The organism is Prosthecobacter sp. (assembly GCF_014879935.1).
Classification (GTDB): Bacteria; Verrucomicrobiota; Verrucomicrobiia; order Verrucomicrobiales; family Verrucomicrobiaceae; genus Prosthecobacter.
The window spans coordinates 1-45,847 of the sequence record NZ_JACSRD010000278.1; the positions used below are offsets into that span (position 1 = coordinate 1).

Consider the following 45,847-nt stretch of genomic DNA (forward strand, 5'->3'; position numbering starts at 1 on the left):
CTGCTCGCTTTCGCCGCTGTCATCGATTGGATGCAGCCGCTCAAGAGGTTTTAAAACACTGCCTAGGCCAAGGCGCACGCTTTGGCGATAGCCACGAGCCTTTCACGCTATTCCCCGATGTGTATGAGGCGCTCGATCCCGGCGAATGCGTCACCGCCCGCAGGGACAGCGGCGAGATCGTCGGCGTGTGCTTCTCGCATGAGCGTGAAACGCATGTCTCTGTTGGCATCGTCGCCACCTCGCCGGATGCAGGCGGACGCGGCATCGCGAAGAAGATGATGTCGCTCGTGCTGGAGAAGGCGAAACGCCTCGGCAAGCCTGCGCGGCTCGTTTCGAGCCTGCTGAATCTCGACTCGTTCTCGCTCTACACGCGGCTCGGATTCGTCCCAGGAGCCATTTTTCAAGATCTGCTCATCACCGTGCCAGACACCGGCCTGACCGCCGCCGCGCCTGCGGGCATCGAACGCGTTCGCGCAGCCGTTTTGGCCGATGCAGCGCGAATCGCCGATTTCGAGCATTCGCAGCAAGGCATCCGCCGCGAGAAGGACTTTGCGTTTTTCATGCGCAACGAGGTTGGTGCATGGCGTCTGCTCGTCTCCGAGGGGGCAGACGGCTCCGTGAACGGTTTCCTTGGCATGAGCATGCACCCGTCGTGCACGATGATCGGCCCAGGCGCCGCTGCGTCTGAAGAGACGGCGATCGCCTTGCTTTGGAAAGCGCTCGATGGCCTTCGCGGCAAGACGCTCGTCTTCCTCGCTCCATGCGCCGCCTCCACGCTCGTGCGCACCGCCTACGCGTGGGGCGCACGCAACGTAGAGCTCCACGTAGCGCAATCCACCGCCCCAGTCGCTGACGCGAAAGGCATTGTGTTTCCGACCTTCATGCCGGAGACGGCGTGAGCTATTGCCAAAAGGCATTCATTCAGGTGTATTCGGACGATGAATCTGCCCGCACGTCTTCTCCTCCATTTAGGTTTCCTCGCACTCTCTACTCATGCCGCCGTCGTGCGCGTTGCGATCACGGATCGTTCGGATTCCGGCAACACAGGCTATGAACAGCTCAGCGGCAAGCTGCACTTCGAGATCGATCCGAAGCAGCCGCAGAACGCCTTCATCGCGGATGTGGATCTAGCGCCGATGAATGCAGCGGGCAAAGTGAGTTTTGTGGCTGATTTGAGACTGTGGAAACCGAAAGACGACTCGCGGAGCAATGGTGCAGCGTGGGTGGAGATTCCGAATCGCGGTGGGAAGGCGAGCTTGAGCGAGTGGGTGATGAAAGCAGGCTTCACGCTCGTGAATGTCGGCTGGGAGTTCGATGTGGCCGCGGATAAAATGCGTCTGGAAGTGCCACGGGCACAAAACAAGGATGGCAGCCCGATTCGCGGTGTGGTGAGCGCTGTCTTCACGCCGGACAAAAGACTCGATGAGCAACCGATCACCGATTTGACCGATTATCCGCCCGTGGACATCACGGGAGCTGAAAGCCGTCTCATCGTGCGGAATCGCGCCGCCTACCCGGAAGGCCAGGAAGTGCCGCGAACGCAGTGGAGCCTCGAAAACGGCCGTCTTCGACTCAAGGGAGGTTTTGAACCCGGAAAGACCTACGAGGTGTTTTATCTCGCCGAAGCGCCGCCCATCGCCGGACTCGGCTATGCGGCCATTCGCGATGCGGTGGCGTGGTTGAAGCACGATCCGGCCTCGCTCGCGAAGGTGAAGCACGCCTACGCCTTCGGAGCGTCGCAGTGTGGCCGCTTCTTGCGTGACTTTGTCTATCTCGGCTTCAACACGGATGAACAAGACCGCACCGCACTCGACGGCATCATGTCGCACGTCGCGGGCGCGGGTCGCCTCGTGCTGAATCAGCGCTGGTCCACACCGCGAGCCATTTCCGGTTACTACACGGCCTCGTATCCCTTTGCCGACACGGCTCAGAAAGACCCAGTCAGCGGTCAAAGCGAAGGCATCCTCGCCAATTCCCGCGTGAGACATGCGCCGAAGATTTTCTACACGAACATGGCCGCCGAATACTGGGGCGCGGGCCGTGTCGGTGCGCTCATACACACCACGCCGGATGGCAAACAAGACATCGCGCTGCCGGAGAATGTGCGCTCGTATTTTTTCGCCAGCACCTCGCATGGACCCGCGTCCTTCCCGCCGACCTCGCAGGTGAAAGGCTCGCCCTTGGCGAACCCGGTGAATGCCAATCCCGCCATCCTCGCACTGCGTTTGGCGATGCATCGCTGGGTCAGCGAAGGCCTCGCACCGCCGCCGAGTGTGCATCCCAAGCTCAGTGACGGCACGCTTGTGCCGATCAACGACGTGCGATGGCCCCCAGTGCCCGGCATGGCCGCACCGAATGCCATTAAAGCCGGAGGCCGCGTGCGCAATCCGCAACTCCTCGGCGGTGCAGGCGAAGGCACCGAGCTGCCGCTGCTCGTGCCGCAATGCGATGCCGATGGCAATGACCTCGGTGGCATTCGCGTGCCGGATGTCGCCGCGCCGCTCGGCACCGGCACAGGTTGGGTGTTTCGTCCGTCGGAGTTCGGCTCGATACACGAGTTTTACCTCCTGCGCGGAGCCTGGGTGCCCTTTGCGAAGACCAAAGCCGAACGCGAAGCCACGAATGATCCGCGTTTGTCACTCGAAGAACGCTACGGCAGCAAAGCCGCCTACCTCGACCAAGTGAAAGCCGCCGTGCAAAAGCTCATCGAGCAACGTTTTCTCACCGACGCCGACCTCGAACTTCAGCTCAATCAAGCCAGCGAGCGCTGGGACTGGGTCATGCGCTAAACAACTCTCATGAATCGCCTCCTCATTCTCATCATCGCCTGCCTTGTCAGCCAGACTTTCGCGCAGACACCTTTCAAAAAGGTGCTCTTCCTGGGCAACAGCATCACCAAACACGGCCCGAAGGCGGACATCGACTGGAGCGGCAACTGGGGTATGGCAGCGAGCTCGGAGGCAAAGGACTATGTGCATGTCTTCACGGCCTCGCTCACGCAGAAGCAGGGCACCGCACCGGAGATCCTCGTCAAAAACATCGCCGACTTCGAGCGGGCCCATCAGGGCTATGACTTCGCCGCGAAGCTCAAGGAGGCCATCGACTTCCAGGCGGACCTCATCGTGCTCGCCATCGGCGAGAACGTGCTCGCTTTGAAAACGGCGGAAGAAAAGACGAAGCTCCAAGCCGATGTGACCGCGTTGTTGAAGTCGCTGCAAGGCACCCGCAAGCCCACGATCCTCGTGCGCAGTTGCTTCTGGGCGAATGCGGCCAAGGACGAGGCGCTGCGTAGTGCTTGTGATGCGGTGAGCGGGATCTTCTGCAACATCAGTTCCTTGAGCGCCGACAAAAGCCTCTACGGTCGAGCCGAGCGCGAGTTCAAACACGCAGGCGTCGCCAATCATCCGGGTGATAAAGGCATGGCAGCCATCGCTGAGGCGCTGATGATGGCGCTAGCAAAGTAGCCATCTTGCTCCGCAAGATGAGCTGGATGCTACCGCTGACACGAAAAGCCTTTAAAACTCCAAGCCGCTGGTGATTGCCACACGCTGAGTTCCTCTCGCGGAGCGAGAGGACGACTTTGCTTCGCCGAAGTGGACCTGCCAGATGCCTTAGAGGGTGAATCTGCGTTTGCTCAGGCGTGAGCGTGCTTTTAGCGTTGAGCACGCATGAGCCAAAATTCCCCATCCGACCGACTTGAGACTTCGTTTGCCCCGTTTCGTGACAAAATGCAGGCGGAAGGCCTGAGTGAATCGGCCATCCGGGCGTTTCGCGGGAGTTACGCGGCCTTGCTGGCGGGCGAGACGGGCATGATCCCGGAGGACACGATCCAAGCGGCGCAGGATTTGCCGAAGGCGGATGCGCTGACGGCTCCGGAGGCCAAGCGGGCATCGGAACTGCTGAAGCAAACGGTGCTCATCAAGCTCAACGGCGGCCTCGGCACGGGCATGGGGTTGGAAAAGGCGAAATCGCTGCTGCCGGTGCGTGGCGAGGATACCTTCCTTGATTTGATTGCCCGGCAGATCCTGCGGCTGCGGGCGCAGACGGGTGGCGAGGTGCCGGTTTTCATGCTGATGAACAGCTTCAGCACGTCGGCGGATACCGCCGAGCATCTGGAGGCTCGTTTTCCGAAACTTGGAGGTCGCGAGGTGTGGGAGCTGATGCAGAATAAGGTGCCCAAAGTGCTCGCGAGCACGCTGGAGCCTGCGCCTTGGCCCGCGAATCCCGAGCAAGAGTGGTGCCCGCCGGGCCATGGCGATATCTACGCCTGCCTTGCTGGTTCAGGATGGTTGGAGCGATTGCTCGCCAGCGGCGTGCGCTATGCCTTTGTGTCGAATTCCGACAACCTCGGCGCCACGCTCGATCCGGCGATCCTCGCGTGGTTCGCCGACAGCGGCATGCCTTTCGCCATGGAGGTCACGCGGCGCACCGAGTCGGATAAAAAGGGTGGCCATCTCGCGGTGCGGCTGCGTGATGGGCGCTTCCTGCTGCGTGAATCGGCGCAGTGCCCGAAGGACGATGAGAAGCACTTCCAGGACATCGAGCGCCATCGCTACTTCAACACGAACAACCTCTGGATCGACCTCCAGGCACTAAAAGCCGCGCTTGCTGCTAATGACGGCCTCATCCCGCTGCCGCCGATCATGAACAAGAAGACGGTCGATCCTCGCGATGCGAGCTCGCCCGCGGTCATCCAGCTCGAAACGGCCATGGGCGCTGCCATCGAGTGCTTCGCCGGTGCGGGGGCCATCGAGGTGTCCCGCGTGCGCTTTGCCCCGGTGAAAACGACCAGCGACCTGCTCGCCGTGCGTTCCGATGCCTACGAGCTCACGGAGGACTTCTGCCTGCGTCTCCACCCCAGTCGCGAAGGCCAGCCGCCGCATCTGCATCTCGATCAAAAGCTCTGCAAACTCGTGGACGGCCTGGAGAATAACTTCCCCCACACCCCCAGCCTCCTCCACTGCCGCAGCCTCCTCGTCCACGGCCCCGTGGAATGTGGTGAAGGTGTTGTGTTCAAAGGTGATGCGGTCATTCACAATCACACGTCATCGCCCGTGAAGCTCAAAACCGGCACGCATGAGGGAACGCTGAGCGTGGGCGGGTGAGTTGCGCCTCACCAGATCAACGGGACGCCGTAGGCGGCGAAGTGGGAATCGCAGCTCGCCAGTGTCATATTCTCAGTCATGGCTTGAGCGATGAGCAGGCGATCAAAAGGATCGCGGTGATGATGCGGGAGTAGGCAAATGCCGGCAATGTGAGCCGGGCGGATCGGCAGCAGGTGCAGTCCGCTGTCCGTCACGGCGTGAGGAAAAAGCTCTTCGTAAGGCCTTGGCAGGTTGAGCTTGTTGAGGCTGGCCTTGATGGCGATCTCCCACAGGCTGGCGATGCTCACATAAGCCTCGTTTTGCTCGGAGGTGAGTGCTTCCAAAAGCCGGGGTGGCAGCAAATGCGGTTCACGCAGGAACCAAAGCAAGGTGTGCGTGTCCAGAAGCAGCCTCATTCCATGTATTCTTTGAAGTCTTCCAGCGGCTCATCGAAATCAGGAGACATCCAGAAGGTGCCTTGAAGGTTCTTCCAGAGTCCAGGCTTCGCGGTGCGTTTGGCTTGAGGTGCCGCAGGTTCCATTTCGGCTTTGATGCGTATAGGAAGACGACGCCAGGCCTCGGGCAAAGGAAGATGGAGCGTGCCATCAGCGGATGGCTCCAATATGGCGGTGAAAACACTCATATGGCGATTTTAGGCGCCCCAGCCAAAAAGCCAAGCCTCAATCCCGGCTACGAAAACCCAATTTTCGCGTCCAAAACCAGCCCAGTGGCTCCTTATATAGGGTGAAATGAACCGGCTCCGACTTTTTCCCTCTCTTGTTCTTCTTTCTGGCTTCGTGGCGCTGCCTGCGTGGGCGGCGGATGATGAGGCGCAGCGGGCGGCGATGACGTTTTTTGAGAAGGAGGTGCGGCCGATCCTGGTGAACCGCTGCTATGAGTGCCACAGCAACACGAAGCAGAAGGGCGGGCTGAGGGTGGATCACATTGGTTACCTGAAAACGGGCGGTGATACCGGACCCGCCGTGGTGCCGGGGGAGCCGTCGAAGTCGCCGCTGATGGAGGCGGTTCGGTGGACGAATGAGGACTTCCAGATGCCGCCGAAGAACAATGGCGGGAAGATCCCGGACGCGGAGATCGCGATCCTGGAGAAGTGGATCCAAATCGGTGCGCCGTGGCCGGAGGATGGCTCGAAGAAGGTCGTGGTGACGGAGGGCGGCTTCACGGAGGAGCAGCGGAATTACTGGTTCTTCCAGCCGGTGAAAAAGGTGTCGCCACCGGATGCGGGCGGCAAGTGGGTGCGCAATGACATCGACCGCTTCATCGCGGCGAAGCAGGCGGAGATGAAGCTGAAGCCCGCGCCGGATGCGGACCGGCATGAACTGGTGCGCCGCGTGTATTTTGACCTCCACGGCCTGCCGCCGACGAAGGAGCAGATCGACGCGTTTGTGCAAAACAAGGACCCGAAGGCCTATGAGAAGCTCGTCGATGAACTGCTGGCCTCGCCACGCTATGGCGAGCGCTGGGCGCAGCACTGGCTCGACCTCGTGCGGTATGCGGAGAGCGATGGTTACAACGCGGACGAGTATCGCCCAAGCGTGTGGCCGTATCGCGACTACGTGATCAAGTCGCTCAACGACGACAAGCCCTACAACCAGTTCGTCAAAGAACAGCTCGCGGGCGATGAGATCGCGCCGGATGATCCGAACGTGCTCATTGCCACGGCCTTCCTGCGGCATCCGGTGTATGAATGGAACCAGCGTGATGCCCGCGGCCAGTGGGACATCATTCTCACCGACATGACGGACACCACGGGCGAGCTTTTCCTCGGCCTGAGCATGGGCTGTGCCCACTGCCACAATCACAAGTTCGATCCCATCCTGCAAAAGGACTACTACCGCCTGCGGGCCTTCCTGGCACCGGTGCAATGGCGTGATGACATGACGCTGGCGACGACGGCGGAAAAGAAGGCCTTCAACGAGCAGCAGGCGAAGTGGGAGGCCGCCACGGCAGAGATTCGCGCAAAAATGGACGCGCTGACGAAGCCGTTGCTCGAACCGAAGGTCGAGCGGGCGCTCACGCGCTTCACGGATGATTTGCAGGTGATGACGCGGAAGCCGGTGGAGAAGCGTGATGCGCTGGAAAGGCAGCTCGCAGGTCTCGTCGAGCGTCAGATGACGGTGGAGCGCAAGCGCTTTGACCCGATGAAGAGCCTGAAGACCGACGAGCAGAAGGCGGAATACAAGGCGCTGGAGGACGAGCTCAAAAAGTTCGACCACTTGAAGCCGAAGCCGCTGATGGAGGCCTTTGTGGCGACGGATGCGAGCCCGGTGGCACCGGCTGTGGCGATCAAGACACGCAAAGGCGAGCAGCAGATCGAGCCGGGCTTCCTTTCGATCATCGACACCAGCCTGCCGAAGATCAAAGCCACGAAGACCTCCACGGGTCGCCGCACGGCGTTGGCGGAGTGGATCACTCGGCCTGACAACCAGCTCTCCACCCGCGTGATCGTGAACCGCGTGTGGCAGTATCACTTCGGTCGTGGCATCGTGGCCACCGCGAGCGATTTCGGCAAGCTGGGCGAGGCTCCGACGCATCCTGAACTGCTCGACTACCTCACGACGAAGTTTGTGAAGGGCGGCTGGCATTTGAAGCCGCTGCATCGCGAGATCATGCTCTCCGCCGCCTATCGTCAAACGGCCCGCCAGGAGCCGGATGAGGTCGCGTCGAAGGTCGATCCGTCGAATCGCTACTTGTGGCGCTTCAATCCGCGTCGTCTCGATGCCGAGCAGGTGCGTGATGCGCTGCTCGCGGTCAGTGGCGAGCTCGACGCCGCATCCGGTGGCCCTGCGGGCGATGGCAACAGCACACGCCGCTCGGTTTACACGATGAAGAAGCGAAACAACCCGAACGAGCTTCTTCGTGCGCTCGACATGCCGGCGGGCTTTGCGAGCACCGCCGAGCGTCAGAGCACCACCACGCCGACCCAGGCGCTGCAATTGCTCAATGGCGACTGGTTGCTCGCTCGTGCCCGCAAGCTCTCCTCGCGTGTGGAAAGCATCGACGATGCCTGGATGGCCGTTTTGGGCCGTCCGCCGACGCCGCAGGAAAAAGCCACTGCGGAGGGCTTTTTGAAAAAACGGGCCGGAACGACCCAAGCGAAGGCTTCCGAGGTCGCGGAGCCAGGTGACGGCTCGGAGACCTTCAAGGAAAACAGCGCCCACGAGCGTCTGCTGATCAACACGAACGAAAAAGAGGGCGATGAGTTCACCGTCGAAGGCGTGGCGAGCCTGAACAGCATTGATGTGAATGCCTCGGTGCGCACGCTGGCCTCGCGGTGGAATGGCGGAAAGGACAGCCTGGAGGCCTTTGGCTGGAGTCTCGGCGTCACCGGCGAAAAATCGCGCTACAAGCCTCGCAACGTGATCGTGCAAGTCGTCGGCGAAGATGAGAACTCGAACATCGGCTACCAGGTCGTGCCCTCGAACATCCACATCGAGTTGGGTCATCGCTATCACATCGCCGCGCGGGTTTCCTGCCCCGCCAAGAACGTCACCTTCACCGTGCGCGATCTCGACACGCCGGGAGCTGTGGTGCAGTCCGCTGTAGTGCCGATGGACATCCGATCCAAGCTCAGCCTCGGCTCCTCACAGCTCGTCATCGGCGGCCTGAACAAGCGCTCGCCGACGCATCAATGGGATGGCAGCATCGAGGCCGTGCGCATCGTGACCGGCTATGTGGCCGACAAAGCCTTGAGCGCCGATCCGGAAAAATGGAGCGCCGGTTTCGTCGTCTGGCGCGCCGCTGATCCGCTGAACTCCCAATTCGCCTGGAACGGCAGCGACGTGAAGAGCGTCGAGGACGCCGATCCCCTCCGCCAGGCCATGAACGACCTTTGTCAGGTGCTGCTGAACACGAACGAATTTTTCTATCTCCATTGAGCCGGTAACCCAGCCCTTGGGCATGAGATTGAAGGATTGACCTGCTTTCGGCGGAAAGTATCATTCGCCCATGAGCATCGCCGAAATCGCTGACATCCCTGCTGACCTTGCTGAGGAGGCCGCCCGGGTCCCCGGAATCGGCGTGCGCCTCGTCTCCTTCCTGCGGGCGGAGATCGCGCAAAACCAAAAGCGCCTTCGACGCCATAGCCAGGAGGCTCGCGAACTGGTGGAGCAAGCCAAAGCTGAGGCAGAAAAGCTCAAAGCATCGGGAATCACACGAGAGCAGGCCATGGAGAGCTTTGAGAAAAACTATTTCGACATCCTCAAACAGCTCTGAGCCTCCATGAAGAGAGCTGTTCTCGACACCAACGTGATGCTGGCCTCTCAGAAGACAGCGAGCCCACAGAGTCCGAATGCTGAAATCGTGCGTCGTTGGAAGGCGGGTGAGTTCACCCTCATCATCACCGATGATCTGCTCCAGGAGTATGCTGAAAAGCTCATCGAAAAGGGGATTCCTCTGGCGAGCAGGCGGACGCTGTTGCGGGATTTGATGCTTCTTGGTGATCAGATTTCCATCAAGTTCTTCCACCTGCGCCACTATCCGGTCGATCCAGATGACACGCCGTTCCTGCTCGCCGCGCTGAATGGGAATGCCACGCACCTTGTCACCTACGATCAGCATTTGGAGGATGTGGGCGTCTTCTACCCCGAGTTCGTCACCTGCAAACCGTTGGTGTTTCTGCAAGACCTGCGTCTCGCTGTTCAACCCTGATCCGGCTCGATCTGCCGGTGAGGCGGCTTTGTTTGCACTTTTCGTGTCAAAAAACAGCCAGTGATGGCCTTTAGGTGAGGAAGAGAGCTTTCGTTCACCGTTTTAAACCTACTAAGACCATGCGCTGCCATCGTTACGACCATCCCACGTCGCGTCGCGACTTCCTGCAAACGGCCGGCTGCGGCTTTGGCTCGGTCGCTTTGGCCGCGTTGATGGGCCAGGAGCAGGCCAGCGCGGCACCGCTGCGTGTCGCCCATCGTCCGGCGAAGGCGAAGAGCGTCATCTTCCTCTTCATGGAGGGCGGCCCGAGCCATCTCGACACCTTCGATTACAAGCCGCTGCTGAACAAACTCGCCGGCCAGTCACTGCCCGCGAGCTTCAAGGCACCGATCACGGCGATGGGCGAGACGAAATCGCCGTTGCTCGAATGCAAACGCACCTGGAAACAGCACGGACAAGGCGGTCTGTGGATCTCCGATTGGTTCACGCATGTGGCGCAGCATGCCGATGACCTCGCGGTGATTCATTCCTGCGCCTCCAGCGGCATCAATCATGCCGGTGGCGTGTGCTCGATGAACACGGGCTCCGTCTTTGGTGGTCGTCCCTCGCTCGGAGCTTGGGCGCAGTATGGCCTCGGCACGTCAAACCAGAACCTGCCCGGCTTTGTCGTCATCAAGGACAGCGAGGCCACGGTGGTGAATGGCGCACGCAACTGGGGCAATGGCTTCATGCCCGCCGTGTATCAAGGCGTCGAGTTCAGCTCCGAAGGCACGCCGATCAAGTTCCTCGACAACCCGAAGGGCGTCGATCGCGTGCGTCAACGCGACAAACTGGACCTGCTCGGTGCTTTGAACCGCGATTACAACGCCACGCGCATGAGCAACACCGAGCTCGACGCCCGCATCAAAGGCTACGAACTCGCCTTCCAGATGCAGGCCGAGGCACCGGATGCCGTCGATCTCAGCAAGGAGAGCGAGACCACCAAGAAGCTCTACGGCATGGACAACGAGGCGACGGCGGTTTTTGGCCGCAACTGCCTCCTGGCGCGTCGCCTCGTCGAAAACGGCGTGCGCTTCGTGCAGCTCTACAGCGGCGCTGGAAGCAAGTGGGATGCGCATAAGGGCATCGAGGTGAATCACGGCAAATACTGCAACTCCGTCGATAAACCCATCGCCGGTCTGCTCACCGACTTGAAGGCCCGCGGCCTGCTCGACGAGACCCTCGTCATCTGGGGCGGTGAATTCGGCCGCACCCCCATGTCTGAGCAAGGCGACGGCCGCGACCACAACCCCACCGGCTTCACCATGTGGATGGCCGGTGGCGGCGTCAAAGGCGGCCAAACCTACGGCGCGACGGACGACCTCGGCTTGTATGCCATTGAGGATCGTCTGCATGTGCATTCGATCCACGCCACGATCCTCTATCTGATGGGCATTGATCACACCAAGCTCACCTACAATCACAAGGGCCTTCCCGAACGCATCGACCAGAATGAAGGGCATCCGTTCACGCGGCTGGTGGCGTGAAATGTGACGGCAGCCTTGAAGGGCGTGGACGATCAGCGACAACTAGGTTGGCGCTGAGGAGTGGTTGATTTGCCCGATTTTTTCACCGGCCCCAAACCGTCACCTCGGTGAAACGGCAGGGGCCGCCTGAGTAGGCTTTGCCGCCCCAGATGCGGACATAACGGGCTTGTTGGCCTCCAGCAGGCACTCCGCGACCATGATTGGAATCCATGTAGGTCGGATCAGTGCCTTTTCCCTGTCCGCAGGAATCATCATCGTCCGAATTGAACAGCGTGACCACGTCGGAGGCGAACTTGGCGTCGTTCGAAAGCTGGACGATCACATCTTCGAAGACTTCGGGCGTCAACCGGCGGGCGAGCGTTCCCTGATCGTGCCACAACCACACTTGATCGATCAAATGCTTCGAGCCGAGATCGATCTGGATCCAGCACGGCAGAGTCTCAAAGGACACGGTGTTTTCACCCTCCTGACCGCAAAAGGCTTCGTCATCGGTGATCCACCCGATTTGCCCCTTGGTGGGCGGGGTGGATGAAGTGACGGGCTTGTTGAGCGACACGATCTTTGTGTCAGCAGGAGCCAGGAACGCCTTTTTGACCGCCTCCGGCTTTTCAAAGTTTGGCAACTTGCAGTCCCAAGGGGACGAGATGAAAACTGACTTCGGAAAAGCAGGCCGGATGACCGTCAATTCGCGTGGAACTTCAGCGGTGTGCTTGTTGCATCCGGACAACCCGAGTGTTGCCAGACATGTCAGAAGCCATCCACGTAGATCCACTCTCATGTTTCCCCATAATCCGCCTCAATGATTAAACAAGAACTCCTTCGTGTTCAGAATCGCCCAGAGGAGGTCTTCGTAGCCGTTGCGTTTGGCGCGTTGGGAGTCGAGGGGCTTGCCGGTGGCGTCGATGCGGGGCTTGAGGAGGTGGGTTTCGGCGATTTGGACTTCGTCGGCGGTGGGTTCGCGGGAGAAGGCGGCGAGGTAGAGTTCGCGGATGCGTTTGGGCTCGGGCATCTCGGCTTTGGTGAGTTGCTCGGCGCGGCCGCCGCTGGCGGTGAGCTTGGCTTTGACGTCGCTCGCGTTCATGAGGTGCAGGCTTTGGGCGAGGCTGGCGGAGGAGACGCGTTCGCATTCGCAGACGCTGGTGTTGTCAGGACGGCCAAACACTTTCAAAAACGGTGAGGCACGGGTGTAGCTGTTGTCGGGGAGTGAGATGGCGCGGGTTCCGGGTGGGAGATCGGCGAAGTCGGTTTTCGAGGCGGTGACCATGTCGATGCTGTCGAGCAGGACCTCGGCGGTGAGGCGTTTCGGGTAAAAGTGGGAGAAGGCCTGGCGGTCGATGGCGTTGTGCTCGTTCGGCATGGCACTGAGCTGGTAGGTGTGGCTCTGCGCGATGACGCGGACGAGGGATTTGAGGTCGAAATTGTTGTCGGTGAAGTGTTTTGCCAAAGCGTCGAGCAATTCGGGATTCGTCGGCGGATTGGTGTCGCGGAGGTCGTCCTCGGGCTCGATGAGGCCTCGTTTGAAGAAGTGCTTCCAGTAGCGGTTCACGAGCGCTTTGGCGAAAAAGGGGTTTTTCTTCTGCGCCATCCAATCGGCGAGCGCGAGACGCGGATCGTCATCGGGCGCGATGTCGAGCGGTGGCTCGCCGAGGCCGGCGGGCTTCAGCATGACGCGGGTTTTGCGATGCTCGGTCTGCGCGGTGCCGCGCTTGTGGAAGATGAGGTCCTCACCGGCGATGGCGGTCGGTTTGCGGCCAATCTGGCTGAAGAAGGCGGCCATGTGATAGTACTCGGCCTGCGTCCAGCGCTCGAAAGGATGATGATGGCACTGCGCGCACTGCATGCGCACGCCGAGGAAGAGCTGGGCGACGTCCTCGACCTGCGTGGTGGGTTCTTTGACGCGTTTATACCAGGCGACGGGAGGATTTGAAACGATGGTGCCGGTGCTGGCGAGGATCTGGCGGACGAGTTGATCGTAAGGCGTGTTCGCGAGCAGGTTGTCGCGCATCCAGGCGTGGAAGGCAAAGTTCGCGGTGATGTCGGCGGCCTCGGTGCGCTGGTTTTTGAGCAGCGCGGTCCATTTGTTCGCGAAGTAGTCGGCGTAGTCGGGCGAGTTGATGAGCGACTCGATGGCGCGGTCGCGTTTGTCGGGCGATTTGTCGGCGAGGAAGGCCTTGGTTTCTTCCATGGTCGGCAAACGGCCGCCGATGTCGAGCGAGACGCGGCGGAGGAAGGTGCTGTCGTCGCAGATGGGCGAGGGCGGGATGCCGATCTGCTTCAAATTGGCGAAGATGAGCTGGTCGATGAAGTTTTTGGCAGGAGGCAGCGACTCGACCGGCGCACCGAGCGGGATCAACACGCTGCACACGCTCACCTTGCCGCCAAAGCGCACCATGACGGCGACATTGCCCGGCAAGTCGAGCGTGTTCACGAGACCGCTGTCGGTCGCGGAGGCCATGGCGGTGTCGTTGGCTTCAAACAGCGCGAGCTTCGTCACATCGCGGCTGCTGCCGTCGGAGTAGCGCGCGGTGACTTTGAGCTGCTGCGCCGTTTTCGGCTTCAACGTGATGCGCGACGGCTCGACGGCGATCTCTTTCAGTGTGGGCTCGTTTGGCTGCGTGTAAGGCATGCCCTCGGCGATCCAGCGCACGAGTGTCTGATAAAACTCGGAGCCGGGTTCGAGGTGCTTGCCGCCCGTGTGCGGGACGATGGCGGCACCTTTGGTGATGAGCAGGCTTTCCTCCGGTGCCGGCGGGAACACGCGGCGGCCTTTGCCCTGCTTCACGATGGCCTCGTAGTCCTCCTCCGGTTCAAAACCGAGCACGCTGAGGCGAAAGCCGCGCTGACCGGTGATCGCCTTCGCATGACAAGCGCCCGCATTGCAGCCGGCCTTCGTCAAAATAGGCTGGATGTCTCGCACGAAGCTCAAAGGCTCCGCAGCGAGACTGGCTGTGGCGATGCAGCAGAGGAGGAGGGTTTTCCGAAGCATGATGGAGACCTACGCGGCGAGAGAGCGGTTTTTGGCAGGCAGTTCACGGCTGCTATTGGCTTACGCTGACATTCTGCCCCCTTTTATTGCGCCCTATTGATGCCTCAGCCCTTCCGCAGCTTCCCAAACACCTCCGTCATCGCGTCCTTGAGCAGGCTGCTGTCGTTGGAGTGGCAGATGAAGCGGGCGCCTTGTTTGATAGCGCGGAGCTGCTGGTCGGTCTTGCCGAACCATGAACCGGCGGGGATGTGGCGTTTGTCGGCGGCGTCGATGACTTTTTGCACCATGGCGATGAAGTCGGGATGATCGTACTCGTTCGGGATGCCCATGTTCGTCGTCATGTCATTGGGACCGATGAAAAGGGCGCTCACGCCTGGGATGGAGCAGATCGCGTCCAGATTTTTAACCGCCTTCACCGATTCGATCATGGGCACGAAGAGCGTGTCGGCGCATTTTTGCTCCGTGACGTATGCGCGGGTCTTTTCGCTCGGCCATTTGCCCTCGCGGATGACTTTTTCGAGCGCCTCGCCTTTCAGCGGCCGATACACAGCCGCGGCGGCGAGGCGTTTGAGCTGCTCGACATCCTCCGCATACGGAATGACCACGCCGTCGAAGGAATCGCACACTTTGGCGACGTCATCGGCGTCGCGGCTGTGCGTGCGGGCGAGGGTGGCGATGCCTTTCGCGGCCAGGGCGTAGCGCAGCGGCATGAAGTCGGCGATGTCGAGCGCGTTGTGCTCCGCTGTGACAATGACGAAGTCGATGCTGCCATCCGGGATGAAATCGACGATGGACGGCACGATGGCGTGCTGGACGAGCATGCCGAAGACCGTGTGGCCTTTCATCATCTTGTCCTTGAGGACAGCGGCGGGCTTCGAAGGAGTGGCGGCGTAGGGCGTGGCGCTCATGACGCGACATCATACGTGCACGACACCCGGTGTTATCCAGGATCGACGCGGACTGTTGGGCGGGCGCTGAGGGATCGAATCTGGAGATTCGTCCTACATGCGGCAGATGAGCAGCTCGCGCTCGTAGATGAGCTCTTTCGGAAGATGCGTCTTCAAATCGAGGAACAGCTCCTCGTGGGAGAGGATTTCCTGCCGCCAGGCGTCGCGGTCGAACTTTTGCAGCTCGTCGAACTTCTCCTTCGAAAAGTCCATCCCCTTCCAGTCGATGTCCTTGTAGCGGGGCACCCAGCCGATCGGTGTCTCGCTCGACATGCCGTGGCCGTTGGCGCGATCCACGATCCATTTGAGCACGCGCATGTTTTCGCTGAAGCCCGGCCAGAGGAACTTGCCGTCCTTGTCCTTGCGGAACCAGTTCACGTGGAAGATGCGCGGCGTCTCGGTGATGCGACGCTGCATGCTGATCCAGTGGCGGAAGTAATCGCCCATGTTGTAGCCGGTGAATGGAAGCATCGCCATCGGATCACGACGCACCTTGCCGATGGTGCCGGCGGCCGCGGCGGTCATCTCGCTGCCCATGGTGGCGCCAGCATAGACGCCGCTGACCCAGTTGAAGGCCTGGTAGATGAGCGGCATCGTGGAGGCACGGCGGCCGCCGAAGATGATCGCGGAAATCGGCACACCTTCCGGTTTCTCCCAGTCAGGATCGATGGTGGGGCACTGCGATGCAGGTGCGGTGAAGCGTGAATTGGGATGCGCGGCCTTGGTGCCTTTCTCCTTGGCGATCTCGGGCGTCCATTGATTGCCCTGCCAGTCGGTGCACTTCGCCGGAGGCTCGTCGGTCATGCCTTCCCACCAGACGCCGCCATCGGGTGTGAGGGCGACATTGGTGAAGATGGTGTTCTTCCGCAACGAGGCCATGGCGTTCGGATTCGTCTTGTCGCTGGTGCCCGGAGCCACGCCGAAGAAGCCTGCCTCGGGGTTGATCGCGTGGAGACGTCCATCGGGATCCGGTTTGATCCAGGCGATGTCATCGCCCACGGTCCAGACCTTCCAGCCTTTGCTGGCGAAATGGTCCGGCGGGATGAGCATGGCGAAGTTGGTCTTGCCGCAGGCGCTCGGGAAAGCCGCTGCGACATAGGTTTTCTGCCCTTTCGGGTCTTCCACGCCGAGGATGAGCATGTGCTCGGCCATCCAACCCTCATCGCGGGCCATGGCGGAGGCGATGCGCAGGGCGAAGCACTTCTTGCCGAGCAAGGCGTTGCCGCCATAGCCGCTGCCGTAGCTCCAGATCTCACGCGTCTCGGGGAAATGGACGATGTATTTCTCCTTGTTGCAGGGCCAGGGCACGTCCTTCTGCCCCTTCTTGAGCGGAGCGCCCACGGTGTGCATGCAGGGGACGACGCGCACCTTGCCCTGGTCGATCAAGTCGAAGACCTTTTTGCCGATGCGGGCCATAATGCGCATGTTGACGACGACATAGGGCGAATCGGTGAGCTGCACGCCGATCTGCGACATCGGCGAGCCGACCGGCCCCATGCTGAAGGGCAGCACATACATCGTGCGCCCCTTCATGCAGCCGTTGAAGAGCTTCCGGAGCTTCTCCTTCATCTCGAAGGGGTTCATCCAGTTGTTCGTGGGGCCCGCGCCCTCCTTCGAGTGGCTGCAGATGAAGGTGCGCTCCTCCACACGCGCGACATCGCTGGGATCGCTGCGCGAGTAGAAGCAACCCGGCCACGTCTTCTGGTTCAGCCGGATGAAGGTGCCGGACTCGACCATTTCATCGCACAGGCGGTCGTACTCGGCCTTCGAGCCATCGACCCAGTGAATTTTGTCAGGCTTGCACAGCGCGGCCATTTTCTGAACCCAGCGCTGGAGGTGAATGTTTTTGCTGAGGGGCTTCGAGGAGGCGATTTTGGGCATGGCAGACGCACGTTGATCAGTGCGACGCATACACGCGGATTCCGTGCCAGATGTCCAACGGAGAAGCCTCGCGTATATTGGCGAAAACGTCGCACGATCTACCTGCGGCGGCGCGACAACAGCGCCACTGCCGCGACAATGAGCAAAACCATGCGGCCCGGCTCCGGAACGATCACGATCGAGATCACGCCGCTGTCCGCGAACAGGGAGGTGTCCCATGTCCACGAAGGATCGAAGCCGGTCGTGGTGAGACTCAGCAGCCCCGCGCTCAAACCGCTCATTCCTGAGCCCGAAACGGCTGCCCAGTCGATCAAGTCGAAGGAATCATTCAGCGCGGGCGTGTAGCCGCCGGTGAAGATCACGCTGATGCTGCCAGCGGACATCTGGGAGAAGTCCATCTGGCCGGAACCGGAGGCATCGAAGACGATCCTGTCACTGTCGCTATTGGCTCGCAGCTCAAACACGACGCTGCTGCCGGCTTGAAGGCTCACATTGCCATCGACAGGCGTGAAAGTGAGCGTCCCGACGCCGTCATTCGTTCCTGCGACGCCCGGAGCCACAGTTCCTCCGATGATGACGCCGTTTGTTCCGCCTGGGGCGATTGTGCCCGTGCCACCGAGCGTGGTTCCGGAGGCGGTGCTGACAGCGCCTGAGCCCGTGGCGGAGCCGGAGGCATTCGCCGCCAGCAGCGAACCCGCATTCAATGAAGTCACACCCGAATAGGTGTTGGCAGCCGTCAAAGTCGTCGTTCCCGTGCCGGTCTGGGTGATGCTGCCGGTGCCGCTGATGACGTTGCCCATGGTGAAGTCGTTGGTGCGATTGATGACCAGCGCGGCGTCGTTCACGATCTCACCGGTTCCCAGCGCCCCGGCAGTGCTGCCGCTGAGCGAACCCAACTGCACCGTGCCTGCGGTGATCAGCGTGCGGCCTGAAAAACCTGTGTTGTTTGACTCGATCCGCACGGTGCCGGTTCCTGTCTTGGTCAGGTCGTAGGCCCCGCTGATGCTGCCGGACAGGCGCAATGCGAAGCCATCCGCCGCGTCGCTCCGCAGTGTGACCGCGTCATTCAGCGTGATGTTGCCGCTGAACAGCCCGCTGAACGCCGCGCCACTGGTGTAGCCGAGCGTCAGCGTGCCGCCGCTGCCTGCGGCCACGATGATGTTGTTCGCCAGCGTCCAGCCCGCGAGATAGTTCAACAAAGACGCATTGCCGCCGCCTGCGGAGCCCAGGGTGACGGTGCCCGTGCCCAAAGAACCGGTGCGCCCGAACTCGAGCGTTCCTGAGGCCACGGTCGTTCCGCCGCTGTAGGTGTTCGTGGCGCTCATCCGCAGGATGCCGGGTCCTTGCTTGGTGAGGCTGAAAGCTCCGTTCACCCCATTGAAAAAGCTGGTTGTGACCAGGCTCGTCACAGTCGTGTTCCCCAGAAGCGTGATCGTGCTGGGCGTGGTGAGGTTCAGCGTGTCATCCACGGTGCTGTTCACCGATGTGAAGGTGAAACTGCCGGTGTAGGTGGCCGCCGCGCCGAAGGTGACGGAGCCCTCCAGCGTGAGGTTGTTGTTCAGCGTGCGTGCGCCGCTGCCGCCAGAGACCAGTGTGGAGCCGTTTTGCAGCGTCAGCGTGCCCGTGCCCGCCTGTCCGCTGACCAGCACACCGGCTGTGACGGTGCTGCTGGACGAATTTCCCTGCGTGCCGGCACCGACGCGAAGGGTGCTGCCATTCTGCACCGTGACTCCGCCGGTGAAGGTATTTGGCGCGTTCAGGCCCACGGCACCCGTGCCAGCCACCGTGATGCCAAATCCACCGCTGATCACCACGCCTGAATTGATCTGGAGGTAGGAATCCGTCGATGTTGTGAAGACATTGTTGGCGCCCAGCACCATGGAAAGAGTGCCGTTGCTGCCGCGGAAGGCCACGGTGGTCGCCGTGTTCTGCAAGGTGATGCCGCTGTGGAGGGTCAGGGTGCGTGCGGTGGTGCCGCTGCCATTGGTGTCCACGTTCAAGGTGGCGGCGAGCACCGAGTTCACGTTGTCAAAGGTGATCAGCCCGAGCGTTCGTGTGTTGCTGATGGTGAGCGTGCTGATCGTGCCGGGATTGGTGCGGTTGTCGATGAGCACGTTCGAGTTCACCGCGCTCGGCAGGGCCGAATCCGTGGTCCAGTTTTCGGCGGTGGCCCAGGAGGTGCCTGTGCCATTCGGGCCACCATCCCAGACGGTGGTGGTTTGCGCATGGATCGGTGACGACATGACGACGTGAAGGGCCAGGCAGACGGCAGCAGCACGAATGACGGTTCGAGAAGGGTTCATGGCGCGTGGGGCAGGGACCAGCGCTGTGCACCGGTCTCGCCTGAGGAGGTTTTTCTTTGCAAGGGGACCACACCCATTCGCAGACAGCGTGCCGACCCTGGTGGTCTCGTATCACTAAAATGGGTGATGGCGCGGAGTCCTGCCGCCTCACTGGGCTGGCACAGGCACCGTCCCCTCGGGCTGTGAATTTGCCATGGGACCCACGGTGGCGGCCGGTTTGCGTCCGTCGATGCCAAAGCCGAGATGGGCGGTGAAGTAAGTTTGCAGAGTGGGAAGCAGGGCGCGTGCAAACTTCAGGCGGTTTTCCGCCGTGTCGCGCAATCGCGGGCGATTCGCCTCGATCTGGAGGCCGGTGATGTTCCGGCTGGCGACGCAGTGCCGTTGCACGGTGTAGCCGCCGCGGAAAAACGGCTCCGTGGGCACCGGCATGCGTGGACTCGGCGTGGCGGGGAATCCGTTTGCCTCCAGCATCGCGCCAAAGCTCCGCGGCCCGCGCAGGAGTTCCACATGACTGAGCGGGCTGTGTTCCACGATCCACCGCAGGCTGCTGGCGTGCACATAGGTGGCCTCGTTCAAGGCCTCGTCACAGTCTGCCAGCGCCAGGGCGTTGTGCAGATAACCCAGCTCCACCCGTGGATCTGCATGTCCGTGGCCGTGCAGGTCGATCAGGAAGGCCACGCCGTGCTGTTTCACCGCCGTGGCGCAGGCCTGCTCGATGAATTCGTGATGCTCGCGCCAGGCCTGCTCCACCAGGGCGTTTCCCTGAGCCGCCTCGGCCAGTTCGCGGTTCACGTCCAGCTTGCTGCGATGCAGATGGCAGATCACGAGGTGCGCTTGGCCTCTGGTGCCCTCGTGGATGACTTCGGCGATCGTGCGGGCCAGTTCCTGCGTGTTGGCATCGATGTCACGCACACCTGTGGCACGATCCGGGATGTCTCCGGGCTGCAGGCGGCCGCCATGCGGCACAGCGATGACCAGCGGCAGGTCTCCCTTCACGTATTCGATGAACTGACGCTGCCCGAAAATGCTCCCTCCCGGCGTCACATCCTCCGCGAGAACGGTGACGGCCATCAGTGTGGCAAGCAGGAAGGGCAGGGGCTTCATGCGGCTAGGGGTCCTCCGGAATGATGCGCAGCACGTGGCTGGCCTGCGTGAAATGCCACGTCGTGCGTTTGAACGGGCGGAGCTGGACGCCATCCGGGATCGTCACGCCGTTCGCGTCGCGTGAGCCAGATCCGGTGCTGTCCAGGATCAATGGCATGCCGTCAGGCGACTGGCCGATGCTGCCGACCCACAGCACCACGTGCGAGACATTGCCCTTGGTGCTTTTCACGAAGAGCAGGTCGCCCGTCTTCAGCTCCTTTGGGAAGGCTTCGTAACTCGCTGGCAGTTCGAGACGCTTCACCAGCACCCGGCGGCCCGGGCCCGGACCTTCCGCCTCGGTCATCTCGGACTGCTGCTTGATCCCGGTCGAAGGCAGGATGCCGAGGGCCAGGTTGTACACGAATCCGGTGAAGTTGCTGCAGTCCACGCCCTTTCCCACCGGCGTCTTCTGCTCCGGATCACGCGGCCAGTCGGCAGGCGGTTCCCACTCCGGCACATGGTGATGCTGATAGCTGTAGCCGACGTAACGCAGCGCCGTGGCGATCACGCGCTCACGCGACCACTGCGGGCTTTTCTTCGCCAGACCGGCTGGCGGGCCGAAATGCTTCATGGAAGGCCCCCAGTAGCCCCAGCGGCGTTGATTCGACGCATCCTGCCACTGGCTGTAGGGCACTGTGGCGTGGTCCTTCCAGTCGGAGCGCGGTCCTTTGACCAGATCGCCGGTCAATTCCTCCTCCGGGAAGGAAAACTTCACGCTGTAGGGCGACTTGTAGCCTTCCTGCGCCTGCGTCACGCCAGCCAGCAGCACGATGAAAGCGAGCGCACGGCCGGTCATGGCAGCACGGCCTCCTTTTTCTCGCCAGCAGCCCAGAAAATGCCGCGCGGGATCAGGTGCTCCAGCCCCGGCGTGTTTTCCGGATGCGGGCTGGAGACGAACACGCGGCCCTTTCCGTACGTGGCGATGGCCTGCGCGGGGGAATTCACCTGCACACCTTCCGGGGAGCCGTACTTCGCCACCTCCGTGCGGAAGACGCTCAGCGTCGTGTAAGGCGGCAGGTCGGAGCGCGTCCACGGCTTGAGGATCGGGCCGTTGTTGTAGCGCACTTTGAAGGGGCCTTTCACCTCTCCCAGCACCGGCGTGGCATCGGCGGTGGTCTCCAGGTCCAGCATCGCCTGGCCACGACGCCATTTGCTGGAAACCGTGCCCGCATTCAGGATGCCGAGCCCCCAGGAGAAGTTTGAGCAGGCCAGATAGGCCCCGGCGCAGATGCCCACGTAGCCGCCGCCGTTCCCCACAAACTCGCGCACCTGCTTCAGCCCGGCCTCACCGATGCCCTTTGACTGCCCGGAGCCGCTGCCGCCTGGGAAAACCAGCACGTCATACAGGCCGAGGTTCTGCGTGCCGATCTCCTCGCCACTGAGCTTCACAGCGCTCACCTGCGGAAAGGGTTTGAGCACGTTGAGCACATTTTCCACGCCGCTCTCCGGGGCTCCCGGGCCGCAGTAGATGCCCACCTTCAGCGGCCGCACCTTCTCCGGCGCGGCGATCACCGTTTTCATCCCGTTCGCATCCGGCGGGATCACAAACTTGCTCTTCGGCTTCTCCTCCTCCTGGGCGGAGGCGGAGTTCAGACAGGCCACAGCGGCCAGGGCGGGAAACAGCTTCAGGATTCGTTTCATGGTGGAACGGGTGGGAGTTCGAGGTCGCCGCAGATCCTGCGCTGCCACGTTTCTCCGTCATCTCGCCAAAATAGGTGATGGCTGGGGAAAAAATGACGGATGGCGAAATCCGCATGACGACGGAATATCCGCCCCGGCATGCCGAATCCCGCTCCCAGCCCTGATCCCAGCGCGTCCTCCGGGCATCGCCCGTCGCGCAGGGGGCTTCTGGCGGCAGTGTTCGTGGTTTTACAGGCGGCGATCATCCCTGCCGGGGCTGCTGACGCGCAATGGGTGGAGCGTCTCGCGTTCTGGTCCTGGGCGGAATTGAAGTCACTCGACGACGCGATCCGCACCCATGAAAAGCAGCTTCGCTCACTGCCGGAGCCCGCTCTCATCAACAGTTGCATCCGCGTTGGACTCAAAACCGGCTACACCACTGACGAGGACGTGCGGTGGATGGAGATCACGCTCAAAGAGGCCGCGGAGGTGGACACCGTGGTGCTCGTTCCGCCGCTGGCAAAAGGGGCGAACGCGGTCGTCGCTGGCTACGGCTTTCCCGTGCGCTTCAAGATCGAGGTCTTCGATGATCAGGATCGCGGGCAGGTCATCCTGGATCGCACGGCGGAGGATTTTCCGAATCCGGGCTGCTTTCCCGTCCTTGCACGCCTGGAGCCGCGTCCCGTCAAACGCGTGCGCTTCACCGCCACGGAGCCCTGGTCGGTCGATGGGCCGGACATCCTGGCGCTGGCGGAGATGCTGGTACTTTTCGGCACGCGAAACCTCGCCATCGACGGCGCCGCCACCAGTTCCAGCACCCGCAATGCCCCGCGTGCATGGACGCGCTCGAACCTGACCGACATGATCACGCCGCTCGGGCTGCCCACGGTGCCGCAGGCCGGTGGCACGCGGGGGTTTCACAGCGCCGTGGCGTCCCGGGCGGATGAGCCGAAGTCCCTCACGCTCACCCTCCCGGAGGTCACGCCCCTCGACGAAATCCGTCTGGTGCCGGTGCGGCGTCGGGACGTGCCGCTGTGGTTCGACTACGGCTTCCCGGTGCTCTACAAGGTCGAAACGGCCACCCGGGACGACTTCAGTGACGCGGTGACGGTTCATGAGGTCACCGACCGCTTCCAGCCGTCCCCCGGCATGAATCTCGTCTGCATTCCTGCACGTCACACGCCTGCAAAATTCATCCGCATCACCGCCAGACAGCTCTGGTATCGCAAAAGCGACTACGTCTTTGCGCTGGCGGAGGTGCAGGCGTTCAATGGTGCCGAGAACGTCGCCACACGCGGCCAGTTCAGCGCCAGCGACGTGCTCACCGGTGAAGATGCCGCCAGTTGGAGCCTCGCCGCCTTGAATGACGGCCTCACCGAAGACGGACGCCTCATCGACCTGCCGCAGTGGTTCGCCCAGCTCGAAAACCGCCGCCAGCTCGAAGGTGAAACCGCCGCATTGCAAGCCCGCCGCGACGCCCTGGTCGTGCGCTCGCAGAGCCAGCTCGTGCATGGCAGCATTGGCAGCGTCGGCACCATCTCGTTGCTCTCCGGCCTGCTGTTCTGGCGCCAGCATCGCCAGCGCCGCCGTGATGCACAGCGTCTGCACGAGAAGCTGGCGCGTGACCTGCACGATGAGATCGGTTCGAACCTCGGCAGCATCACGCTCATCTGCTCCATCGCCGCGCAGCCCGGTGCCACGCTCGACTCCATCAAGACCGACATCGCAGAAATCGAACGCGTGGCGGGAGAGACGGCCGATTCGATGCGCGACATGGTTGATTTGATCAGTCCGCGACGCTCCGACGCCGGCAAGGACTGGCTCGGCGTGCTGCAAAGCCTCACCGAGCGCCTGTTGCGCGGCACACGGCTCGACTGCGCCCTGCCTGCGGCTCCGTTGACGGTCGAACCCGACATCGAGACGCGGCGCGAACTCTATCTCTTCTGCAAGGAAGTGCTGCACAACATCTCGAAGCACGCACATGCCACCCAGGTCCGTTTTCATCTCACACCGACCTCGGAAGGCATCCGCATCGAGATCCACGACAACGGCATCGGCTTTGATGCCTCCATGCCTGTCGCCGGCCACGGTCTCGGCAATCTGCGCGAACGTGCCACCACCATGCACGCGGCGCTGCATCTCACCTCCGCACCCGGCCAGGGAACCCGCGTGATCCTCGCTGTGCCGCGCACCGCCCGCTGGACGAAACCTGCCACCTGAAACATGAAACCTGAAACGCTGGTTAAAACCTGGATCGTCGAAGATCACGACACCTTCCGCCGCTCCTTGCAGCGTCTCTGCACGCCGGAGCGCGGTCTCGCCATCGCACCGGCGTTTGCGAATGCGGAAACGATGCTCGCCGCCCTCAAAACCGCGCCGCAGAACCAGAAGCCGGATGTTTTGCTGCTCGATGTCGGCCTTCCCGGCCGCAGCGGCCTCGAAATCATCGGTGATGTGCACAAACTCGCTCCCGACTGCCGCATCGTCATCCTCACCGTCTTTGAGGACGAGGAGAAAATCAGCCGTGCCATCAGCGCCGGTGCCAGTGGCTATCTTTTGAAGACCTCACGCGCCGAAACGGTCATCGAAGCCATTCTGGAGGCCGCGCAGGGTGGATCGCCCATGTCGCCCAAAGTCGCCGCCAGCGTGGTGCAGATGCTCGCGAAGCTCACCAAACCGGCCGCAGAGCCCGTTTCGCTCTCGCCACGTGAACACGACCTGCTCAAGCTCCTCGTCGAAGGCCTCACGGCGAAGGAAATCGCCGACCGCATGCAGGTCAGCATTCACACCACCAGCACCCACACGCGCAATCTCTTCACCAAGCTCGGTGTCCACAGCCGCGCCGCTGCAGTTGCGCGTGCATTGAAGGACCGGCTGGTGTGACCACTCACTTCTCCGGCAGGTAGTCGCTGATCACGGCCGCGACCTTCTGAGCCAGGTAGCCATAGCCTTCCGGCGAATAATGCACGTTCGCTGGAAGCTGGACGTGGTGGAGTTTCACAAGCGCATGCGCATGCAGATCGTCCGTGGGAATGCCGGCGGCCTTCATCACGCGGGCGGCGGCCTCGTTGTATTTCAACTCGTCGCTTTCGATGCGTCCGTCGCTGCCGGCAGGAACAGGCGTCGTGTTGCACCAGATGAGCTTCGCCCCGGTGGTTTGCATGATCTTCACCAGTTCGGTCAGGTTCTTCTCATAATCCGCCAGAGCCACCTGCGGATGTGAACCAGGAGCCTTCGGATCTGCACGTTTCGAGGGATCCTCCTGGATGTATTTGAGGTCATGCAGGCCCCAGTTGAAGTGGATCACGTCCCACTTCGACTCACCAAGCCAGGCCTTGATGTTTTTGAGGCCGTTCGTTGTTGGACCGCCGTTGGTGGGAATGCGGTGAACGTTGGCCTTGCCTTTGAGCAGCTCACGCACATCGAGCGTGTAGCCCATGGAGATCGAATCGCCGATCAGCAGCACGCGTGGCAGCCCGGCGACATCTTCCACCTTGGCGAGCGACGGATGCGGCTTGCGCTCGCGTTTGGCAGGAGCTTTCGGCGCCTGGGCGAGAGCGGCGCTGGTCAAAGCAACGAGGCAGAGAAGGGCGGTGAATTTCATGGCCGCACTAGAACGCGGTCACCTGCCGGGATTATCGGCCGAATGAAAAAGATGATGCAAGCTTCACGGGCACGCGTTTCATGCGCCCGTCACCCAACCCACAACATGCGCCCATTCCTCGCTTTCCTCGCCTTCGCATCTCTCGTTTCCGCGGCTGAACCGGTTCACCTCACGCTCGCTGACTTCACCAACCTTCAGGGCGAGCCTGCCAGCGGCGGCTGGACGGCGGAAGGTGACAACGGCATCCACCTCGCCGGCAAAGGCGGCGGCAATCTGATCTCCAAGAACGAATACACGAACTTCGAGCTCGAATGGGAGTGGAAACTCAATCCCAAGGGCAACAACGGCATCAAATACTGGGTCACGAAGATCGGCGGCAAGGAGTGGCTGGGCATCGAGTATCAAATGATCGACGACAGCGGCCATCCCGACGGCCTGCGCGGTGGTTCGCACACCACGGCCTCGATTTATGACATCAAAGGGCCGGTGGCAGGCAAGCTGGTGAAACCGGCGGGCGAATGGAACACCAGCAAGATCGTCGTCCAGGACGGCAAGATCCAGCACTGGCTCAACGGAGCGCTCGCCAGCGAGGCGGACACCACCACGCCCGAGTGGAAGGAGATGATCGCGAAGAGCAAGTTCAAGAACAAGGAAGGCTTCGCTCCCGGGAAGGGCAGAATCATGCTGACCGAGCACGGTGACGAGACTTGGTTCCGCAACCTTAAGCTGACGGCGAAGTAAAGTAGCCCGGTTGCGCCGCAACCGGCACACTGAGCTTGCTGCGGCGCAACAAGCCTACTTTTCCGCCTCCGTCCGGTCACGCTCGAAGAGCTGCGTCAGCTCGATGCGGCGTTCGCGCACGATGCTGGCATAGGCGTTATCATCGTCGTGGACGGGAATGAGCATGTGGAAGGTCTCCTCATCGTAGGCCTTCCACTTCTTGGCGGCACGCTCCAGTTCCTCGCGTTGTTTGCCGAGCGCGCAGAGGGCCTTCACGCCGAGCTCGAGCGCACTGTGCATCTGCTCGTGCACGATGTCCTCTACGTTCAGCCCCAGGCCGCGAAGCTCGAAGCGCTGGTCGTAATCATGAGCGCGAGCGAGGATGCGCACGTTCGGAAACTTCTCCCGGATCTCCGTGACGAGCTGCGCCACCTTGGCTCGATCCGCCAGCGAGATGATGAACATGCGCGCCTCGGCGATGCCCGCCGCGTGCAGCAGATCGAGCCGTGTGGCGTCTCCATAAAAGACCTTGAAGCCAAAGGTGCGCAGCATGTCCACATGATCGGGATCGCTCTCCAGCACGGTCACTTTGATGCCTTGTGACATCATGAAGCGGCCGACGAAGTTCCCAAAGCGGCCGAATCCCGCCATGATCACCGGCGCATGCTCATCAATGGCATCCGGCGCGCGTTCTTCCGCCACCACCGCCGTGTAGCGCGGGGCGATGACCTTTTCGTAGAGCACAAACAGCAGCGGCGTCACCGCCATCGACAGCGCCACGACTGCGACGAGCAGTTTCGCGGTCTCCGCATCGAGAATGCGCTGCTGGATGGCCATCGAGAGCAGCGCGAAGGCAAATTCACCGCCTTGGGCGAGTGCCAGTGATAGCAACCAGCGATGACTGCCACGAATCTTCAGCACAGTGGCGATCCCAAACATGATCGCGGCCTTCAGCACGATCAATCCGGCCACCAGCAGCGTGATGAGCGCCGGTCTGGCCACGATCACGCTGAAATCAAGCGACGCACCGACCGCGAGGAAGAACAGGCCAAGCAGCAGGCCTTTGAACGGCTCCAGGTTGCTCTCCAGCTCATGACGATAATGGCTTCCCGCCAGCACCACACCCGCGACAAAAGCACCGAGAGCGGGTGAGAGCCCCACCTGCGTCATCAGCAGGGCCACGCCCACGATCAGCAGTAATGCAGCCGCCGTGAGGAGCTCACGCAATCCCGTTTTCGCCAGCACGGCAAAACCACGCGGCACAACAAACTGCCCCGCGATCACAATCAACACCACCGCGCTCAAAGTCACCAGCGGTTGCAGCCAATGCGGCAGTTGTTGCAGCCAGCCGTGATCCTCGACCTGCGCTCCGCTGGCGGACAGCAGCGGAAACACCGCGAGCATCGGAATGACGGAGATGTCCTGGAACAACAGCACGGCAAACGAGTCGCTGCCCGCGTCGGTGCGCATCAGCGCCTTCTCCTGGAGGGTCTGCAGCACAATGGCCGTGGATGACAGGGCCAGAATCATGCCTGCGGCGATGGCGGGTTTGAACGCCAGACCGCAAAGCATCGCGACGGTCATCACCGCCAGGGCCGTGAAAACCACCTGAGCACCACCGAGGCCGAAAATCGGCCCGCGCATGCGCCACAGACGTGCGGGTTCCAGTTCGAGGCCAATCATGAAAAGCATGATGACGACGCCGAACTCGGCGAAGTGCATCGCTTCCTCGCCCTGGCTGCCACCGACCCATCCCAGCGCGAACGGACCGATCACGGCACCGCCGATCAAATAGCCGAGCACGGACCCGAGGCCCAGTCGATGCGCCACTGGCACCATCAGCACCGCCGTGGCGAGGTAGATGAACGCGGAGAGGAAGAAATGAGGATCGTGCATGCGCGGGTGGGCGATGTAGGCGCAGAAGCATTCGTCACGCCAAGAAAGAATCGGGAGTCTCACCTTCCCCTTGCCATCCAAACGCCTGTCACTGCCACGGCCATGCCGATGAGCGACAAACCGGTCAGCGTCTCGCCAAAAATGCCCCAGGCCATCAGCGCCGTCACGGCAGGCACGGTGTAAAACAGGCTCGCCACATTCACCGCCGTGCCACTGCGGATCAGGTGATTCAACAAGCTGATCGCGCCGATGGAAAGCACCAGCGCCACCCAAAGCAGGGCAAACACAAACTGCCCGCTCCACTCCACATGCATCGTCTCGGTCGTGAAGGCGAGCAGTGCCGTCACCACCAGGCTGGCCCCGTATTGCACCACCGTGCTGGTGCGCAGGTCAAAACGCGGACAGTGCCTTTTCTGCCACATCGTGCCTGCGGTGATGCCGATCAGCGACAGGAGCGCGGGAATCGTCATGGCAAAGGTGAGCCCGCTGCCGGTCTTGTGCGCCACCACCAGGGCCGTGCCGACGAATCCGAGCACCAAACCCAGCCACTGACGCGGCAGCACCTTCTCTCCCAACGCCACTCCGGCGAACGCCGCCGTGAACAGCGGCTGCATCGAGACGATCAGGCTCAGGATTCCCGCCGGAAGCCCCAGCCGCAGCGACCAGACGCATCCACTCAGATAAAGCGCATGAATCAGCAGGCCTGCGAAAGCCACATGCATGGTCTGCACACGGCCCTGCGGCCACGGTGCACGCGTCAGGAGTGCGATCGGCGTCAAAATCGCGAGCACGATGCAGTAGCGCAGCGTCAGGAAGGTGAACGGCTCCGCATACGGCACGCCGAGCTTGGATCCGATGAAGCCGCTGCTCCACAACAACACGAAGAGCCACGGAATGGCCGCGCTCCAGCGTGAAACGGGCAGCCGGTCACTCATGGTGAGCCGGTGGCTTGCGTTTCATGGTGGTGCGCGTGGGTCAGCATGATCTTCAGCGCATCGCCACAAAGGTTCCCTCGAACTCCACGCAGACTTTTCCATCCTCCTCGATGGTGACCGGCAGCGACAGACGGGCGCGGCCGGTTTCGTTGAACTGACGACGGAAAACCTCCATCACTGCGTCATCAGGCCGTGAACAGGCCGCTCTCAAGGTGCCGCGCACCGGATGGCGGTAGCGAATGTGGCTGTCACGCACGACGACATGCGCTTCCCGGTCGCCAAGCATCAGCCAGAGCAGGCTGTAACCCGCGAGCGTCGCCAAAGCGCTGAGGCTGCCGCCGAATGCGGTCCCCAGGTGGTTGTGATTGGGTTCCAACGGTGCTTGCAGGACCAGCCGGGCACCATTCCAGCTCTCCACAGTCACGCCCATGGCATGCGTCAGCGGAATCTGCTCATGCAGATAGGCCTCGGTCTCGCGCAGGAGCCGCTCGTTGGCCGTTACGTCATTCATCGAGCTGCTGGATGCGCGAAAAGTGACGGCCGCCTTCAAACGGCGTGGTGAGAAACACATCGACGATCTGCAACGCGGTCTGCAGATCCATCATGCGCTCGCCGAGCGAGAGCACGTTCGCGTCATTGTGCTGCCGTGTGAGCCGTGCGGACTCCAGATTCCAGCACAGGCCGCAGCGAATGCCACGTACACGATTGGCCGTCATCGCCTCGCCGTTGCCGGAACCGCCGAGAACGATGCCGCGTTCGAATGTGCCGGCAGCCACCGCCTCGGCGACGGGCCGGATGAACTTCGGATAATCCACGGCCGCCTCCGAGTGCGTGCCAAAGTCCTCCACCTCGTGTCCAGCCTCGCGCAGATGCTGGACAATGGCCTGCTTGTAGCGAAAGCCGGCGTGATCGGAACCGATGGCGATTTTCATGCGCAGAATGGTGGTCAGAACGTGTTTTGAACGATCACCTCGTCATGAGGAAGTTGGCCCGGCTTTGGCCACGCGGGTTGCGTGCCTTTGCCAACGGCGATCATGAAGGAAATGACGTGATCTTCTGGCAGTTTGATGATTTTCGCGACGGCATCGAAGTCGAAGCCATCCATCGGGCACGAGTCATACCCGAGGGCCTTCGCGGCGAGCATGATCGTCATGCCAGCCATGCCGCAGGAGCGCATGCATTCGTCGCGCTGCACCTGTTCGCGGCCGGCGTAATACTGGCCGATGGCGGGGACGAGGAAGTCCTGCACGGGCTGCGGCGCGTCTTTCCAATAACGGGCGGCATCTTTCTTCCATGCGTCCTTGTCGGCGCACAGCACGATGAGCAGCGAGGCGTCGGTCACCTGCGCCTGGTTCCAGGCGACGGCCCGGATCTGCTTCCGCACTTCAGGATCGCTCACTAGGACGAAACGCCAGTGCTGGATGTTGAAGGCGGTGGGGGCCTGCAACGCCGCGGTGAGCAGCGTTTTGACCTCGTCTTCCGTCATGCGGTGGGCTGGATCGTAGTGTTTGATGGCGCGGCGGGCGTGGATGGCATCGAGGATGTTCATGGAGTTCTCGGGAGGAGGAAAGGGAAGAACTCTTGCTGCGCTTGGGGCGGCAAATCAACCGCGTCGGAGGAATTCATGCGCATTCACAGCTTCAGAATGCGGCGGACTTCCGCGATGGCCTCCGGATGGCGGAACACGCGGTGTCGGGACGGGACAACGAGTTCCGAGTCAGCACCTTCGAGATGACTGCTGCTGTAAGGCACGAAGCCGTCGCTGCTTTCGTCCAGAGGCCCCGGCCGTCCCCGGTTTCCGATGATGCTGTGGACGTGCACACGGTGCGCGTAAGGGAGCTCCGCCAGCAGCCGCAGCGTAGGCTGCCGGGGCGAGAGCGAGCTGACGCTGTCGAGCTTTCCTGCGGCCAGTCCGGTGTATTCCGGCGTGAAGGCGTCCGGATTGGCCGTGGCCACCCGCCGATAGAACTGCTGAAACGCGCGTGGTGGCTGCGTGAGCACGCTGCCGAGCCGTCCGATGAGGGTGTCGGCATACTCGCTGCCACGATGGGGCGTGGCGATGAAGATGATGCGGTGGATCGTCGGATCGGCATGCCATTCAAAGGCGTCCTTCAGCATCGACCGGTCCTCGGTGGAGAGCTTCAACTCATCCGCAGTGACCGTGAAGGTGGCCTTCCAGAACGCCTCGCCCGGCTCCATCGCCAGCGCCTTTCCCACCAGCCCGCCCATGCTGTGCGTGACGAGCGTGGTGTGGCGCATCGCGGGATCATCACGCTCTGGATCGAGAAGCCGTCGCACCGCGGCGAGCTGCCTGCGCAACACCGAGGACGAATACAGCGACGGAGCGGACGTGTTGTAGAGGAAATGCCAGATCTGGTAGCGGTTGCGGATGCGATCATCGGCCCACAGCTCGTTGCTCAGCTTTGCCCAGGCCAGAGGTGACGAAAGCAGCCCGTGAATCATGATGAGCGGCTCCTTCCGCCGGTCATAAGGCTCCATCAGGTAGAGCTGGGGAGTTCGCTTTGGCAGCGGCGTCACCATGTCCAGGACCCGGAGCTGGTTGAGCTTGCCAGACTTCGAGAGAGTGGCCGCCCAGGGCAGGGAGAAATCGGCCGCCAGCGGCTGCCGGCGGCCGTTGTGAACCACACTGTCATGCACCAACGGACAAAGAAGATCGATGTGCACCTCCTGGACGCCTGCCTTGGCCTTTCCCGGCTTTAATAGCGCAGTGAGCGGGCGTGCGATGGTCTCAGGCGGATAGTAGGCCTCGATCGGGTCGCGTTCACGGTTCTCACGGATCGCCACCAGCGGCACACCCGCGCCACGCCGGACATGATGCGGGATCTTGAGCACTTCGTAATCGGCCGCGGGGCTGATCTTGTCAAAATAGGCCGGTGAATAGGCCCCCTGGCCGGTTTTGGAGAAAACGACGTGAAACACAGGTCCCCGGCTGTCAGCCTCCCCTCGCACGATGCCTTCAGCCCCGAGATCGGATTTCCTCCATCGTTCGATGAAATGCCCCAGAGCCACCTTGGCGGCATTCGTTCCTTCATTTGCCAGCGCTGCCTGCATCCACTCATGGAGCGACGCCTTTTCCGGCTCCACGACACGCGTGATCTTCGCGGGTGCGATGGCGCAGCCTGAAGACAGGAGCAGCCAGCCGCTGATCAGCAGGACACGTGTGGGACTCATGATGGAAAGGGGAATAACACCCCTTACGCATCGCATTCGCCATCGGGAGTGGACGCCGCCAACAGCGCGTCCAAATCGAGAGGTTCCGTCGTCATCTTGAGTTCACCGTTTGCATCGCGCGGCCAATCGGCGGGATCGCGGTCCACGTAGAGTTCGAGGCCGTTGCCGTCGGGGTCTTGGAGGTAGAGGGCTTCGCTGACGCCGTGATCGGCGGCACCTTCGAGGGGGATCTTGTGCTCAATGAGGCGTCGCAAGGCATCGGCGAGCGATTGGCGATCCGGGTAGAGGATGGCGACGTGATAGAGGCCGGTGGTGCCGCGGGGCGGAGGCTTGCCGCCGCGGCTTTCCCAGGTGTTGAGGCCGATGTGATGATGGTAGCCGCCGGCGGAGACGAAGGCCGCGCCGGGTCCGTAGCGCTGCGTGAGCTGAAAGCCGAGCACGCCGCAGTAAAAGGCGAGCGAGCGCTCGAGATCGGCCACCTTCAGGTGAACGTGGCCGATGCGGACGCCGGGATGGATCGGTGCGTTCATGACATCGCGGGATAGTCCGTGTAGCCCTCGGGGCCGGGGGAGTAGAACTTCGCGGGGTTCGGAGCATTGAGCGGGGCCTTCGCGGCGATGCGGGCGGGCAGATCGGGATTGGCGAGGAAGCTGGTGCCAAAGGCGACGGCGTCGAGCTTGCCTTCGCTGATGGCTTGTTCGGCCTCGTCGGCGGTGTAGCCCATGTTGCTGATGAGCACGCCTTTGAAATGCTGTCGCGCAGGCGTGAGGACATCGCCTTGCTGCGCTTGGAAGAAGTCGCTGCGCATGACATGCAGGTAGGCGATGCCGCGCGTGCTGCACTGCTGCGCGATGTAAGTGGTGATGGCGACGGGATCGCTGTCGATCATGCTGTTGTAGCTGTTCAGCGGCGAGATGCGCAAGCCGACGCGATCCGCGCCCCAGACGCAGATGGCGGCATCGAGCACTTCGAGCATCAAACGGGCGCGATTTTCGATGGAGCCGCCGTAGGGGCCGCTGCGCTTGTTCGCGCCATCGCGGAGGAATTCGTCGAGCAGGTAGCCATTGGCTCCGTGGACCTCGACACCGTCAAAACCGGCCGCTTTGGCGTTCTCGGCAGCTTTTTTGAATCCGGCGACAATGCCGGGGATCTCGTCGTCGCGGAGTTCACGAGGCGTGACGTAGGGTTTCTTGCCTTCGGGCGTGTGGACTTCATCGCCGGTGATCGGAATGGCGCTGGGAGCCACAGGTTGGGCTCCGCCATTGAGCAACGGATGGCAGGCACGACCACCATGCCAGAGCTGGAGCACGATCTGGCCGCCTTTCGCATGCACGGCATCGGTGACGGCTTTCCAGCCATTGATTTGAGCATCGGAGTAGATGCCGGGCTCCATCCAGAAGGACGAATTGCCCTCCATGACCATCGTGGCTTCGGCGATGATCAAACCGGCGCTGGCTCGCTGCGCGTAGTATTCGGCCATGAGCGGCGTGGGATTGTGATCGGCATCCGCACGGCAACGCGTGAGCGGGGCCATGAGGACGCGGTTGGGGAGTTGCAGAGCGCCGGCGGTGAGTGGGGAGAGGAGTTTCATGGAGTGGTGGAGTTTTGGAGTGATGATTGGGGAAAGAGTGGAACAGGCACTCTTGCCTGTTTTTGATGGGGCACAGACAGGAGTGTCTGTGTCACGGTTGGCGGTCGGCGTGGAGCTTGATGTGCAGGTGGATGTGGTCGTTGACGATGTGTTTGCCGAGGAAGCGGAAGAGTCGGCCGGAGCCGTAAACGCTGCCGAACTGGGTGCGATCGAGATCGAGCACGCCCTGCGCGGTGAGGCGTTTTCCATCGGCGGTGGCGGCGAGGATGGGAAATTCGATCTCGCGGGTGATGCCGCGCAGAGTGAAGTGACCACGCAGAAGGTAATTCGGTGTGCCGTCGGTGCAGGTGGCGAGCGGTGTGATGCTTTCCGCGACGAATTCGGCCACGGGATGATGAGCGACATCGAAGAAGTCGTCGCTGTGCAGATGCGCGATGAGCATCTGGTTCATCGCGGAGTCGCTGATGTCTTCGCAGGCGATGCTGTCCATCGCGATGCGAAAACGGGCAGCGACGAGCGCGTTGTCGCGCAGCGTGATCTCGCCATCGGCGAGGCGCACGGAGCCGCTGTGATGGTTGAAGAGATTGCGGCCGGTCCAGCGGATGAGGCTCTGCTCGGTGTCTGCACGGAAGGTGCCGCTGAGCGAAGGCGCGGCTGGCGGTGTGCCTTCCCCTCCGAGCGGCAATCCGGCCGCGCTCCATGCTTCGAGACCGCCGTCGAAGGCGGTCACATGGGTAAAACCGGCGGCGGTGAGCTTTTGAGCGGCGACTTGCGCATCGAGCGAGCCACTGCCCGCGCCATACACAATGATGGCGCGAGCTTTGTCGGTGGTGAGAGCGGCGATTTGATCAAAGAAGGCCACTTCATACACACAGGCCTGCTTCGAGCCGGGAATGCGTCTCGCGGCGAAAACCTCCTCCGGCAGGACCTGCACGAGCAACGGCGCGTCCGCGGAGGACAGAAGGGTTTGGAGCTCGGAGGTAGTCATAATGGACGAGGTGGTAAGAGGTGGGTGCGATCAGGCGGTCAGAGGAGAGTTGGCAAAAGCGGCGTGGCGTGTTACGAATGGAGCATGACCAAGCGCGAGCTCGTCCACAACCACCGCGATGCGATCCTCGGGGCCGCCATGGGCCTCGGGGCGGAGCGTATTCGTTTGTTCGGCTCGGTGGCGCGTGGGGATGAGAGTGAAGGCAGCGACATCGACTTCATCGTGCGGATGAAGCCCGAAATGGATGCCTTTGCACTCGTAGAGCTGCGGGACCGGCTCCAGGGCATCCTCGGCTGTGAGGTGGATGTGCTGACGGAGCATCGCTGGATGCGCGACCGGCTGAAACGCGAGATCGAGGAGGTGGCCGTCGAGCCATGAAGGGGCCGCGAGGAGATGCGGCGCGGCTTCAGGACATCCTGGACGCCATCGCCGCGATCGATAGACATCCGCTGGAGAACCGGGATGCTTTCGACGCGGACGAGTTGCTGCGCTTTTTTGTGCTGAAGCATATCGAGATCCTCGGCGAGGCGGTTTTCAAGCTCAGCGATGATTTGAAGCTGCGTCACCCGCAGGTGCCGTGGGACAAGGTGGAAAAGACGCGTCATATCCTGGTGCATGATTACTTTGACGTGAACTGGGACATCGTCTGGCGCATCGCCACCATACATCTGGTCGAGTTGAAACCTCAAATCGAGTCGGTGATCGAGAGCGAAGGCGTTTGAGTGCCACGATCACTTCACCAGGCCGAGCCAGGCTTTGCGCTCGGTGAAGAGCAGGAAGGCGGAGAGCACGCAAATGGTGATGAGAGCGGGGTCTGCGATGTAGGCGCACTTGGCGAGGAAGACGTGGAAGCAGAGGATGTTCACGATGATCGGCCCGAGCACGAGGAGGCCGAGATTTCGCGTCTTGGGTAGCAGCAGGAGCAATCCGCCGAGGATTTCGAGCACCTTCACAAAGCTCATGTAGCCCGTGGGGCCGACGGCGGCGAAGAAATCGCCCGGAGGCGTGCCTGCAGGCGGTGGTGGTGGCATTTTGCCGGTGAAATACATGGCTCCGAAGAAAACGAAGGCGGCTCCGAGGAGGGATGAGGCGATGGTAGCGATGAGTTTCATGGGGGTGGAGTGTTGGAGTTGTGGAGTGAGGGTTGGATTAAGCGAGATCGAAGAGGAGAGCCTCGGCGTCATCGGAGGCGGTGAGGGTGAGCGTGCCGGTGTCCTCGGTGGAGAAAGCGTCGCCGGGGCTCAGCGTGCTGCCGTGCGCGGTGATGCTGCCTTTGATAAGCTGGAACCACACGCCGCGGCCGGTTTGGACCTCGTGGGTGATGCTCTGCCCCTTCGGAAGGCGCACGCGGTAGATGTCGGCGTCCTGATGGATGGTGGCGCTGCCTTCGCGGCCATCGGGCGAGATGACGAGCACTTTCGGCTCGTTTTCCTTCGCCGGATCGGGATGCCACTCGGTGTAACTCGGCGTGAGGCCACGCTGACGCGGACGGATCCAGATTTGCAGAAGCGATGCGCCCTCGGTCTTCGAGGGATTGAATTCGCTGTGCGTCACGCCGCGACCCGCGCTCATGAGCTGGACCTGACCGGGCAGGAGCGTGCGGCCATTCCCCATGCTGTCCTTGTGAGCCAGCGCACCCCAGAGGATGTAGCTGAAGATCTCCATGTCCGAGTGCGGATGCGTGGGAAAGCCCGCGCCGGGAGCGATGATGTCCTGATTGATCACCCGCAGGCTGCGGAAGCCCATGTGCGCCGGATCGTAGTAATCGGCGAAGGAGAAGGTGTGGAAGCTGTCGAGCCAGCCGTGGTCGGCATGGCCGCGTTCGTTGGATTTGCGATGGGTGAGTTTCATAACGGCGATGCATTCGCGCATCTGGCGTCAGTCCTCCAATGCCACTTGCTTCACAAGTTCATGCCGGATGGTAATCAAAGAGGCCGAAGCCCAATCGCCACAAAAGTTGTGGGCGAGGCGAGCGCGGCAGCGTCCTGGAGTGCTCCAGCCCTCTGGAGCTTTCGTGAACCTGGGGACGCTCAAAAGCGCTGGAGGACCGGAGGACCAGCGCACTCCAAAACGCTGCCGCGAGCCACGCACACCCATCAGCAGAGTTCACTTCTCGCCTTTGACCACCTTCCGCAAGGCGCGGTAGCCGTATTCGTTCAACAGAGCGATGGCTCCCAGGTCGCTGGAATCTCTCGCTACGTCAGAATAGGAATTGAGCGAGTTGTAAACGGACTCCATCGCGGCTTCGAGAGACTCGGCACGCAAAGCGGGATCGTGCGCCTTGTGCAGCGACTCGATGGCGTTGACGAAGTGAAAGGTGAACTCCAGACGCTTCGCATTGTAGAGCGTGAAGCTGCGTGAGCCTTCACGCGCGCGGGTGTTGGCCCGGTACATCTCATTCATGGCGTTCTGAAAGTGTGTTTTGACCTGCGTGAGCCACTCGGGCACGGGACCGGTGGCATGCAGATGCCGCACGAGCATCTCAGGGGCGGGAAAGCCAAGTTTTGGGTCGTTTTGGGCGATCAATTGATTCGCTTTGTCGATCTCCTGGAAGCCGAGCCACAGGCGCTCCGCCACGCCTTCGCCGCACATCGGCGTGACGAGTTCGCTCAGGGCTTTCTCGTCGCGGAAGTCGTTTTTGGGCAGAACAGAGACCACGATCGGTTCAGCTGTGACGACCTCAAAGCCGAGTTTGGCGGCTTTTTCGCGGAAACGGGCCGTGACGGCTGCCGCATCGGGATTGCCGAAGGTTTTTGCGCCTCGGAAGGCTTTGCGGCCAGCGGTGTCGCCATCGACGCGGATCGGTGTGAAGGGCGCGACATTCTTTGGCACGGCAATGCTGGTGTAGCCGAGTTTTTTGAGCTGCTGGAGGCGTTGATCGAGTTCGTCTTCGGTCCACGACTCCTGGCCCATGGCGTTGCCGGTGTAGCCGTTCCAAAGCCGTGATTTGCTCACAGGCTGGAGGCTGATCTCGCCAGCAGACGGCTGAGACGTGTTCTCCGCCAAGCCCGACTGCGCACCGCCTGCCGCGACGCAGAAGAGATTTTCACGCGTGCGGATGTAAAGACGACCATCGGCGATGCTCGGCGTGGCGATGATCTCTTCGCCGATGTCGTTTTTGCCGAGCACCTTCAACTCGGGTCCGTCCTCAAGCACAACGACAAAACCGTTCTTGCCCGCGATGTAGATCTTGCCATCCGCAGCGACGGGCGAGGCGAAGTAATCGCCGAAATTGCCGAGGCGGCTGCGGTCCCAGAGTGTTTTGCCGTCCTTGATGTCGTAGCAGCTCGACATGCCGCCGCTTTTCACGAGATGGAGACGGCCATTGTAAACCAGAGGCGAAGCGATGTTTGACGGCGTCTTGGGGTCGAGGTTCCAAAGCAAATGCGTCTTCGTCACATCGCCTTTGCCACCGCCTCGGATGGCCTGGATGATGTTTCCACCAGCGGCCATGTTGTCAGGCGATTGGAAGGCGGTGTCGATCTCGTCCGGATCAATCAGGCCGTTCTTGTTCTTGTCGGAGGCGTCGAAGCGTTCGTGAAATTCCTTCGGCGTCTCGTCGCGGGCGAGGATCTTGTCCTGATTCGTATCGAGCCATTCGAGCAACGCATGCTTCAACGTGCGTGTGGCATCACCATAACTCTGCACAGCGATGTAGATGATGTCGTCCTGCACGACTGGCGAGGTCATGATGGTGCGCAGCAGCGTGTTGCAGGTCCATTTTTCAGCGCCTGTGGCGGGATCGTAGCCTTTCATCTTGCCGCTGCCGGCCACGACGATATCGCCTTTGCAGATCACGGGCACGGCGTAGCCGGCGAGCATGTCTTTGCGCAGCGTCTTCCATCTTTCCTTTCCCGTTTTGGCATCCACGGCGACGAGGAAGGGCGCGAGGTCGTCGTCCTGGCAGAAGATGACCATGCCGTCATGCACGATGGCGGAGGAGGCCGCGCCCCAGTCCATGAGATAAGCCGGACGCGGCATGGAGTAGCGCCAGAGTTCCTTGCCCGTAGCGAAATCAAAGGCCAGCAGGCCGATCGTGCTGAAATGCACATAAACACGCTCGCCATCGGTGGTGGGTGTCGATGAGGCGTGGCTGTTCGGCGGCGTGATGCGCGGCAGTGTGCCGGTGTCGAACTCCGACTTCCACTTTGGAGCGCCCGTGGCGGCGTCAAAGGCCTGCAGTGCGACTTTGCCATCGCCCGCCATGCCGGTGGCAAACACGACGCCGTTTTTCACGATCGCGGAGCCAACGCCATCGCCGAGCCGTGCCTTCCAGGCGATGTTTTTGTCCGCCGAGAACTCGGCCGGGACATTTTTCGAGCTGGAAATGCCGCTGCCATTGCTGCCGCGGAACTGCGCCCAGTCCTCGGCTTGCAGAGATGAGACGATGAGGGCGAGAGTGCAGAGTCTTTTCACGGCAGACCCATACGCTACGGGACGGAAGCCCATATCAGGGAGACTCCAAGATGGTTCTGGCATGCGGCAAGGCGGGCCATCGCCTCCACGATCGAGGGCGTTTCGCTGGACGGACGGATCATCGTGTCCGGGCTGGGCCGTCGGGCATGTTGGTGTTGGCGGTGCAAATGATCGTTTGGAGCCACGATGATGTCATGCTCCAGGCCCAGACAGATCGATGTCTGGGGGATGCGTGAACCAACAGTTTATCGCACCGCAGGGGGCGCGGGGAGAATCCGGCATCACAGTTCCGGCCTGCGTGATGAGTCTCCCGGCACGCTCAGGCTGAACAAGACGCTGTCAGTGCCTGAGCGAGAGGAGCGTCTGGATCAGCAGCAGCACGTCTTTGCGGCGACGTGCATCCACGGCGAGGATGGGGACGCGGAGGGTGAAGAGATCGAGGTATTCGCGGTAGTCCTCGATGGCGGGCGTGGACTTCACATCCGTGCGCGTGATGCCGATGACGAGGCGCTGGTCGCGGATGAACTGGCTGAAGGCGTCGGTGTAGGTCTTGATGTCGGCGAGCGGGTCCTGGCGGGCGTTGTCGAGCATCAAGATGAGTCCGCCGCCGCCCTTGGTGAGGATTTCCCACATGAAATCGAAGCGCTCCTGGCCGGGCGTGCCGTAAAGGTGAACGCGGTCGCCGTTGTCGAGGGAGATGCGGCCGTAGTCCATGGCCACCGTGGTTGTTTGCTTGCGCTCGCGCGTGTCGTCGCTGGCTGAAACGTCGGTGAGGATGGGCGGGACCTCGCTGACGGAGCAGATGGCGGTGGTTTTGCCAGCGCCGACGGGACCGGCGAAGATGATTTTGCGCTGCTTCATGGAAACGGCGTGCGGAGGGGCGGTTGCATGACGGATCAGCGGCCAAACTGCCACCATTTCTTCTCCGGCTTCGGTTCTTCATGCACGGCAGGTGGTGGAGCGGCCTGAACGGGCGGCGGCACCCGCTGCGTGACGGGTTGTTCCGGCCCGGGAGCCGATTCCGGCGTGGGAGCTGGTGCAGGAGGAATCGTCGCGGGTTCAGGACTGGCTTCCGGCACGGCGGCGGGTGCAGGCACGCAGGGGTTCACCACAGGAGCGCCGCCTTCACCGGAGACGTGGGCGAGCTGGGCGTCGATGCCCTGGATGTGCTGCACGAGCCAGGCGGTGAGCGTTTTGTACATCCGCGTGGCGATCTCGTTGGAGTCGCCGCCGCCATCGAGTTCCGCCCGGAAGGCGAGGAAGGTCTGGATGAACTGGGCGTGTGCGTCCTTGTTCCGCGCGGCATAGGGGCATTTCAGGCGCTCCATGCAGCCCTCCTCGTTGCAGAAGTGCCACTCGGTGTAGTACTGGAGCAGGTTGACGATTTTTTTGAGCGACTGCGCGGTCTGGCCGCTCTCGATGGCACCGGCGAGATCGTTGATGATGTCGATGAGATACTTGTGCTGGTTGTCGATGGCACGGTTCCCGGTTTTGAGGGCGTCCGACCACTGGACTTTCATGGACTGGCTCATGGCGCGATGGGGCTGGGGCTGGCGTTTCTAGCTGACGGGGTAGGGGCCGAGCAGGCGGTGGTAGTGCTGGATCTTCTTCTGCACCTCCATGGCGACCATGCGGTTGAGCACGGGCTCCTTCAGGCCGCATTCCCGCACGGCGTTCAGGTATTCCTGGTGGTAGCCTTCCACGGCGAGCGCGGCGAGGCAGTTTGTGACGCGGAGGAAGGCCTGGATCACGCGCTCGGCGGAGGCTTCCTCGAAGATCTCGAAGGCGTGCGCGGTCAGCAGGGTCTGCAGCCGGCCGAACATCGACACGACAAACACATGCTCCACCTGGTGCTGCACGTGGATGAGTCCGACGAGCCAGTGCCAGGTCCAGAAACGGTCGTCATAGCGGCCGCTGACTAGCGACTCGAACCACAGCCGCAGCGTGCGTTCGCGCTCGCCACGATCCTGGTTGAGCTTTTTGAAGACGGCGGCTGTGGCTGGGAAGGCGTAGAGGGTGTCGTAGAACCCGGTCGCGATCTGCGTGCCGAACGGGCGCAGGCTCTCGGACGCGTCCTGGAGGACGCGGCAGTCCTCATCGGTGAAGCCTGTGAGCGCCCTGGCCTTTTCGAGCACGAGGCGCCAGGGCTCGGCGGGAGCGGTGTCGGAGGGCATCGAACGTGGAAGGTGTGCGGTGCTGTTGAAATGCGGGGACTTCCTGCGGACGCGAATCTCCAGTGTGAGTGTTGCCGCGCGGATCAGATGATGCGTGCGATCTCCTTGGCCGCACGTTTCATGTCGAGGAAGACGAGGCCGAGCTTCGCACCTTGGGTGGTGAGCGTGGTGAGCACGCCCTCCGGACCTGCGGCCATCATCACGAGGTTGCCCTTTTCGCCTTTGATGAAGATCTGCTCCAGACCGCCGCGCTCCAGTTCACTGGCGGAACGTTCACCCATCGCGAGCAGGGCTGCGGACATGGCCGCGACACGGTCCTCATCAAGGCCGGCGGGGAAGTTCGAGGCGATCATGAGGCCGTCGCTGGACACGACGGCGGAGGCTTCAATGTCACCGCTGGAGGAGGACAGGGTGTTCAGAATGGTCTTGAGTGCGTCGGATTTATTGGCTGCCATAAGGCCGTCAAGCTACGTGAATGGCCGCTGGATCGTCAAAACGCATGAGTGGGTGAAATCCGGCAATCACTGTTCCGATACTGCGGCAAAGCGCCGGTGCAGCAGTGTCGCGCATTTGTGCAGCGCCAGATTGGTCACACGGCGGTAGGTGCAGCGCTTCCGTGAGTAGGCCATGAGGAAGAACCGGTGCTCCAGTCCGGGAAAGTAGCGCACCACGGCCAGTTCACCGCCGCTGCCGAGCAGTGTCATCTCATTCACGCCGGAGACGATGCCCGCATGCTGCGCACGCTCCGCCACATACTCGAAGACGGAGCCGATCGCGGCCATGATGTCCGCGTTTTCCATGCGGTGTGTCTCTGCGATGACCAGCCCGTCATCGGAGGCGATGGTCAGCCCGTCGAGGCTGCCGTGTGCCAGGCATTCCTCGAGCGCGGCGGTGAGCGTGGCGGCGAAACCGTCCGGCGTGCTCTCCTGCTCCTCACGCAGACGGCGCACGACATCCTCGGACAGTTCGGCCCGCTCTCCAGCCTCGCGATAGTATTCCGTGCGGTCCAGGTCTGCGCTGGTGTGACGCGACAGGTCGTCAGGCAGCGAGGCAGTGGGGATGTCTGGTGCGGGATTCATGAGGCGGTGGTGTTCGTGGGTGCGGGAATGGCGGCATCGCGCCCGTCCAGGGCCTGGAGCACGACCTGAAACGCGCCGATCAACTCCTCCAGGCTCTGGTAGCGGTCATCCGGCTCGTAGGAGATCATTTTGTGAATGAGCCCGGCAGTCCACAGATGCAGGTCCGTGCGGATCTCGTGAATCAAATCAGGCACCGTCTTCACGATGACGCTCGCCAGTTCGTCACGCGTGGGTGCTTGAAACGGCGGCCTGCCAGCCAGCGCCTCCCACATCGTCAGCCCGAGGCTGTACTGGTCGCTCCGCATGTCCTGACCCGTGCGCTTCAGCCTCTCCGGCGGCATGTAGAGGCAGGTGCCCAGTCCTTTGGACACGTCCTCGTCCAGATGGCATGCGAGACCGAAGTCGATCAGCTTCGCCACGCCGAAGCGGTCGTGCAGGATGTTGCCGGGCTTGATGTCGAGGTGCAGCAGCCCGAGTCCTGACGCGGCTTGCAACGCACGCGCGACGGCCAGCCCTGTCTCCAACACGAAGCGCTCCTCCAGCCGCCGCCCCTTCATCACGGGTCGTGACAGCAGCGCGTCTGAGAGCAGCTCCATCACGATGTAGGGCGTGCCATCGACGCTGCCGATCGAGTAGATCGGCACGATGTGCGGATGCGTGAGTCCTGCGGCCCGCCGTGCCTCACGCACCATGGCCTCCACATTGCCCCGGCTGCCTGCCAGCTCGCCGCTGATGAGCTTGATCGCCACGTTGCGGTGCAGGCTCTCATCAAAGGCGCGATACGTCACGCCCATGCCGCCGCTGCCGAGCTGGCTCTCCAGGATGAAGTTTTCAATGCGTGCGGGCACGATCTGGCGTGTGCAGCAGCGTGGACACTCGATGCGCATGAGCAGCGGCACGTCCGGCTCGACGGTGAAGGGCACGCGGCAGTTGCAGCAGACCGGTTTGTCCAGTGCTTGCAGCGTCACATCCCGCCGGCTCTCGACGGCGGACTCCGTCTTCTTCTTCAGGCGGATCACGCCGTGGCTCGACGGCCGGCCGCCGTTGGACGACGCACCGGCCGCCAGCGGCTTCTCCGGCTCTGCCGCCGCCTGTGGCGCCACAGATTCCTGCACCGTGTTCAGACTCGCGGCAGGTTTTGCCTCTGGCGTGTCGAAACGGGCTGCTGGACTGGCTTCCTTGTCCTCGCGTGCTGCTGCTGTCGCCGCCTTCTTTGCCAAGGCACGTTGCCGGGCCGCTGCGAGCGCCTGCTCCCGCCACCAAGGAACGCCGTTCGCCTCTTTTTCAGCCAATTCCGGTGCCGCGATCACTTTCGCCGGGCTGTCGCTGTCCTTTGTCTCCTCGTTTGCCTCGAGCGGTCGCGTGTCGGCACGTTTTCGCAGCATCGATGCTCCACGTGCGCGTAGCAGCGCCTCCGCATCGTGCGGGGACTTGCGCACCAGCCGCGTCACGGTCGGCTGCGCAGGAGGCGTCGGGTCTTGGCTCCCATGGTGGATCATGATCGAGGAATCAGCGTCAGGACGAATTCACCGCCGCGCCGGAACCGCCACGCGCCGACGGAAGAACGAAAACTCATTCCTGAATTCCCCGTGTTCGGGAAGCAAAAGCCGCCGTCCGCGCATTCAAAGCCAACTCCCGCACAACCCGCCACGGCATCGAACCATGTTGGAATCGTGAACTGAACCAGACTAGACCGGGCCCACGATGACAGCGTGGCGGCCTTTGAAGCGTAATCCACGCCCTTGATGAAATCCGCCCCGCTCCTCCTCGCTGCCTTTGCCACATCCATCTTCGCCGCCGACTGGCCCGCATGGCGTGGTCCCACAGGCGATGGTCAGGCCGCCGCAGGACAAAAACTGCCGGTGAAGTGGAGCGAGAGCGAAAATCTCGTTTGGAAGGCCGCCGTGCGCGGTCGCGGTCATGGTTCGCCGATTGTCGTGGGAGATCAGGTGCTGCTCGCCACGGCGGATGTGGAGACGGAGGAGCAACTCGTCCTCAGCTTTGATCGCGCGACGGGCAAATCACGTTGGGAGATCGTCGTGCATCGCGGGAACCTCAACACGAAGGGTCACAAAATCTCCTCGCAGGCCTCGTCGGATGTCGTGAGCGATGGCGAGCGGCTGTTTGTGAACTTTTTGAACAACGGCGCCATCTTCACCACCGCGCTCGATTTGAACGGCAAACAGCTCTGGCAGCGTCGCGTGTGCGATTTCCAGGTGCATCAGGGTTTTGGCTCCTCGCCGGTGATTTATCAAAACATCGTGCTCGTCTCCGCCGATCATCGCGGCGGCGGCAAGATGACCGGCCTCAACAAACTCACCGGCGACATCGTGTGGCAGCAGGATCGCCCGCCAGTGGCCAACTATGCCTCGCCCGGCATCGTGAATGCTGCTGGCAAAGTCCAAGCCGTGCTCGCGGGCTGCAACAAGGTCGAGAGCTTCGATCCGCTCACCGGCAAAAAACTCTGGAGCATCGACGGCAGCACGGAGGAGACCGTCGTCACCGCCGTGACGGACGGCAGCCGCGTCTTCCTCGGCGGCGGTTATCCGAAGAACCACACCATGGCTCTCGAAGCCGACGGCAGCGGCAAGATCGCCTGGGAAAACGTCACGAAGACCTATGTGCCCTCCATGCTCGTGAAGAACGGCCACGTCTTCGCTGTCGGCGATGCCGGCCGTGCCGTTTGCTGGAAGTCCGCGACTGGAGAGGAACTGTGGAATGAGAAAGTGGACCGCGAATTCTACGGTTCGCCCGTGATGGCCGACTCGCGCATCTACGTCACGAGCAAAAGCGGCGTCACCTCCGTCTTCGAGGCCACCCCGGAGAAATTCACCCTTCTCGGCCAAAACCCGCTCGGCGACGAATCCTTCAGCAGCCCCGCCATCTGCGACAACCGCCTCTACCTCCGCTCCGCCAAGACCAGCCCCACGCGGCAGGAGTTCCTCTGGTGCGTGGGTGAATGACGATCATGCGCACATCACGCCTTCTCCTTGTCTGGCCGCGTGCTTTTTATGTGCGCAACGGCCGCCGCATGGTCGGCGACTTCGTTTTGACCGAGGCGCAGCTCCGCAAAGCGAACCCCGAGCCCGTG

The 45,847-nt window shown here is 62.1% G+C and carries 43 protein-coding genes; 14 read left to right on the forward strand and 29 right to left on the reverse strand.

Features of this window, described 5'->3' with window-relative positions:
- From IAE77_RS30080 to IAE77_RS30095, 4 genes are all read left to right on the forward strand, one after another.
- Positions 1-899: GNAT family N-acetyltransferase (locus tag IAE77_RS30080; protein ID WP_294235245.1), on the forward strand; the 899-nt coding region annotated here is incomplete at its 5' end.
- Positions 900-1,004: 105 nt separating this feature from the next.
- Positions 1,005-2,789, forward strand: a complete 1,785-nt coding sequence (locus IAE77_RS30085) for an alpha/beta hydrolase domain-containing protein (protein WP_294235247.1) — start codon at positions 1,005-1,007, stop codon at positions 2,787-2,789.
- Between the two features lie 9 nt (positions 2,790-2,798).
- Positions 2,799-3,464 carry an SGNH/GDSL hydrolase family protein gene (locus IAE77_RS30090; RefSeq protein ID WP_294235249.1) on the forward strand — a complete coding sequence of 222 codons (666 nt, stop codon included), beginning with the start codon at positions 2,799-2,801 and terminating at the stop codon, positions 3,462-3,464.
- A 204-nt stretch (positions 3,465-3,668) separates the two neighbouring features.
- Positions 3,669-5,105, forward strand: coding sequence for a UTP--glucose-1-phosphate uridylyltransferase (locus IAE77_RS30095; protein WP_294235251.1), 1,437 nt, complete (start codon positions 3,669-3,671; stop codon positions 5,103-5,105).
- A gap of 8 nt (positions 5,106-5,113) precedes the next feature.
- Here IAE77_RS30095 and IAE77_RS30100 read toward each other — a convergent pair whose 3' ends face one another.
- Together IAE77_RS30100 and IAE77_RS30105 are read right to left on the reverse strand one after the other, a co-directional pair.
- Complete coding sequence (locus tag IAE77_RS30100; protein ID WP_294235253.1) at positions 5,114-5,500, reverse strand: type II toxin-antitoxin system VapC family toxin; 387 nt, start codon at positions 5,498-5,500, stop codon at positions 5,114-5,116.
- Positions 5,497-5,727, reverse strand: a complete 231-nt coding sequence (locus IAE77_RS30105; protein WP_294235255.1) for a DUF2281 domain-containing protein — start codon at positions 5,725-5,727, stop codon at positions 5,497-5,499. The genes IAE77_RS30100 and IAE77_RS30105 overlap by 4 nt, the downstream gene beginning before the upstream one ends.
- Positions 5,728-5,881: 154 nt before the next feature.
- On the opposite strand from IAE77_RS30105, the gene IAE77_RS30110 reads away from it, so the two are divergent.
- From IAE77_RS30110 to IAE77_RS30125, 4 genes are all read left to right on the forward strand, one after another.
- Positions 5,882-8,983 (forward strand): PSD1 and planctomycete cytochrome C domain-containing protein, encoded by a 3,102-nt coding sequence (locus IAE77_RS30110; protein WP_294235256.1) that lies wholly within the window; start codon positions 5,882-5,884, stop codon positions 8,981-8,983.
- 70 nt (positions 8,984-9,053) lie between these two features.
- On the forward strand, positions 9,054-9,320 hold the full coding sequence (locus IAE77_RS30115) for a hypothetical protein (protein ID WP_294235257.1): 267 nt from the start codon (positions 9,054-9,056) through the stop codon (positions 9,318-9,320).
- A 6-nt stretch (positions 9,321-9,326) separates the two neighbouring features.
- Positions 9,327-9,755, forward strand: coding sequence for a PIN domain-containing protein (locus IAE77_RS30120; protein WP_294235258.1), 429 nt, complete (start codon positions 9,327-9,329; stop codon positions 9,753-9,755).
- A 119-nt stretch (positions 9,756-9,874) separates the two neighbouring features.
- On the forward strand, positions 9,875-11,281 hold the full coding sequence (locus IAE77_RS30125; RefSeq protein ID WP_294235260.1) for a DUF1501 domain-containing protein: 1,407 nt from the start codon (positions 9,875-9,877) through the stop codon (positions 11,279-11,281).
- Positions 11,282-11,363: 82 nt separating this feature from the next.
- Here IAE77_RS30125 and IAE77_RS30130 read toward each other — a convergent pair whose 3' ends face one another.
- From IAE77_RS30130 to IAE77_RS30165, 8 genes are all read right to left on the reverse strand, one after another.
- The gene (locus IAE77_RS30130) at positions 11,364-11,903 is read right to left on the reverse strand and encodes a hypothetical protein (RefSeq protein WP_294235262.1); all 540 of its coding nucleotides are present in this window, start codon (positions 11,901-11,903) and stop codon (positions 11,364-11,366) included.
- 174 nt (positions 11,904-12,077) lie between these two features.
- Positions 12,078-14,267 carry a DUF1549 and DUF1553 domain-containing protein gene (locus tag IAE77_RS30135; RefSeq protein ID WP_294235264.1) on the reverse strand — a complete coding sequence of 730 codons (2,190 nt, stop codon included), beginning with the start codon at positions 14,265-14,267 and terminating at the stop codon, positions 12,078-12,080.
- 104 nt (positions 14,268-14,371) lie between these two features.
- Positions 14,372-15,175 carry an aldolase/citrate lyase family protein gene (locus IAE77_RS30140; protein ID WP_294235265.1) on the reverse strand — a complete coding sequence of 268 codons (804 nt, stop codon included), beginning with the start codon at positions 15,173-15,175 and terminating at the stop codon, positions 14,372-14,374.
- A 93-nt stretch (positions 15,176-15,268) separates the two neighbouring features.
- Positions 15,269-17,095: a phosphoenolpyruvate carboxykinase (GTP) gene (locus IAE77_RS30145; protein ID WP_294235266.1), complete on the reverse strand. Its 1,827-nt coding sequence runs from the start codon at positions 17,093-17,095 to the stop codon at positions 15,269-15,271.
- A 98-nt stretch (positions 17,096-17,193) separates the two neighbouring features.
- Entirely contained in the window at positions 17,194-19,398 is a 2,205-nt protein-coding gene (locus tag IAE77_RS30150) for an autotransporter-associated beta strand repeat-containing protein (RefSeq protein WP_294235267.1), read from the reverse strand.
- 147 nt (positions 19,399-19,545) lie between these two features.
- A complete protein-coding gene (locus tag IAE77_RS30155) occupies positions 19,546-20,502 on the reverse strand; it encodes a hypothetical protein (RefSeq protein WP_294235269.1) in 957 nt (318 codons plus the stop codon).
- A gap of 4 nt (positions 20,503-20,506) precedes the next feature.
- Entirely contained in the window at positions 20,507-21,337 is an 831-nt protein-coding gene (locus tag IAE77_RS30160; RefSeq protein ID WP_294235271.1) for an NlpC/P60 family protein, read from the reverse strand.
- Positions 21,334-22,182 carry a BPL-N domain-containing protein gene (locus tag IAE77_RS30165; RefSeq protein WP_294235273.1) on the reverse strand — a complete coding sequence of 283 codons (849 nt, stop codon included), beginning with the start codon at positions 22,180-22,182 and terminating at the stop codon, positions 21,334-21,336. Before IAE77_RS30165 ends, IAE77_RS30160 begins: the two co-directional genes overlap by 4 nt.
- 138 nt (positions 22,183-22,320) lie before the next feature.
- Here IAE77_RS30165 and IAE77_RS30170 point away from each other — a divergent pair, with 138 nt between their 5' ends.
- Both IAE77_RS30170 and IAE77_RS30175 read left to right on the forward strand, forming a co-directional pair.
- Positions 22,321-24,381 (forward strand): ATP-binding protein, encoded by a 2,061-nt coding sequence (locus IAE77_RS30170; RefSeq protein WP_294235275.1) that lies wholly within the window; start codon positions 22,321-22,323, stop codon positions 24,379-24,381.
- Between the two features lie 3 nt (positions 24,382-24,384).
- On the forward strand, positions 24,385-25,044 hold the full coding sequence (locus IAE77_RS30175; RefSeq protein ID WP_294235276.1) for a response regulator transcription factor: 660 nt from the start codon (positions 24,385-24,387) through the stop codon (positions 25,042-25,044).
- A 4-nt stretch (positions 25,045-25,048) separates the two neighbouring features.
- Here the strand turns inward: IAE77_RS30175 and IAE77_RS30180 are convergent, their stop codons facing one another.
- On the reverse strand, positions 25,049-25,765 hold the full coding sequence (locus tag IAE77_RS30180) for an SGNH/GDSL hydrolase family protein (protein WP_294235278.1): 717 nt from the start codon (positions 25,763-25,765) through the stop codon (positions 25,049-25,051).
- 105 nt (positions 25,766-25,870) lie between these two features.
- Between IAE77_RS30180 and IAE77_RS30185 the strand changes: the two genes are divergently transcribed.
- On the forward strand, positions 25,871-26,506 hold the full coding sequence (locus IAE77_RS30185; protein WP_294235280.1) for a DUF1080 domain-containing protein: 636 nt from the start codon (positions 25,871-25,873) through the stop codon (positions 26,504-26,506).
- Between the two features lie 54 nt (positions 26,507-26,560).
- Here the strand turns inward: IAE77_RS30185 and IAE77_RS30190 are convergent, their stop codons facing one another.
- The 9 genes from IAE77_RS30190 to IAE77_RS30230 all read right to left on the reverse strand — a co-directional run bounded on the left by IAE77_RS30190 (position 26,561) and on the right by IAE77_RS30230 (position 35,087).
- Complete coding sequence (locus IAE77_RS30190) at positions 26,561-28,381, reverse strand: monovalent cation:proton antiporter-2 (CPA2) family protein (protein ID WP_294235282.1); 1,821 nt, start codon at positions 28,379-28,381, stop codon at positions 26,561-26,563.
- A 59-nt stretch (positions 28,382-28,440) separates the two neighbouring features.
- Positions 28,441-29,316: a DMT family transporter gene (locus IAE77_RS30195; protein ID WP_294235284.1), complete on the reverse strand. Its 876-nt coding sequence runs from the start codon at positions 29,314-29,316 to the stop codon at positions 28,441-28,443.
- A gap of 52 nt (positions 29,317-29,368) precedes the next feature.
- Entirely contained in the window at positions 29,369-29,827 is a 459-nt protein-coding gene (locus IAE77_RS30200) for a thioesterase domain-containing protein (RefSeq protein WP_294235286.1), read from the reverse strand.
- Positions 29,820-30,248 carry a ribose 5-phosphate isomerase B gene (rpiB, locus tag IAE77_RS30205; protein WP_294235288.1) on the reverse strand — a complete coding sequence of 143 codons (429 nt, stop codon included), beginning with the start codon at positions 30,246-30,248 and terminating at the stop codon, positions 29,820-29,822. The genes IAE77_RS30200 and rpiB overlap by 8 nt, the downstream gene beginning before the upstream one ends.
- A gap of 14 nt (positions 30,249-30,262) precedes the next feature.
- Positions 30,263-30,865, reverse strand: coding sequence for a nitroreductase family protein (locus IAE77_RS30210; protein WP_294235290.1), 603 nt, complete (start codon positions 30,863-30,865; stop codon positions 30,263-30,265).
- Positions 30,866-30,948: 83 nt separating this feature from the next.
- Positions 30,949-32,508 carry an alpha/beta hydrolase gene (locus IAE77_RS30215; RefSeq protein ID WP_294235292.1) on the reverse strand — a complete coding sequence of 520 codons (1,560 nt, stop codon included), beginning with the start codon at positions 32,506-32,508 and terminating at the stop codon, positions 30,949-30,951.
- Between the two features lie 23 nt (positions 32,509-32,531).
- On the reverse strand, positions 32,532-33,038 hold the full coding sequence (locus IAE77_RS30220) for a VOC family protein (protein WP_294235294.1): 507 nt from the start codon (positions 33,036-33,038) through the stop codon (positions 32,532-32,534).
- Complete coding sequence (locus IAE77_RS30225) at positions 33,035-34,099, reverse strand: alkene reductase (RefSeq protein ID WP_294235295.1); 1,065 nt, start codon at positions 34,097-34,099, stop codon at positions 33,035-33,037. Before IAE77_RS30225 ends, IAE77_RS30220 begins: the two co-directional genes overlap by 4 nt.
- Positions 34,100-34,190: 91 nt before the next feature.
- Positions 34,191-35,087 carry a YceI family protein gene (locus IAE77_RS30230; protein ID WP_294235297.1) on the reverse strand — a complete coding sequence of 299 codons (897 nt, stop codon included), beginning with the start codon at positions 35,085-35,087 and terminating at the stop codon, positions 34,191-34,193.
- Positions 35,088-35,171: 84 nt separating this feature from the next.
- Here IAE77_RS30230 and IAE77_RS30235 point away from each other — a divergent pair, with 84 nt between their 5' ends.
- Together IAE77_RS30235 and IAE77_RS30240 are read left to right on the forward strand one after the other, a co-directional pair.
- Positions 35,172-35,465, forward strand: a complete 294-nt coding sequence (locus tag IAE77_RS30235) for a nucleotidyltransferase domain-containing protein (protein WP_294235299.1) — start codon at positions 35,172-35,174, stop codon at positions 35,463-35,465.
- Positions 35,462-35,809 (forward strand): HepT-like ribonuclease domain-containing protein, encoded by a 348-nt coding sequence (locus tag IAE77_RS30240; RefSeq protein ID WP_294235301.1) that lies wholly within the window; start codon positions 35,462-35,464, stop codon positions 35,807-35,809. Before IAE77_RS30235 ends, IAE77_RS30240 begins: the two co-directional genes overlap by 4 nt.
- A gap of 9 nt (positions 35,810-35,818) precedes the next feature.
- On the opposite strand, the gene IAE77_RS30245 is transcribed toward IAE77_RS30240, so the two are convergent.
- The 9 genes from IAE77_RS30245 to IAE77_RS30285 form a co-directional block, all read right to left on the reverse strand.
- Positions 35,819-36,199, reverse strand: a complete 381-nt coding sequence (locus tag IAE77_RS30245; protein WP_294235303.1) for a hypothetical protein — start codon at positions 36,197-36,199, stop codon at positions 35,819-35,821.
- Positions 36,200-36,236: 37 nt separating this feature from the next.
- Positions 36,237-36,938: a pirin family protein gene (locus tag IAE77_RS30250; protein ID WP_294235305.1), complete on the reverse strand. Its 702-nt coding sequence runs from the start codon at positions 36,936-36,938 to the stop codon at positions 36,237-36,239.
- 255 nt (positions 36,939-37,193) lie between these two features.
- On the reverse strand, positions 37,194-39,503 hold the full coding sequence (locus IAE77_RS30255) for a PQQ-binding-like beta-propeller repeat protein (RefSeq protein WP_294235307.1): 2,310 nt from the start codon (positions 39,501-39,503) through the stop codon (positions 37,194-37,196).
- A 339-nt stretch (positions 39,504-39,842) separates the two neighbouring features.
- Complete coding sequence (locus IAE77_RS30260; RefSeq protein ID WP_294235309.1) at positions 39,843-40,364, reverse strand: ATP/GTP-binding protein; 522 nt, start codon at positions 40,362-40,364, stop codon at positions 39,843-39,845.
- A gap of 35 nt (positions 40,365-40,399) precedes the next feature.
- A complete protein-coding gene (locus tag IAE77_RS30265; RefSeq protein ID WP_294235310.1) occupies positions 40,400-41,035 on the reverse strand; it encodes a hemerythrin family protein in 636 nt (211 codons plus the stop codon).
- Positions 41,036-41,062: 27 nt separating this feature from the next.
- Complete coding sequence (locus tag IAE77_RS30270; RefSeq protein WP_294235312.1) at positions 41,063-41,677, reverse strand: protoglobin domain-containing protein; 615 nt, start codon at positions 41,675-41,677, stop codon at positions 41,063-41,065.
- An 83-nt stretch (positions 41,678-41,760) separates the two neighbouring features.
- Positions 41,761-42,132 carry a roadblock/LC7 domain-containing protein gene (locus tag IAE77_RS30275; protein WP_294235314.1) on the reverse strand — a complete coding sequence of 124 codons (372 nt, stop codon included), beginning with the start codon at positions 42,130-42,132 and terminating at the stop codon, positions 41,761-41,763.
- Positions 42,133-42,198: 66 nt separating this feature from the next.
- Entirely contained in the window at positions 42,199-42,756 is a 558-nt protein-coding gene (locus IAE77_RS30280; protein ID WP_294235316.1) for a hypothetical protein, read from the reverse strand.
- Complete coding sequence (locus IAE77_RS30285) at positions 42,753-44,255, reverse strand: serine/threonine-protein kinase (protein ID WP_294235318.1); 1,503 nt, start codon at positions 44,253-44,255, stop codon at positions 42,753-42,755. Before IAE77_RS30285 ends, IAE77_RS30280 begins: the two co-directional genes overlap by 4 nt.
- Before the next feature lie 246 nt (positions 44,256-44,501).
- On the opposite strand from IAE77_RS30285, the gene IAE77_RS30290 reads away from it, so the two are divergent.
- Entirely contained in the window at positions 44,502-45,719 is a 1,218-nt protein-coding gene (locus IAE77_RS30290) for a PQQ-binding-like beta-propeller repeat protein (protein ID WP_294235320.1), read from the forward strand.
- Positions 45,720-45,847 lie beyond the last annotated feature (128 nt).

Excerpts from the sequence above, each read along its gene's own strand:
- IAE77_RS30090 (WP_294235249.1), top strand. The coding sequence starts at position 2,799 with ATGAATCGCCTCCTCATTCTCATCATCGCCTGCCTTGTCAGCCAGACT.
- IAE77_RS30095 (WP_294235251.1), top strand. The coding sequence starts at position 3,669 with ATGAGCCAAAATTCCCCATCCGACCGACTTGAGACTTCGTTTGCCCCG.
- IAE77_RS30100 (WP_294235253.1), bottom strand. The coding sequence starts at position 5,500 with ATGAGGCTGCTTCTGGACACGCACACCTTGCTTTGGTTCCTGCGTGAA.
- IAE77_RS30105 (WP_294235255.1), bottom strand. The coding sequence starts at position 5,727 with ATGAGTGTTTTCACCGCCATATTGGAGCCATCCGCTGATGGCACGCTC.
- IAE77_RS30115 (WP_294235257.1), top strand. The coding sequence starts at position 9,054 with ATGAGCATCGCCGAAATCGCTGACATCCCTGCTGACCTTGCTGAGGAG.
- IAE77_RS30120 (WP_294235258.1), top strand. The coding sequence starts at position 9,327 with ATGAAGAGAGCTGTTCTCGACACCAACGTGATGCTGGCCTCTCAGAAG.
- IAE77_RS30125 (WP_294235260.1), top strand. The coding sequence starts at position 9,875 with ATGCGCTGCCATCGTTACGACCATCCCACGTCGCGTCGCGACTTCCTG.
- IAE77_RS30135 (WP_294235264.1), bottom strand. The coding sequence starts at position 14,267 with ATGCTTCGGAAAACCCTCCTCCTCTGCTGCATCGCCACAGCCAGTCTC.
- IAE77_RS30140 (WP_294235265.1), bottom strand. The coding sequence starts at position 15,175 with ATGAGCGCCACGCCCTACGCCGCCACTCCTTCGAAGCCCGCCGCTGTC.
- IAE77_RS30145 (WP_294235266.1), bottom strand. The coding sequence starts at position 17,095 with ATGCCCAAAATCGCCTCCTCGAAGCCCCTCAGCAAAAACATTCACCTC.
- IAE77_RS30150 (WP_294235267.1), bottom strand. The coding sequence starts at position 19,398 with ATGAACCCTTCTCGAACCGTCATTCGTGCTGCTGCCGTCTGCCTGGCC.
- IAE77_RS30155 (WP_294235269.1), bottom strand. The coding sequence starts at position 20,502 with ATGAAGCCCCTGCCCTTCCTGCTTGCCACACTGATGGCCGTCACCGTT.
- IAE77_RS30160 (WP_294235271.1), bottom strand. The coding sequence starts at position 21,337 with ATGACCGGCCGTGCGCTCGCTTTCATCGTGCTGCTGGCTGGCGTGACG.
- IAE77_RS30165 (WP_294235273.1), bottom strand. The coding sequence starts at position 22,182 with ATGAAACGAATCCTGAAGCTGTTTCCCGCCCTGGCCGCTGTGGCCTGT.
- IAE77_RS30170 (WP_294235275.1), top strand. The coding sequence starts at position 22,321 with ATGCCGAATCCCGCTCCCAGCCCTGATCCCAGCGCGTCCTCCGGGCAT.
- IAE77_RS30175 (WP_294235276.1), top strand. The coding sequence starts at position 24,385 with ATGAAACCTGAAACGCTGGTTAAAACCTGGATCGTCGAAGATCACGAC.
- IAE77_RS30180 (WP_294235278.1), bottom strand. The coding sequence starts at position 25,765 with ATGAAATTCACCGCCCTTCTCTGCCTCGTTGCTTTGACCAGCGCCGCT.
- IAE77_RS30185 (WP_294235280.1), top strand. The coding sequence starts at position 25,871 with ATGCGCCCATTCCTCGCTTTCCTCGCCTTCGCATCTCTCGTTTCCGCG.
- IAE77_RS30190 (WP_294235282.1), bottom strand. The coding sequence starts at position 28,381 with ATGCACGATCCTCATTTCTTCCTCTCCGCGTTCATCTACCTCGCCACG.
- IAE77_RS30195 (WP_294235284.1), bottom strand. The coding sequence starts at position 29,316 with ATGAGTGACCGGCTGCCCGTTTCACGCTGGAGCGCGGCCATTCCGTGG.
- IAE77_RS30200 (WP_294235286.1), bottom strand. The coding sequence starts at position 29,827 with ATGAATGACGTAACGGCCAACGAGCGGCTCCTGCGCGAGACCGAGGCC.
- rpiB (WP_294235288.1), bottom strand. The coding sequence starts at position 30,248 with ATGAAAATCGCCATCGGTTCCGATCACGCCGGCTTTCGCTACAAGCAG.
- IAE77_RS30210 (WP_294235290.1), bottom strand. The coding sequence starts at position 30,865 with ATGAACATCCTCGATGCCATCCACGCCCGCCGCGCCATCAAACACTAC.
- IAE77_RS30215 (WP_294235292.1), bottom strand. The coding sequence starts at position 32,508 with ATGAGTCCCACACGTGTCCTGCTGATCAGCGGCTGGCTGCTCCTGTCT.
- IAE77_RS30220 (WP_294235294.1), bottom strand. The coding sequence starts at position 33,038 with ATGAACGCACCGATCCATCCCGGCGTCCGCATCGGCCACGTTCACCTG.
- IAE77_RS30225 (WP_294235295.1), bottom strand. The coding sequence starts at position 34,099 with ATGAAACTCCTCTCCCCACTCACCGCCGGCGCTCTGCAACTCCCCAAC.
- IAE77_RS30230 (WP_294235297.1), bottom strand. The coding sequence starts at position 35,087 with ATGACTACCTCCGAGCTCCAAACCCTTCTGTCCTCCGCGGACGCGCCG.
- IAE77_RS30235 (WP_294235299.1), top strand. The coding sequence starts at position 35,172 with ATGACCAAGCGCGAGCTCGTCCACAACCACCGCGATGCGATCCTCGGG.
- IAE77_RS30240 (WP_294235301.1), top strand. The coding sequence starts at position 35,462 with ATGAAGGGGCCGCGAGGAGATGCGGCGCGGCTTCAGGACATCCTGGAC.
- IAE77_RS30245 (WP_294235303.1), bottom strand. The coding sequence starts at position 36,199 with ATGAAACTCATCGCTACCATCGCCTCATCCCTCCTCGGAGCCGCCTTC.
- IAE77_RS30250 (WP_294235305.1), bottom strand. The coding sequence starts at position 36,938 with ATGAAACTCACCCATCGCAAATCCAACGAACGCGGCCATGCCGACCAC.
- IAE77_RS30260 (WP_294235309.1), bottom strand. The coding sequence starts at position 40,364 with ATGAAGCAGCGCAAAATCATCTTCGCCGGTCCCGTCGGCGCTGGCAAA.
- IAE77_RS30265 (WP_294235310.1), bottom strand. The coding sequence starts at position 41,035 with ATGAGCCAGTCCATGAAAGTCCAGTGGTCGGACGCCCTCAAAACCGGG.
- IAE77_RS30270 (WP_294235312.1), bottom strand. The coding sequence starts at position 41,677 with ATGCCCTCCGACACCGCTCCCGCCGAGCCCTGGCGCCTCGTGCTCGAA.
- IAE77_RS30275 (WP_294235314.1), bottom strand. The coding sequence starts at position 42,132 with ATGGCAGCCAATAAATCCGACGCACTCAAGACCATTCTGAACACCCTG.
- IAE77_RS30280 (WP_294235316.1), bottom strand. The coding sequence starts at position 42,756 with ATGAATCCCGCACCAGACATCCCCACTGCCTCGCTGCCTGACGACCTG.
- IAE77_RS30285 (WP_294235318.1), bottom strand. The coding sequence starts at position 44,255 with ATGATCCACCATGGGAGCCAAGACCCGACGCCTCCTGCGCAGCCGACC.
- IAE77_RS30290 (WP_294235320.1), top strand. The coding sequence starts at position 44,502 with ATGAAATCCGCCCCGCTCCTCCTCGCTGCCTTTGCCACATCCATCTTC.